General features: G+C 26.3%; 54 protein-coding genes (1 of these 54 cut by a window edge). 7 read left to right on the plus strand and 47 right to left on the minus strand.

Annotation, left to right across the window (positions count from 1 at the left end):
• From ACH5BH_RS11675 to ruvA, 6 genes are all read right to left on the minus strand, one after another.
• On the minus strand, positions 1-865 hold the 5' portion of the coding sequence (locus ACH5BH_RS11675; RefSeq protein ID WP_423298461.1) for an NAD(P)/FAD-dependent oxidoreductase. Its footprint begins 380 nt before the window's first position; only the first 865 of its 1,245 coding nucleotides appear in the window; its start codon is at positions 863-865; its stop codon lies off the left edge, out of view.
• A 101-nt stretch (positions 866-966) separates the two neighbouring features.
• Positions 967-1,455, minus strand: a complete 489-nt coding sequence (locus tag ACH5BH_RS11680; RefSeq protein WP_404307140.1) for an HIT family protein — start codon at positions 1,453-1,455, stop codon at positions 967-969.
• Positions 1,456-1,466: 11 nt separating this feature from the next.
• Positions 1,467-2,912 (minus strand): Mur ligase family protein, encoded by a 1,446-nt coding sequence (locus tag ACH5BH_RS11685; protein ID WP_423298462.1) that lies wholly within the window; start codon positions 2,910-2,912, stop codon positions 1,467-1,469.
• Entirely contained in the window at positions 2,899-3,618 is a 720-nt protein-coding gene (gene estV, locus ACH5BH_RS11690) for an EstV family lipase (RefSeq protein ID WP_423298463.1), read from the minus strand. The genes ACH5BH_RS11685 and estV overlap by 14 nt, the downstream gene beginning before the upstream one ends.
• Before the next feature lie 2 nt (positions 3,619-3,620).
• Positions 3,621-4,661: a D-alanine--D-alanine ligase gene (locus ACH5BH_RS11695; RefSeq protein ID WP_423298464.1), complete on the minus strand. Its 1,041-nt coding sequence runs from the start codon at positions 4,659-4,661 to the stop codon at positions 3,621-3,623.
• An 18-nt stretch (positions 4,662-4,679) separates the two neighbouring features.
• On the minus strand, positions 4,680-5,249 hold the full coding sequence (gene ruvA, locus ACH5BH_RS11700) for a Holliday junction branch migration protein RuvA (RefSeq protein WP_423298465.1): 570 nt from the start codon (positions 5,247-5,249) through the stop codon (positions 4,680-4,682).
• A 104-nt stretch (positions 5,250-5,353) separates the two neighbouring features.
• Between ruvA and ACH5BH_RS11705 the strand changes: the two genes are divergently transcribed.
• Positions 5,354-7,543 (plus strand): methyl-accepting chemotaxis protein, encoded by a 2,190-nt coding sequence (locus ACH5BH_RS11705; protein WP_423298466.1) that lies wholly within the window; start codon positions 5,354-5,356, stop codon positions 7,541-7,543.
• Positions 7,544-7,564: 21 nt separating this feature from the next.
• Here the strand turns inward: ACH5BH_RS11705 and ACH5BH_RS11710 are convergent, their stop codons facing one another.
• The 3 genes from ACH5BH_RS11710 to ACH5BH_RS11720 all read right to left on the minus strand — a co-directional run bounded on the left by ACH5BH_RS11710 (position 7,565) and on the right by ACH5BH_RS11720 (position 9,893).
• The gene (locus tag ACH5BH_RS11710) at positions 7,565-7,915 is read right to left on the minus strand and encodes a hypothetical protein (RefSeq protein WP_423298467.1); all 351 of its coding nucleotides are present in this window, start codon (positions 7,913-7,915) and stop codon (positions 7,565-7,567) included.
• Positions 7,916-7,991: 76 nt separating this feature from the next.
• Entirely contained in the window at positions 7,992-9,056 is a 1,065-nt protein-coding gene (gene truD / locus ACH5BH_RS11715; RefSeq protein ID WP_404307154.1) for a tRNA pseudouridine(13) synthase TruD, read from the minus strand.
• A gap of 15 nt (positions 9,057-9,071) precedes the next feature.
• Positions 9,072-9,893 (minus strand): thiamine-phosphate kinase, encoded by an 822-nt coding sequence (locus tag ACH5BH_RS11720; protein WP_423298468.1) that lies wholly within the window; start codon positions 9,891-9,893, stop codon positions 9,072-9,074.
• Between the two features lie 142 nt (positions 9,894-10,035).
• Between ACH5BH_RS11720 and ACH5BH_RS11725 the strand changes: the two genes are divergently transcribed.
• The gene (locus ACH5BH_RS11725) at positions 10,036-10,422 is read left to right on the plus strand and encodes a class II SORL domain-containing protein (protein ID WP_404307158.1); all 387 of its coding nucleotides are present in this window, start codon (positions 10,036-10,038) and stop codon (positions 10,420-10,422) included.
• A gap of 59 nt (positions 10,423-10,481) precedes the next feature.
• Here the strand turns inward: ACH5BH_RS11725 and ACH5BH_RS11730 are convergent, their stop codons facing one another.
• The 3 genes from ACH5BH_RS11730 to ppnP form a co-directional block, all read right to left on the minus strand.
• Positions 10,482-12,497: an EAL domain-containing protein gene (locus ACH5BH_RS11730; RefSeq protein ID WP_423298469.1), complete on the minus strand. Its 2,016-nt coding sequence runs from the start codon at positions 12,495-12,497 to the stop codon at positions 10,482-10,484.
• Between the two features lie 2 nt (positions 12,498-12,499).
• Complete coding sequence (locus ACH5BH_RS11735) at positions 12,500-13,444, minus strand: cytochrome-c peroxidase (protein ID WP_423298508.1); 945 nt, start codon at positions 13,442-13,444, stop codon at positions 12,500-12,502.
• Between the two features lie 157 nt (positions 13,445-13,601).
• The gene (ppnP, locus tag ACH5BH_RS11740) at positions 13,602-13,913 is read right to left on the minus strand and encodes a pyrimidine/purine nucleoside phosphorylase (RefSeq protein WP_404307164.1); all 312 of its coding nucleotides are present in this window, start codon (positions 13,911-13,913) and stop codon (positions 13,602-13,604) included.
• 126 nt (positions 13,914-14,039) lie between these two features.
• Between ppnP and ACH5BH_RS11745 the strand changes: the two genes are divergently transcribed.
• Genes ACH5BH_RS11745 through ACH5BH_RS11755 form a run of 3 tightly spaced genes read left to right on the plus strand, consistent with a single transcriptional unit; the run spans position 14,040 to position 17,355 of the window.
• Positions 14,040-14,294, plus strand: a complete 255-nt coding sequence (locus ACH5BH_RS11745; RefSeq protein WP_404307166.1) for a hypothetical protein — start codon at positions 14,040-14,042, stop codon at positions 14,292-14,294.
• A gap of 3 nt (positions 14,295-14,297) precedes the next feature.
• Positions 14,298-14,912: a recombination protein RecO gene (recO, locus tag ACH5BH_RS11750; RefSeq protein ID WP_423298470.1), complete on the plus strand. Its 615-nt coding sequence runs from the start codon at positions 14,298-14,300 to the stop codon at positions 14,910-14,912.
• A 43-nt stretch (positions 14,913-14,955) separates the two neighbouring features.
• The gene (locus tag ACH5BH_RS11755; protein WP_423298471.1) at positions 14,956-17,355 is read left to right on the plus strand and encodes a hypothetical protein; all 2,400 of its coding nucleotides are present in this window, start codon (positions 14,956-14,958) and stop codon (positions 17,353-17,355) included.
• A gap of 20 nt (positions 17,356-17,375) precedes the next feature.
• Here ACH5BH_RS11755 and ACH5BH_RS11760 read toward each other — a convergent pair whose 3' ends face one another.
• From ACH5BH_RS11760 to ACH5BH_RS11775, 4 genes are all read right to left on the minus strand, one after another.
• Positions 17,376-18,197 (minus strand): HDOD domain-containing protein, encoded by an 822-nt coding sequence (locus tag ACH5BH_RS11760; protein ID WP_404307172.1) that lies wholly within the window; start codon positions 18,195-18,197, stop codon positions 17,376-17,378.
• A gap of 48 nt (positions 18,198-18,245) precedes the next feature.
• Entirely contained in the window at positions 18,246-19,349 is a 1,104-nt protein-coding gene (gene ychF, locus ACH5BH_RS11765) for a redox-regulated ATPase YchF (RefSeq protein ID WP_423298472.1), read from the minus strand.
• 136 nt (positions 19,350-19,485) lie between these two features.
• Complete coding sequence (locus ACH5BH_RS11770) at positions 19,486-19,623, minus strand: hypothetical protein (RefSeq protein WP_423298473.1); 138 nt, start codon at positions 19,621-19,623, stop codon at positions 19,486-19,488.
• An 80-nt stretch (positions 19,624-19,703) separates the two neighbouring features.
• On the minus strand, positions 19,704-19,922 hold the full coding sequence (locus tag ACH5BH_RS11775) for a cold-shock protein (RefSeq protein WP_423298474.1): 219 nt from the start codon (positions 19,920-19,922) through the stop codon (positions 19,704-19,706).
• A gap of 277 nt (positions 19,923-20,199) precedes the next feature.
• Here ACH5BH_RS11775 and ACH5BH_RS11780 point away from each other — a divergent pair, with 277 nt between their 5' ends.
• On the plus strand, positions 20,200-21,003 hold the full coding sequence (locus ACH5BH_RS11780) for a DNA ligase (RefSeq protein ID WP_423298475.1): 804 nt from the start codon (positions 20,200-20,202) through the stop codon (positions 21,001-21,003).
• A 20-nt stretch (positions 21,004-21,023) separates the two neighbouring features.
• Here the strand turns inward: ACH5BH_RS11780 and ACH5BH_RS11785 are convergent, their stop codons facing one another.
• The 21 genes from ACH5BH_RS11785 to ACH5BH_RS11885 all read right to left on the minus strand — a co-directional run bounded on the left by ACH5BH_RS11785 (position 21,024) and on the right by ACH5BH_RS11885 (position 46,774).
• On the minus strand, positions 21,024-22,442 hold the full coding sequence (locus ACH5BH_RS11785) for a leucyl aminopeptidase (RefSeq protein WP_423298476.1): 1,419 nt from the start codon (positions 22,440-22,442) through the stop codon (positions 21,024-21,026).
• Complete coding sequence (locus ACH5BH_RS11790) at positions 22,432-23,148, minus strand: DedA family protein (protein ID WP_404307180.1); 717 nt, start codon at positions 23,146-23,148, stop codon at positions 22,432-22,434. The genes ACH5BH_RS11785 and ACH5BH_RS11790 overlap by 11 nt, the downstream gene beginning before the upstream one ends.
• A 14-nt stretch (positions 23,149-23,162) precedes the next feature.
• Entirely contained in the window at positions 23,163-24,371 is a 1,209-nt protein-coding gene (trpB, locus tag ACH5BH_RS11795) for a tryptophan synthase subunit beta (RefSeq protein ID WP_423298477.1), read from the minus strand.
• Between the two features lie 10 nt (positions 24,372-24,381).
• Positions 24,382-24,936: an adenine phosphoribosyltransferase gene (locus tag ACH5BH_RS11800; protein WP_423298478.1), complete on the minus strand. Its 555-nt coding sequence runs from the start codon at positions 24,934-24,936 to the stop codon at positions 24,382-24,384.
• 97 nt (positions 24,937-25,033) lie between these two features.
• On the minus strand, positions 25,034-26,050 hold the full coding sequence (galE, locus tag ACH5BH_RS11805; protein WP_423298479.1) for a UDP-glucose 4-epimerase GalE: 1,017 nt from the start codon (positions 26,048-26,050) through the stop codon (positions 25,034-25,036).
• A gap of 138 nt (positions 26,051-26,188) precedes the next feature.
• The gene (locus tag ACH5BH_RS11810) at positions 26,189-27,964 is read right to left on the minus strand and encodes a polysaccharide biosynthesis protein (RefSeq protein ID WP_423298480.1); all 1,776 of its coding nucleotides are present in this window, start codon (positions 27,962-27,964) and stop codon (positions 26,189-26,191) included.
• 1 nt (position 27,965) lies between these two features.
• Positions 27,966-28,934 (minus strand): MraY family glycosyltransferase, encoded by a 969-nt coding sequence (locus ACH5BH_RS11815; RefSeq protein ID WP_423298481.1) that lies wholly within the window; start codon positions 28,932-28,934, stop codon positions 27,966-27,968.
• Complete coding sequence (locus ACH5BH_RS11820) at positions 28,931-29,791, minus strand: NAD-dependent epimerase/dehydratase family protein (RefSeq protein ID WP_423298482.1); 861 nt, start codon at positions 29,789-29,791, stop codon at positions 28,931-28,933. Before ACH5BH_RS11820 ends, ACH5BH_RS11815 begins: the two co-directional genes overlap by 4 nt.
• Positions 29,788-30,900, minus strand: coding sequence for a glycosyltransferase family 4 protein (locus ACH5BH_RS11825; RefSeq protein ID WP_423298483.1), 1,113 nt, complete (start codon positions 30,898-30,900; stop codon positions 29,788-29,790). Before ACH5BH_RS11825 ends, ACH5BH_RS11820 begins: the two co-directional genes overlap by 4 nt.
• Positions 30,893-32,791: an asparagine synthase (glutamine-hydrolyzing) gene (gene asnB, locus ACH5BH_RS11830; protein WP_423298484.1), complete on the minus strand. Its 1,899-nt coding sequence runs from the start codon at positions 32,789-32,791 to the stop codon at positions 30,893-30,895. The genes ACH5BH_RS11825 and asnB (ACH5BH_RS11830) overlap by 8 nt, the downstream gene beginning before the upstream one ends.
• On the minus strand, positions 32,779-33,930 hold the full coding sequence (locus tag ACH5BH_RS11835; RefSeq protein ID WP_423298485.1) for a glycosyltransferase: 1,152 nt from the start codon (positions 33,928-33,930) through the stop codon (positions 32,779-32,781). Before ACH5BH_RS11835 ends, asnB (ACH5BH_RS11830) begins: the two co-directional genes overlap by 13 nt.
• Positions 33,923-35,089 carry a glycosyltransferase family 4 protein gene (locus ACH5BH_RS11840; protein WP_423298486.1) on the minus strand — a complete coding sequence of 389 codons (1,167 nt, stop codon included), beginning with the start codon at positions 35,087-35,089 and terminating at the stop codon, positions 33,923-33,925. Before ACH5BH_RS11840 ends, ACH5BH_RS11835 begins: the two co-directional genes overlap by 8 nt.
• Positions 35,080-36,975, minus strand: coding sequence for an asparagine synthase (glutamine-hydrolyzing) (asnB, locus tag ACH5BH_RS11845; RefSeq protein WP_423298487.1), 1,896 nt, complete (start codon positions 36,973-36,975; stop codon positions 35,080-35,082). Before asnB (ACH5BH_RS11845) ends, ACH5BH_RS11840 begins: the two co-directional genes overlap by 10 nt.
• 19 nt (positions 36,976-36,994) lie before the next feature.
• Positions 36,995-38,629, minus strand: a complete 1,635-nt coding sequence (asnB, locus tag ACH5BH_RS11850; protein ID WP_423298488.1) for an asparagine synthase (glutamine-hydrolyzing) — start codon at positions 38,627-38,629, stop codon at positions 36,995-36,997.
• Positions 38,629-39,495: a class I SAM-dependent methyltransferase gene (locus ACH5BH_RS11855; protein ID WP_423298489.1), complete on the minus strand. Its 867-nt coding sequence runs from the start codon at positions 39,493-39,495 to the stop codon at positions 38,629-38,631. Before ACH5BH_RS11855 ends, asnB (ACH5BH_RS11850) begins: the two co-directional genes overlap by 1 nt.
• On the minus strand, positions 39,479-40,810 hold the full coding sequence (locus ACH5BH_RS11860) for an O-antigen polymerase (RefSeq protein ID WP_423298490.1): 1,332 nt from the start codon (positions 40,808-40,810) through the stop codon (positions 39,479-39,481). Before ACH5BH_RS11860 ends, ACH5BH_RS11855 begins: the two co-directional genes overlap by 17 nt.
• Positions 40,807-42,060 (minus strand): lipopolysaccharide biosynthesis protein, encoded by a 1,254-nt coding sequence (locus ACH5BH_RS11865; protein WP_423298491.1) that lies wholly within the window; start codon positions 42,058-42,060, stop codon positions 40,807-40,809. Before ACH5BH_RS11865 ends, ACH5BH_RS11860 begins: the two co-directional genes overlap by 4 nt.
• A 1-nt stretch (position 42,061) precedes the next feature.
• A complete protein-coding gene (locus ACH5BH_RS11870; protein WP_423298492.1) occupies positions 42,062-43,198 on the minus strand; it encodes a glycosyltransferase family 4 protein in 1,137 nt (378 codons plus the stop codon).
• A gap of 2 nt (positions 43,199-43,200) precedes the next feature.
• Complete coding sequence (gene tviB, locus ACH5BH_RS11875) at positions 43,201-44,463, minus strand: Vi polysaccharide biosynthesis UDP-N-acetylglucosamine C-6 dehydrogenase TviB (RefSeq protein ID WP_423298493.1); 1,263 nt, start codon at positions 44,461-44,463, stop codon at positions 43,201-43,203.
• The gene (locus tag ACH5BH_RS11880) at positions 44,457-45,551 is read right to left on the minus strand and encodes an NAD-dependent epimerase (protein ID WP_423298494.1); all 1,095 of its coding nucleotides are present in this window, start codon (positions 45,549-45,551) and stop codon (positions 44,457-44,459) included. Before ACH5BH_RS11880 ends, tviB begins: the two co-directional genes overlap by 7 nt.
• A 17-nt stretch (positions 45,552-45,568) precedes the next feature.
• Positions 45,569-46,774, minus strand: a complete 1,206-nt coding sequence (locus ACH5BH_RS11885; protein ID WP_423298495.1) for a nucleotide sugar dehydrogenase — start codon at positions 46,772-46,774, stop codon at positions 45,569-45,571.
• A gap of 186 nt (positions 46,775-46,960) precedes the next feature.
• Between ACH5BH_RS11885 and ACH5BH_RS11890 the strand changes: the two genes are divergently transcribed.
• The gene (locus tag ACH5BH_RS11890; RefSeq protein WP_423298496.1) at positions 46,961-47,887 is read left to right on the plus strand and encodes a sugar transferase; all 927 of its coding nucleotides are present in this window, start codon (positions 46,961-46,963) and stop codon (positions 47,885-47,887) included.
• 161 nt (positions 47,888-48,048) lie between these two features.
• Here ACH5BH_RS11890 and ACH5BH_RS11895 read toward each other — a convergent pair whose 3' ends face one another.
• From ACH5BH_RS11895 to ACH5BH_RS11940, 10 genes are all read right to left on the minus strand, one after another.
• Positions 48,049-49,143 (minus strand): glycosyltransferase family 4 protein, encoded by a 1,095-nt coding sequence (locus tag ACH5BH_RS11895; protein ID WP_423298497.1) that lies wholly within the window; start codon positions 49,141-49,143, stop codon positions 48,049-48,051.
• Positions 49,140-49,637 carry an acyltransferase gene (locus ACH5BH_RS11900; protein ID WP_423298498.1) on the minus strand — a complete coding sequence of 166 codons (498 nt, stop codon included), beginning with the start codon at positions 49,635-49,637 and terminating at the stop codon, positions 49,140-49,142. Before ACH5BH_RS11900 ends, ACH5BH_RS11895 begins: the two co-directional genes overlap by 4 nt.
• A complete protein-coding gene (locus tag ACH5BH_RS11905) occupies positions 49,621-50,706 on the minus strand; it encodes a glycosyltransferase (protein WP_423298499.1) in 1,086 nt (361 codons plus the stop codon). The genes ACH5BH_RS11900 and ACH5BH_RS11905 overlap by 17 nt, the downstream gene beginning before the upstream one ends.
• Before the next feature lie 3 nt (positions 50,707-50,709).
• Positions 50,710-51,858, minus strand: a complete 1,149-nt coding sequence (locus ACH5BH_RS11910) for an O-antigen ligase family protein (RefSeq protein WP_423298500.1) — start codon at positions 51,856-51,858, stop codon at positions 50,710-50,712.
• Between the two features lies 1 nt (position 51,859).
• The gene (locus tag ACH5BH_RS11915) at positions 51,860-52,975 is read right to left on the minus strand and encodes a polysaccharide pyruvyl transferase family protein (protein ID WP_423298501.1); all 1,116 of its coding nucleotides are present in this window, start codon (positions 52,973-52,975) and stop codon (positions 51,860-51,862) included.
• 3 nt (positions 52,976-52,978) lie between these two features.
• Complete coding sequence (locus tag ACH5BH_RS11920; RefSeq protein WP_423298502.1) at positions 52,979-53,962, minus strand: nitroreductase family protein; 984 nt, start codon at positions 53,960-53,962, stop codon at positions 52,979-52,981.
• Positions 53,946-55,244, minus strand: a complete 1,299-nt coding sequence (locus ACH5BH_RS11925) for a flippase (RefSeq protein WP_423298503.1) — start codon at positions 55,242-55,244, stop codon at positions 53,946-53,948. Before ACH5BH_RS11925 ends, ACH5BH_RS11920 begins: the two co-directional genes overlap by 17 nt.
• Complete coding sequence (locus ACH5BH_RS11930) at positions 55,244-56,296, minus strand: NAD-dependent epimerase (protein WP_423298504.1); 1,053 nt, start codon at positions 56,294-56,296, stop codon at positions 55,244-55,246. The genes ACH5BH_RS11925 and ACH5BH_RS11930 overlap by 1 nt, the downstream gene beginning before the upstream one ends.
• 107 nt (positions 56,297-56,403) lie before the next feature.
• Entirely contained in the window at positions 56,404-56,631 is a 228-nt protein-coding gene (locus tag ACH5BH_RS11935) for a hypothetical protein (protein WP_423298505.1), read from the minus strand.
• Between the two features lie 33 nt (positions 56,632-56,664).
• A partial coding sequence (locus tag ACH5BH_RS11940; protein ID WP_423298506.1) for a UDP binding domain-containing protein occupies positions 56,665-57,216 on the minus strand: 552 nt, incomplete at its 5' end.

Genomic DNA, 57,216 nt, shown 5'->3' on the forward strand with positions numbered 1-57,216 from the left:
ATAAACAAGAAGTTTTAGGGCGTAATTCTTTTGGCATTTCAAAAGTAATACTATAACCTTTTGCAGGTGTCATCATCAACTGTTTTTTTCTTCTTTTTGCTAAAAGTGTTTGATATCCTGTAGCCATAATAAAACTATTTGCTTCATAGCATGAACTTTTAGAACTCACACTTATAACTTTATCATCACTAAAAGCTATATCTTCTATTTTTTCATTTAGTATAAACTCTACACCATTTTCAATTAAATAGTTTTTCATTTCAAGCATTACTCTTTGAGGATCTAAATGAGCATTTTTCTTAAATAATATAGCACCTTTTACATCAGAACTTGCACAAGGCAAGTACTCTTCTAGTCTGTTTTTTGTAAGTATTTCAAATCTTTTACTATCTTCATAATTATACTGTTTTAACTTTTTATCATAACTATCTTGCTCTGTAAAAACAGATAACATTCCTGTATGATGAAAATCAAAATCTAAATTCTCTTCTTCTTGAATTTGTTTATATAAATCAATAGTATCTTGTCCATATTTTTCAAAAAGAATGAGTGTTTTTTTAAGTCTTTCATGATTTGCATTTTTTACAAATTCAAATAACCACTTAAAAAGCTGATAATCAAATTTAGGATGAAGCTTTACAGGAGACTCACCTTTTAACATCATCTTCAATGTTTCCCCAACTACCCCTGGATGACTTAAAGGAGCCTTATCAAAAGAGGATAGTAAACCTGCATTTCCAAAAGAAGTACTATTTGTAATATCATTTTCATCAATTAAGGTTACTTTTCTTCCTGCTTTATGCAAGAAATAAGCACTCATTAATCCAATAATACCTCCACCAATTATTACGATATCTCGTTTCATAATAAATCCTTAAAATATTTTATAAATAATATATTAATTTTTTGTATTTTAGTAGTTAAAATATGTGGAAATATTATAATATAATTTTTTTAATTGAATGTTTATATAAAGTATTTTGAAGTAGAATTTTTCAATTTGTTAAAAATCTCATCAAAATCAGCAGGATAGACTCTATTGCCTCCAATTGAGCTTATAAAGTTTGTATCTCCAAGCCATCTTGGCAGTATATGATAATGTACATGCTGTGCTATTCCAGCACCTGCTGCTTTACCTAAATTCATACCAATATTTACACCTTCACAAGACATAACATCTTTTAAAAGCTTAACTCCTTGTCTTACTCTTTTACTTATAACTTCCCATGTTTTATCATCTAAATCTTCTATTTTATCAGTATGAAAATGAGGAATTACCATGATATGACCAGGGGAATATGGGAACTTATTCATAACTACATAACAATACTCATCATGAAATAAAACTTGAAGCTTTTCATCATCTAAGTTTTTTGAAATATGACAAAAAATACAACCTTCAATTTTCTCTTCGCTAACGTAAGAGTATCTCCATGGGGCATATAAGTGTTCCATTTTCATTTATCCTATATAAAGTTTGGTGCATCATTTGCAAAAAGAATCAAATCACCTACTTTTGTTTTTTGGGCTAAAATCTCTTGCATTTTTGATTTGTCTTTTAAAATAAATACTTTACTTTCATCAATATTTGAACTTAATAAATGAGAGTTTAAATCTCCTGTTATTATAGCAAGGTCAAATTTTTCATTAATTTCATTTGCTAATAAAATATTAGCTTCATCTGTTGATTCAACTAGACCAGGTGTGATTATTACTTTTCTTCCCTCATAAGAAGAACAAATATTAATTCCCTCAAGCATTCCTTCAATATTTCCATTAAAAGAATCATCAATAATTAATTTCCCACCTGCTTCAATTTTTTGAAGTCTATGTTCAACTTGAGGTAGACTTTGAAGAGCTAATTTAATCTCATCAATACTCATACCTAAATGGTGTGCAACTAAAATAACTGCTGTTAAATTTATTGCATTAAAACTTCCTAAAACTGGTGCATGAAAATGTTCAATTTGTCCATTAACTTCAACATCAAACCATATACCATTTAAATCACTTTTTGTTACGTGTAAACCATTTGGAAACTTTGTAATAGTGTCATAATCTTTTATATGTGTTGATTCATGAACAAAGCCTCTTTCTAACTTTGGAGATTTTAAAAGTTCCATTTTTGTATGAATAATATTATCAATAGTTTTAAAGTATTCAATGTGAGCTTCACCAATTGATCCAACTACACAAATTTGAGGTTCTAAAAACATTGCTATTTCTTCAATATCACCTTTTACTCTAGCACCTGCTTCTGCAATATAAACTTGAGTATCATCAGGTAAATCTCTATTTACATCTAAAACAATACCAGCAATTGTATTTACAGATCTTGGTGTTTTATATGTTTTATATTTGTTTTTTAAGATATGGTATAAAAAGTTTTTTATTGAAGTTTTCCCAAAAGAAGCTGTAATAGCTACAGTTTTTAAACCTCTAATATTTTCATATCTTTGCTTAGCTTTATGTTTAAAAGAGATAAAAAATATCTTCTCTAAAATTGTTGAGATACCATAAGCTAATATAAGTGGGGCAAAGATAAATTTATTTGCACAAGCTTGACTAGCTAAACAAAGAGCTGTTAAAATAAAAGTTGTAAAAAGAAGTATTGATAGAAATCTTTTTACTCTAGCAGTTAAAACTAAAGGTTTATCAAGTTTCTTATTCCATAAAATAAAACTAACTAAATATAAAGCATAAAAATAAATAGAATAATAAATCTCAGGTATTAAATAAAAAAGAACAATAGGCGCTAAAAAGTAAGTAATATGCCATTGCCATTTATGATGTTTTAAAACAACTCTTTCAATTTTATAGTTGTACCATTGAAGGTTAGTAATAAGATACCAACCTAAACTCATTATTAAAACTATATGTGTAAATATATTAAAATATTCAAGGTATTGCATTTTCTATTCTCTCACAAATATCTTTTGCATTTTTTGCAAAGAAGTAATGGTCACCATGATATGATATAAATGTTGAGTTATTAATTAAAGAGGCTATTTTTTTACCTGAATCTAAGGAAGTAGCTGTATCTTTCTCTCCCCAAAAAATTAATGCTTGATTTTTAAAAGCTTTAAAATTTGAGCTAAAATCTTCATTTACTACATTTTTAAATGTTGCATACATATTTTCACTCATAGTATTTACATCTTTACTTCTAAAGGCTTTTGTAATACCTTTTAAACCAATAAAATTAAAAAATTTTGAAATAGCAATTTTTACTTTTACGTCAAAAGCTTTTTCTTCTAAAATACCTGCACTACTTAAAAGTACTAAATATGATGGATTTAGAAGTGTTGCTACTTTTCCGCCATAAGAATGCCCCGCAACTATCTCTTTTGAAGAGTTCAATTCAGACAAAAACTCCTCTAGTATTTTGGCGTATAAAGGTGTAGTAAGTTCATAAGAAGTATGGCTTTTACCAAAACCTGGCATATCAATATAAATATGCCTAAAATCTTTCAAATATGCTCCAAAAGAGTTTTTCATAATCTCTTTATTTGAACCCCAACCATGTAAAACTACAAAATCTTTTTTTGCGCTTGGATTTACAAGTTCATAAGAGATTTCATACTCTTTATTTTCTACTTTTACACTCTTTTTTGCCAAAACTATTTACCCTTTGCACTATGAATTTTATTTACATACTCATAAGAAATTGGTATATGTTTTCTTTTTGGAAGATTTAAAGCGACTTCATTTAATAAAGCATTAAAATCATCAAATAAATAGTTTGCCATAGATCCTGGGATTGAGTTAATTTCATTTAAATAAACTTCATTATCTATTACAAAAAAATCACATCTAATAATTGAACCTTCAAATAGATTATTATAAATTCTTTTAAATGCTTCTTTTACTTTTTCATTTAACTCAACACCAAGATCAACTTCTTTTGCTTTAGAAGTTCTTGAAAAGTCTAGGTATTTTTTATCAAAATCTAAGAACTCGGCTTTTTGTGGCTCTTCTAAAATAGAGAATTTAAACTCTCCATTTACTTTAGTACCAGCTAAATTATACTCTTTTACACCACTGATAAATGGCTCAATTATAATTGCATCATCAAACTCATAAGCAACATCTAAAGCATACGCTAATTCTTCTTCTGATTTTACAATAGAAACACCAATAGAACTACCTAATTTAACAGGTTTTAAAATCACAGGGAATTTTTCAACTTTTACTTCATCACCTTTTGTAAAGTATTTATAGTCAACTACATTTACATCTACAGATGAAGCATAACCTTTTGTTAAAAACTTATTTGAACTAACTACACAAGCTTCAACTCTTGGAGCTAAATATGGAATATTATAGAATTCAAAAAGTGAAGCTATCACACCATCTTCACCATCTCCACCATGCATAAGTGTTAATGCTATATCAAAGTCTAATGGCTTTTCTTTAGAAAACAATCCACCTTTTTTATAAAAACCATTTTTCGCAATACTTAATTTATCAAATTTTTTGTAATCTCCTGAACTAAAAAGTTTTGATTTGATTACATCTGTTGGGATATGATAAAATTCTCTGTTTTCATCTAAAAATATATAGACTAATTCATTTTTTAAAACATCTTTCATTGCAATTGAACTTACTATTGAAATCTCATGTTCAAAGCTTATCCCACCAAAAACTATTGCTATTTTCATTAAATTCCTTTTGTGATTTTATTTTTGTAATTTTTTAAGAGCTTCTTTTACTAAATCACTTGTATTTGTACTTTTACAAGTTTTTAAGATTTTTGAAACCATATCTTTTTTAAAGCCAAGAGACTCTAAAGCAAGCGCTGCTTCAAGAGAAGCTGAGGCAGCTAAGTTTTCTTCACTTAAAGCATCATCACTATCTACTATAAATCCTGATAACTCCACTAGAATCCTACTTGCACCTTTTGGACCAATCCCTGGAACTCTTTTAAGCATTGATACATCATTGTCTGTAACTATTTGAGAAAATGAGCTTGCAGTAAAAGTAGAACATATAGCAAGAGCTACTTTTGGCCCTACTCCATTTATCTTAATAACAGTATCAAAAAGCTTCTTTTCATTAGGATCCAAAAAGCCATAAAGGATATTTGCATCTTCTCTTATTATTTGTGTTATTAGCAATGAAATTTCATTATTTGTGATACGTTGAGAACAGTTTAGAGAGACGTTAACTTCGTAGATTATACCATTTACATTGATGTTTAATAACGTTGGCTCTTTTTTAGTTATTTTTCCTTCAAGACCTACAATCATTTTCCTACTTTTCTTAAAAATTGTGTTATATTTATGTTACAATTAATATTTTATAAATAAAGTTGATTATATAATAAATAGACTTAAATTTAAAGGCCACCATAATGTTTGAATTAGTAACAAAAAAGATTAGTAATAAAATCATATTTTCTCTTTTGGTTTTACTTACTATTAGTACTTTAACTATTGTATATTTTAGTACAAAAGAAGTTAGTAGAAATACAATTGAAAATACAAAAGAAAACTTAGAAATGTTAAATGCTGCAATGTTTCAAAGTTTAAGAAATGCTATGAATACAGGTGACCCTGCTCAAATAAAAAAAGCAGAAGATGATGCAAGAGAAATAAAAGGTGTAAAAAACTTAACAGTAGCCAAAAGTAAACCTTTAATGGAAATGTATCCAAGTGAAGGCTCAACTTACACAACTGATGAAAAAATACTAAAAACATTTGAAACAAAAAAACCTTTACTATTAGAAACTCAAGATGAAAATGGACATGCTTTAAGAATGATTAAACCTATGGTTGCTACTCAAGACTGTTTATTATGTCATGCAAATCAAGCTCAAGGTGATGTAATTGGTGTTATGGACTTAACATTTTCACTTGATGAAGCAGATGATGAAATTTGGGATTTATTAGTACATATTTTAGTTGTAGCAACTATTGCTGGATGGGTTACAATTTTATTTGTATTCTTTATAGTAAAAAGAGCTACAAATACTATTGGTGACTTAAAAAAAGGCTTTGAAAAGCTTTTAGAATCAAATGACCCTACAATTACACTTGATGTACAATCTAAGGATGAAGTAGGAGAAGTTGCAGATTTATTTAATGAATATATGAAAAAAGTAAGAGCTGGTCTTAAAAAAGATGAAATTGTAATTGAAGAAGCAAATGATATTTTAGAAAAAACTGCAAGTGGTTTCTTTGTTTATCAAGTTGAAAGTACAGCTTCGAACCCTCATGTTGAAAATTTAAAAAATCAACTTAATGCAATGATTTCTCATACAAAAGAAACACTTGATAAAATCAATGAAACTCTTAGAAAATATTCTGAATCTAAATTTGACTACAAAATTGATGACAAAGGGATATACGGAGATTTAGGTTCTTTAGCATCTGGGATAAAATTAGTTGGAAATAATACTTCAGAAATTTTAGCAATGATTATGAATACTGGTGATTCTCTAAAAGAAAATACAAATGTTCTTTCAAGTGCCTCTAAAGATTTATCTACATCGTCTAATCAACAAGCCTCATCACTTGAAGAAACAGCAGCAGCACTTGAACAAATAACATCTAATATTCAATCAAATACGCAAGCAACACAAAGAATGTCACAATTAGCACAAAGTGTGACTAACTCTGCTAAAAAAGGTGAAAGTTTAGCAAATAGAACTGCTGGTTCTATGGATGAGATAAATACACAAGTTAGCTCTATTAATGAAGCTATTGAAGTTATTGATCAAATTGCATTCCAAACAAATATACTATCACTTAATGCAGCAGTGGAAGCAGCAACAGCTGGTGAAGCAGGAAAAGGCTTTGCTGTAGTTGCTCAAGAAGTAAGAAACTTAGCAAGTAGAAGTGCAGAAGCTGCTAAAGAGATTAAAGAAATAGTAGAAGCTGCAACTAATAAAGCGCAAGAAGGTAAAGTAATTTCAGATGAAATGATTACAGGATACAAAGAGTTAAATGATAATATTTCAAACACAACTGTAACAATTGAAGAAGTTGCTATTGCTTCAAGAGAGCAAGAAAAAGGTATTGTTCAAATTAATGATGCAATTAATACATTAGATCAAGCTACACAAAGAAACGCAGAAGTTGCTAATGACATTTCAAGTATGGCTAATAATATAGCAGAAATGTCTGATTCATTAGTAACAGCTGCATCTAGGGCTTCATTTTTAAAAGAAGCTTTAAACAAGGTTTGTGATGTAGATTTAGTTTATGATACAGCAGAATTAAAAGTCGATTTATTAAGACAAAAAGATGAAACATACTCTAAACTTGGGAGTTACAATTCATGGAAAATTCAAGAAGATATAAAACTTAAAAATTGGTGTGAAGAACATAGAAATTCAGGAAAAAAACAAAATACAGAAACAATGATAGAATTAAATAATTTAACAAAAGAATTCCATGATAATTTACAGTTACTTGTAGATAAAAATGCTAATAAAGAAGATAATAAAATATTAAATGAAAGAGCAAAAGAAGTGGAAATAACAACACTAAAAATCTTTGGAAATTTAAATCGTCTTAAAAAAGACGCTTGTGAGAAATAAAGAAGTTATTTAACTTCTTTATTAAGCTTGCATTTGTTTAATAAGCGCTTCTAATTCTTCTTCGCTTAAATTATCATCACTGTCTATATTTTTTGCACTATTAGCGATATTATATTGAGATTTATCAATATCATGCTTTTCACAAACAAAATTAACAACTTTTTCTATTCTTTGTCTGTATAAATCTTGATGTTGAAGATGACCCATTGCATCAGATACTTGACTATTAATTCTATTTTTATCATGTTCAATTACACTTAAGTTATCTGTTAAGTCTGAGATATTTTGTAAATTCTCATATATAAGTGTAGCATTATTTTCTGTTTGTTTTATCACATCACATAACTCATGTATCAACTCTTCATACTTCATATATCTTCCTTAATGTACTTAATACATGAGTTTAACTTATTTTTACTTAATGATAAGAAAAATTACTTTATAAATATTAATGAATTATTTCTGCAATTAATTCAGTTGCATAAGAACCTTTTGGTAAATAAAATTGTAACTCCATCCAATTCTTATCTTCTTTATAATTACTTTCAACTTCCTCTGGGAAAACCCATGCAAATCTTCTTGCGCCATCTTGAAAAGTTTTAGCATCATACTCTTTTTCAATTTCATAAGCTAAACCTTCACTATTTTTAACTCTTTTACCTGCTAAAAGTCCTGTTGGAACTCTATCCCTTTCATAAAATTTATTTGATTCTGTTTCTAAATCTTCAATTGTAAAAATTTTTCCAAAAGGATAATGAGATAGTAAATCTCCTGTAATTAATTTCAATGGATGTTTTTGTTTTTTCATTTGTTTAACTACATCAAGAGGTAAATTTAACTTTTCATAAACTTCTTTTGGCTCAAAAGCTTCTATAAGTTTTGATATTTCTATTCTTTTTGAAAGCCAAGAGTTAAAAAGATAACTTTGATAAGCATTTATATACATTTGCTTTAGATTTCTTCTTTTTTCTTTTAATTTACCATCTATAATATCTTTACCTTTTTTATAATTATCACCTTCAATACCAAATCTTTGAAAACCAAAATAATTAGGCATACCAAGAGTGACAATACTGCTTAAAGCTTGTTCTATTTTTCTTTGATCAATTAAATTAACCCTTTTTAATCTAATAAAAAATTTATTTCCTTTTAAATGTCCTACTTTAATTTTATTATTATGATATGTTTTTTCTAGAATTTTAATATTTGGATGTTCAAAATTATTTATTTTCTCTTCAAAACTTTTATGTAAAGAAATAGATTGAATAGTCATTGCATTTTTATCTTTTAATCCTGCATATCCAATATCTCTTACCTTACAACCAACATGATTAGAAATTATTTCAACTGCATCCCATGTAGATAAATCTTTTTTTCTAATCTTCAAAATCAGGTGTTCACCCTCACCAGAAAACTCATATAAAGGTACTTCTGTTACAACGAAGTCATCTTTTGTTTGTTTAAATACCACATCAATTTTTGCATGATTTAAATATCTTTGTAATTGTTCCAATAATTTTCCTTAGTTTTAAAAATGATGGTTATTTGCTTTTGTTTTATAACAACCATTTATTGCTTTAGCAAATATATTTAACTTAACATTATGTTTTTTTGCTATTTTTTCTATTTTATTTTTATTTTTTTTGTTAAATGTAAAAAGTATTTCATACTCTTCTCCTGAAGTTCCAACTTCATTACTAATTTCTTGAAAAAACTCAAAACCTATTTTACTTTGTTTTGAAAGTCTTTCTAATTCAAAAAATAATCCATCAGAAATATCTAAAGAAGCATTTATATATTTAGAGGCTTCATAAAAGAATTTTGATTTTAATTTAGGTTTAATAAATTTTGACTTTTTAGAAACCTTTTCATTTCTAAAAAGTTTTTCTAAGTCTTTTTTACAAGTTCCTAAATCTCCTGTAAAGCAAACTAAATCATCTTTTTTTACACCTGATCTAAATATAGGATTTTTTACTTTTGAAATAATTGTAATTGAAATATCTAATTTTTCATTTGCTATAGTATCTCCACCTATAATCTCTATATTAAACTCTTTTGCTGCTTTTTTAAAACCTTTTGATAATTGTTTTAAATCATCATTAGTATAAGATTTAGGAATAGCAACTGTTAATAAAGCATATTTAGGATATGAGTTCATTACAATAGCATCTGAAATATTTACAAGCATAGATTTGTATGCTATTTCTCTTAATGTCATCCATTCTTTTTTAAAATGAACATTCTCAAAAAAAGCATCATTTGAATATGACCATTTGCCAACTACAGCAGCATCATCACCAATAAAATCACTTTTTGAAAACTGTTTTATAAAATAATCTTCTTTATTCATACGCAATTATACCAAAGAAGAATAAAACAAGCCCTTTTTTGTTACGAAAAAGTTATATTTTAAATAGGATAGTTTTTATCCTATTTAATTTTAAGAAACTTATAGTATAATAATAGTCAAATTAAAATTATTAGGAGACAAAATGCCAAAAATTAATAAATATGTTGACATTGACACTGTTGAAAGAGAAGCAAAAAAAGATTTAATTGATAGACACTCACCATTCATCCACTGTGCTGAAACTGCAAAAGCAGGTGAACCATTTGAAGTAACTGTTAAAATGGGTAACGAATATACTCACCCAGATGATTTTGATCACTTTATTGAATCAGTATCATTATTTAATGGTGAAACATTATTAGCAAAAGCCACTTATGTTCCAGGTACATTAGGAAATGTTAAAGCTCATAATACAACAACTTTTACAATTATTCCAACTAGTAAAAAATTAAACTTAGTAGCTCACGGATACTGTACTAAGCATGGTATATGGGAATCAACTCCAGTTCAAGTAACTGTTGAAGCATAATTCAAACATACCAATATTTAAAAAGGCTTAAAAGCTTTTAGCTTTTAAGCCTTTTTTATTTATAAAAGATCTTCAGGTTTTGTATAATAAAATCCCTGTGCCAAATTTGCACCTAATTTTATTATTGTTTCTTCAACTTCTTTATTATCCACAAATTCAGCTACAGTTTGAATATTACTTTTTTTAGATAGATTTATTATTGATTCTACAATATTTTTTGAATTGTTATTTGTATTTATATCTTTAATCAAACTTCCATCTATCTTTACAATATCAGGTTTTAAATTAAATAATTGCGTAAAATTAGAATATCCACTTCCAAAATCATCAATAGCTAACTTACAACCATAAGATTTTATTTTTTCAATAAATGTATATAAATGTGCATAATTATCTATTTCATCACTCTCTAATATTTCAAAAGTTATAAATGAAGCTATATCTTTCTTTTCATATAAAGTTTTATATATAAACTCTAATGTATTATTATCATTTATATCTTGATAAGATAAGTTTATAGATACACATTTATTTTTATTTTCAATAAATTCAATACTTTTTTTAATTACTATTTTTGTAATCTCAGGATAAAGTTTTGATTTTTTAGTTATATCTAAAAAGAAAAAAGGACTTATAATATTTTCTTTTTCATCGATTAAACGTACTAAAGCTTCATATTTAACTATCTTTTTAGTTTTTAAATCAATAATTCCTTGAAAAAATGGTCTTATTTTATCTTCATCTATAGCTTGTTTTACTTGAGTTAACATATTAAAGTTTTTGAGTGTTTCTTCTTTTTCACTCATTTCTTTTTTATAAATACTAACCCTATTAAAACTTTTTTTCGAGTTAGAAATAGCAATTTCTGCATTTTTTAAGTAAGAGCGAATATTTGAGATTCCAATATTTACACTTACAGGAACTTCTATTGATCTATATACAAACTTATTATTATCAAGTTCTAATAAAAGGTTTTTAGATAATCGAACTAAATCATCTAAACTTTTGTCTTCAAATAAAATAGCAAAATGATCAACTCCAACTCTGTACACTTTATCAAATTTAGAATCTAATATCTTAGCTATATCTTTTAATAAAAAGTCCCCTCCTTCATATCCAACTAATGAGTTTACTTTATTAAAATCAATAATATCAATTAAAATTAATGTTCTATTTTTTTTTCTTGAAACTAAAGAATATGAAGTCCTATTTAAAAGTCCTGTTAAGCTATCATAAAAAAGCTTTTTTTCATTTTCTGTTTTGAGTTTTAGGATATTTTTATTATCTTTAATTGATTTAGAAATATAATATAAAATAAGAATCATAGAAAATATATATGCAAAAAGTATTATATAAAACTTTAATTTTATTTCTCTTCTTAAAATATTAGATTCTTTTTCTAACATTGTAAATATTTTTTCATTAGTTTCATATATTTTAGCATTTTGAAGTTTTTTTAATATAATTTTTAATTTAGGAATACTTTTATAAAGTAAGTCAATATGAGTAAACATTAAAGCATATTTTGACTCATTTGCTTTATACGACTTAAAAAACAAGTATTGCTCATCACTTATATTTTTATTTATATCAAAAGAACCATTTATAAGCATAAACTTAGAAATAATATCAATTAATCTTAAAGAGTATTCAAAATCAAAATTATTTGAGATATTTAAATTTCTATTTAAATTACTAAGAGAGTTTTTTACTTCTGCATTTTTTCTCATAAAATCATAAGTTAAATCTTCAAACTCTTTATATTGAAGTTTAAACTTATTTATTAAATCAAAGGTATGTGAATAGTTAAAAAGATATTTAAGTTCCCTAATAAGTTTTTTATTTTCTTTTATTTTTAAAACAATATTATCATTATTATAGTGTAAAAAAATTATTGAATTTTTTATTTCTTGTAAATGACTAATAGTATTATATTTAATTTTATAGCTTGTTTCAATTAAATGATTATAATTTTTATTAAATCTATCTAAATCATTTTTTAGATTTATTGCAAATAAAAATACTCCAATCAATAAAATAAAAATCCCAAAGACTCTATAGTTTAGTTTTTTCATAACTATTTCTTTATCCATGTTTTAGGCAAATCACCTGTTAAAGTATTTAAAAATGCCTCTATTAATTGAAGTTCTTTTTCTTCTAACATAATTCCTAAATTATAATAAGCCATTAAACTTATTGCATCTTTTAATTCTCTTATATCTCCAGAATGAAAATATGGCGATGTTTTAACTACATTTCTTAAACTAGGAACTCTATAAACATCCTTATCTTTTGGCATTTTTGTATATGCAAACCTATCTGTCCAAAGTTTTTGATCATCACTACTTTTATAGTCAATTATTGTTCCAAATTTTTGATATGAGTTTCCACCAATATTTATTCCATTGTGACAAGATACACAACCATAAGAATTAAAAAGATCAAAACCTTTTTTTTCATCTTTATTTAATTTTATTTCATTTCGTAAGTATCTATCAAATTTTGAATTTGGAGTGATTAATGTTTTTTCAAAAGCGACTATAGAATCAATTACATCTTCAAAATTTGGGTTTCTATTATAAACAGTTTTAAACAATTTTCTATATTTTTGTGATTCATTTAATCTTTTTAGAATAAGATTTTTAGAGCTGTTCATTTCATGATTATTATAAATAGGACCATCAAGAAGCTGTTCTTTTAATGAAGAAACTCTTCCGTTCCAAAAAAAACTTAAATTATAAGTACTATTAAAAACAGTTGTAGTATTTATATTACCTAATTTATTATCATCTCCAAAACTAAACTTTAGTTTATCTGCTCCATATTGATTATGACATGAAGAACATGATATTTTCTTATTTTTAGATAGCAAAGGTTCAAAAAACAATTCTCTACCTAAATTTACCTTTTCTACATCATATTGTATTTGAGTTGGCAAGGGTTTAAATATTTCTTGTGCCTTTAAAGTGGACAATAATAAAACTAAAAATGAAAGAACTTGTATTTTGTTAATAATAATCATATCTAACAATTATTATATTTATTTAAAGCTTAAAATAAAGATGTTTTAATGGGTTTTTTACAAGTTATTATTATTTTTATTGGATAATAAATAATATTTATTTTTTAAGATTTTTTTTCTTTTACAATGCGATTATAACCGCATTGTTAAGAAAAATTTATTTTACAAAAGAACAACAATAATCAACTAATGAATGTACTTTTAATTTAAATTTTGAATTTGCTGGAATTTCAAAAGTAGCTGGGCCTTCATATTCTACCCAATCTTCTGCTGGTAACATAACTTCAAGTTTACCTCTTTGAATATCCATAATCTCCGAATGAACAGTATTTAACTCATACTCACCTTCTAACATAATTCCTAATGTTTTTTTAGAACCATCTTCAAATTCAATACTTCTGCTAGTAATATTTCCTTCAAATAAAATATTTGCAGCTTTTGCAATAGATACATTATTAAATTCTGCCATTTACATTTTCCTTACATAATTATTTATAATTATCATATCATATTTAAAATATATTTTAAATGAATATTCAAGCAAAAGAGTAGTTGTTTTTTGTTATAATCCCTGTATTATACATTAAGGGAAAAAATGACTATCCAAAAACAATTAGAACAACTTATAAAAAATGATGTACTAACTCATGTTGAAGATTATATTGATGAGTTATTTGAATTAATTGCTTCTAAAAAAGATAATGAAAGAACAAAAGAAGAACTTTCTGCAATTCAAGAAATGAGAGATGATTTTAAAGAAATGCTTAAAGATTTAGATGAGGGTAATATTGATGATGAAGAGTGCCAAGAGATTATTGAAGAAATAAATGAGATGTTAGAGGAAAAATAATAATTGAAAGGTTATATTATTGATATAAAGCCTGTAAAAGATGATGACTTAATTGTTACTATTCTTACAGAAAATCATTTATATACAACCTATAGATTCTATGGTGCAAGACACTCTAATATAAATATTGGGTATAAAATAGATTTTGAACTAGAAAATACAAGAGCTAATATACCCAGACTTAAAGATGTTATTCAATTAGGTTTTGAATGGATTTTAGATTATGAAAAGATGTATTGCTGGCAAAGATTTATTAAACTTTTTCATCCACACTTAAAAGACTTAGAAGAAATAGACTCATATTATTTTTATTTACTAGATTATCTAACTCATATAATGATTAAGCAAAATGCACTAAGAGCAATTTGTGAAACTTATATAAATTTACTTGAACATGAAGGTAGGCTTCATACAAATTATGAATGTTTACTTTGTGAAAATGTTATAAAAAAAGATATATCTTTAGTAAGAAGCTTTTTACCTGTTCATGCTAAATGTACATATAGTAAAGTATTTGATATAAAAAAAATAAAAGAATTATTTGAAGAAAAAAAGCTCATTAGCTTTACAGATGAAGAAGTTGAATATCTTTGGAATATAATTTTGCAAGGTTTATAAGTAAAAAAGTACTATAATATAAGACGTTAACATAGGAGTTTTTATGTCAAGTATAACGTCAAATGATGCTAGCTATTACCTAGATATGGATAATGAAGACTTAGTTGTTGAAAATTTATTAAATAAATATAATATTCAAACAAATACAAATAAATCTTTTATGTATAATATCAATGATGACTATAATGCTCTTATTGAATATATTTCAAAACTATTTTTAGATGAAAAAGATATTCCCTTAGATATAAAAGATGAGATAAATAATAATATTCACTTTAAAGCATACCTTACAAATCATATTCAAAATAGACTTGAAGAAATACTAAATAATAGTTCAATAGTTTTTTTCAAAGAAATAGTAATACTATTAAACCTTTTATCATTTGGTAAAGATTATAAATTATTTAAAAGTTATAATGTATTTGATTTAGATAACTTGGCTTCACTTTTTAGAAAATATGAAGATACAATACAAAAGCAAAAAGAAAACCATTTTGAAACTTCTTTTTTACAATATCAATTACTACTAGAGTGTTTAAATAAAATATGTACATTAAATTCAAATGATATTTATCGAAAGAAAGATATTAAAGATATAATTGATTTAATAACAGAAACAATAAATATAACAAAATTTAAAATAAAACTAGAAAATAGCAAAATAAATATCTTAAACAATATTCTTGGAAACTTTTTGTTTATGTATTCTCATGTACCTTACATAGAGATTGAAAACAAAGACTATAAATACCTAATTAAAGAGTTTTATTTCAACTTTAAAAAAATATATGATGGATATGAAGTATTAAATAGCACTCTTTATTCAGAAGATGAAAAAAAAGAAGAAAACTATCTTATACTTTTAAATTCTATTAGCATTTTATTATCAAATTTAACATATAAACTTAAAGATAATTACAACTTAAAAGATACAAATATAATAACAGAACTCAAAGATATTTTATCTTTTTATGAAAAAATCATAACTCATAAAAAGAAAGAAGAGATAAATAGTATTGAGGAATTTAGCAATAATTTACTTGAAAACTTTTCGTATATCTACAATTTAAAAACAAATAATAATTTAAACTATTTAGAAATAGTAGAAGAATTTTTAAAAAAGAAAGAATTCAATATAAATAATATGCAAATCATATTACTAATTATTCTATATTCAGAAAAAATAAAAGATGATAAACTAATAGAAACATTAGAGATTTTAATACAAAAGGATAAATTTGAAAATGATTATTATGAATATTACAAATTGTCTTTATGTGATATAATTATTCTTAAATTAACCAAAACAAAAAATGAAACAATCAAAAACTTTTTGCACTCTAAAGTAACTTCATATATAGAAAAAAACAAAAAAGCCTCACATTTAATGGCTAATTACTTTAAACTTTATTTATCATTATCTGTTTATTATTCTTATTATAATGATGAAAAATCTTTACAAATTACAAAAGAGTTTTTCTATAAATATATAAATATAAATGGTAAATTGCAACTAAAAAGTCACTATAATCAACTAAATGACATTGTACTACTTAATCTAGGCAAAAATCATGCAAAAGATTTGGAGATATTTGAAACAATAAACTCATCTTCTAAATTTAAAGATATTGGAAATAAACTTATAGAAAAGTATTCAAATGATTTTGAAATTAACTTAAAGTATAATGTAAATCAAAAACTAACTAATATTGTAAGTGAAATATTTACAAAAGAAGGTTTAAGTAATGACTCTTTAGATAAAAATATAGAAGAGTTTATATCAAATGAAATATTTCATGGATTAATCTTTTGTGCAGTTGAAGGCTTGTGTGAAGAGAAGTGTAAATTAGTAGATTTAGGTTACAAAAAAACAGAACTACATTTATTTGAAGGATATAAGTTAAGAATAGCATATTCAAGTGTATATGAAGATATATTTCAAGAAATTTATAAAAAAAACAAGTCTTATATACAACAAAATTTAAAGAATATCATCATAAGTTATATAAAAAGTATTCCAATATATATTGACTCGGTAACAAAAACTTTTAATAAAAATAAATTAATAGAAGACTTAGAAAAAAAAGAGAATGAAACAATAGTTTTTATAGAAATATTTTTTGAAAACCTAGAACAAATCAATAAGAAATATGACTATGAAAATGGCAATGAAATTTTCAAACATTTTGCACTACAAATAAATGAATTAGCAGTTACATATAGAATATATGGGCCTTCATTAGGAATTATTACAAATGAAAAAGAGTACTCTAATATAATTGAAAAAATCAAAAAAGTTGAAATTAACTATAAAAATATAATAATAAAGCCTAAACTTAAAATATCTGCAACATGGGGAGAGAATTATAATATCCTAGAAAAAGCAGAATATGGTATTGCTTTAGCTAAAAATAGTAAAAGTGGATTTTATGAATTTAAATAATTAAGGTAATTAAACCTTAATTATTCATCTAAAAGTCTATCTTGAAGTGTTTCGATAGCTTTCTCTAAAGATTTAGTATGTAAGCCATATTTTGTAGCTTTATTTATCGCTTTTTCACAATTTTCATCACTTAAGGGATCTGTTACATTACAAGCTGTTTTAATTACATCTAATATTTGAGCTTTTTGTTTAATTGAAGGAGAACATTTCTCAACATCATCAACATACTCAATCATATCAATTAAATTATCACTTAATTTCCAATGTCTAAATATTTTTGCTGTAATTTCAGAAGTTGATAAACCAACTAACTCTTTTTCAACAGCAGCAACTTCTTCACCTTGTGCTAACTTTGTTTTAAATATCTCAGTTTTTTTATCTGAAACAATAATATCAGCTAAAATAAATTTACCTGCTTCTTGTAAAAGAGCAGGAAGTAATAACTCTTCTTTTAAATCATAATCAAATTTTGATACCCATAAATGAGCTAATGTTGATGATAAATTTGATGCTCTCATAAAATCATCACTATTTATACTATAAGGCTCTAAATTTGACATAAGTAGATTTTGTACTGTTCCACCTATTGCAATAGAAATAGTAAAATTAATTCCTAATAAATTTATAGCTCTACTTGGTGTTTCTACTTTAGATCTAAATCCAAACATTGCTGAATTTGAAATTTTTAATAATGTAGAAATAATCAAAGCATCTTTTTCTACAATTTGAAGTAATTCAAATGCTTCTTTATCACTTTTTCTTCTAAACTCTTCTATTTCACTAATAGTTTTAGGAAGTGGAGGAAGAGATTCTATTTTTTCTAATATGCTTATAGATGACAAGTTAAACTCCTACTAAAATAATTTATATGTTAACACAAAATCTATCAATTATGTATTAAACCTAAAGTGCATTACATCACCATCTTGAACAACATAATCTTTACCTTCAAGTCTTAGTTTTCCAAGTTCTTTACACTTAGCCTCACCACCATTAGTTACAAAATCTTCGTAAGAAATAACTTCAGCTTTAATAAAACCTTTTTCGAAGTCATTATGAATAACAGCTGCTGCTTGTGGTGCTTTTGTTTCTTTTCTAATAGTCCATGCTCTTACTTCTACTTTACCAGCTGTGAAATAACTCATTAAACCTAATTTATCAAAAGCTTTATGAATAATTTGTTCTAATCCTGATTCTTCAACCCCTAAATCAGTTAATAATTCTTTTGCCTCATCATCATCCATACCAACTAATTCTTCTTCAATTTTAGCACATAGTGTGATTACATCAGCATTTACAGTAGCTGCATGCTCTTTTAGAGCTTCAACATACTCATTTGTACCTTCCATTAAAGAATCTTCATCCATATTTGCACCATAAATCACATCTTTATTTGATAAAAACCTTAACTCTTTATCCATTTGTAAAAATAAATCATTTTCAATATCTTCAAAAGTTTTAACAGGTTGTAATTCACTTAAGTGAGCCATTAAAGCTTCTGCTACAACAAGCATTGCAGCAGCTTCTTTAGAACCCTTTGATTGCTTTTTTAATTTTTCAATTTTCTTTTCACATTGTGTGATATCTGCATATATAAGTTCTGTTTCAATAATCTCAATATCTCTAATTGGATTTACATCACCTTCAACATGAGTAATATTACCATCATCAAAACATCTAACCATGTGTAAGATTACTTCAACTTCTCTAATGTTAGATAAGAACTGATTTCCAAGTCCTTCACCTTTACTAGCACCTCTTACAAGTCCTGCAATATCAACAAAATCAATAGTTGAATGTTGTATTTTATTTGGGTCAACAATTTTTGCTAACTCATCAAGTCTTTTATCAGGTACTGGAACAACTGCTTTATTTGGCTCTATCGTACAAAATGGATAGTTTTGTGCCTCTGCATTTTGTGCTTTTGTTAAAGCATTAAAAGTTGTTGATTTACCTACATTTGGAAGTCCTACGATTCCTACACCTAATCCCATTTATTTCCTTTTTTAATAATAATATATTAATTACAATAACCTTTTAAAGGTATTATTTAAAGCATATTATAAACGAAAAATGCAAAGAATTAGATAAAGTGGTTAGTATTTAAATTCTATATTTTGGTATTTAAGATTAAGAAAGTTTTTTTAAGTAATTTGAAGCTGCTTTAAGAGTAAGTCCTGATTTTGAACTTGCGTCAATTAATGTTTCTTGAGTATCTAAAAGTCTTAAAAGAACTTGATATTTATATTGTGTTGTCAATTTTGTCATTTTTTTCCTTTTTGTATAATTTTTGTATTTGAAAAGATAAAGCAATGCTTTATCTTTTTTTAATGTGAAATAAAAGTTAATTAAACTGTTTCAACATTTTTAGCTTGTTCGCCTTTTTGACCTTCACCAATTAGAAAAGTAACTTTTTGTCCATCTTCTAATGAAACTCTTCCATATCCTGTACTATTGATTTCACTGTAGTGTACAAATAAATCTTTACTATTATCTTCTAATTGGATAAATCCAAAACCTTTTTCATTATTGAACCATTTTACTGTTCCATTGTGTCTATTTTCCATAGAGTTTCCTTGTTAATACCTATAAAAGTATTGTATAAATTATTATAAAGTCAAAGTTTGAGTATCTAAATATTTGAGAGTTTTAATCAATGTAGTTATTAAATTAATATAAATCAGGTCAAAGTGAAGCTATTACAATCGTTAATCTTTAAAAGTACACACATAGTAACACAATAGTTTAACAATAGCAAGCTTTTTAGACTAAAAGGCAAAAGAATTGTTATATTTAAGATTTTAAATAATATAATAATTTATATTAAAATATAAAGGCTTATTGGTGAAACTTTTTATACTATTATTTCTATTTTATTATACAAATGCAGTAGAGCTTCAAGAACCTGAGATATACCAAAATAGTACTCATAATATAAAAAATTGGTATATGAGTGAAAAACTTGATGGAATAAGAGCATACTGGACTGGAAAAGAACTCTTAAGTAAAAATGGTAATAAAATTTATGCACCAACTTGGTTTACAAAAAATTTTCCAAAATTCGAGCTTGATGGGGAATTATGGACAAAAAGAAATGACTTTGAAAATATTCAAAACATAGTATTAGATAAAACACCTTCAAAAAACTGGTCTCAAATCACATACAATATTTTTGAAGTTCCCAATCAAAAAGGAGATTTCAAAAAAAGATTAGAAAAGATAAAAAATTGGCAAACAAAAAATAAAAACAAATATATAAAAATTATTCCACAAATAATTTGTAAAAATAAAAAACACTTAGAAAAACATCTAAATAAACTTATAAATTTAAAAGCAGAAGGAATAATACTAAAAAACCCTAAATTGTCCTATTTTGTAGGTAGAAGTAAAAATATATTAAAAGTAAAAAAATTTTCTGATATGGAAGGATTAGTAATAGGATTAAATAAACATGATGATGGAAAATTTAAAAGCTTAAAACTAAAACTTAAAAATGGAGTGATTTTTAACTTAGGTGGTGGTTTTACAAATAAACAAAGACTTAATCATCCTAAAGTAAATCAAATAGTAACTTTTAAGTATTATGGGTTTACAAAATATGGCAAGCCAAAATTTGCTTCATTTTTAAGAGTAAGAAGAAGCGAATAAACTTGCTTCTTCTTATAAAATTATTTATCTAAACTCTTTAAAAACTCTATAGTCATTCTAACACCCGCTCCTGATCCACCATAAGGATTATATCCCCAAGCTTTTTGAGCATAAGCAGGTCCTGCTATATCAAAGTGAATCCATTTATCTTTGTTTTCTTCACAAATAAAATTATCTAAGAAAATACCTGCTGTAATTGCTCCACCATATCTTGTGTTTGCAATATTACAAATATCAGCTACTTCTGATTTAATAGTTTTTCTAAGATATCTATTGAAATCTAAAGTTGTTGCATATTCACCTGATTTTAAAGCACTTAAAACAGCATTTCTTTTTAAAATATCACTATTTCCCATAATACCGGTAGTGTACTCACCAACACCAACTACACAAGCACCTGTAAGTGTTGCATAATCAAAAATATAATCAATATCTTCAATCTCATCTTGTGCATAACATAAACAATCAGCAAGAACTAGTCTTCCTTCTGCATCTGTATTTCGCACTTCAATAGTTTTACCATTTTTAGCAACTAAAACATCATCAGGTTTATAAGCATCTCCACCTACCATATTTTCAACTGCTCCAACTATTCCATGTACTTCATAAGGAAGTCCAAGTTTAGCAACTGCCCAAAGTGTTGCCATAACTGCACAACCACCTGCTTTATCAAGCTTCATTGTAACCATAAAATCAGCTGGTTTAAGAGATAATCCACCTGAATCATAAGTAAGACCTTTACCAACTAATACTATTTTTTTCTTTGCATTTTTTGGTTTATATGATAGATGAATAAGTTGTGACTCATGAACAGATGCTCTACCAACACTTAACATTGCATTCATGTGATTTTTTTCTAAAAAACTTTCACCATAAACTTTACAATCAATATCTGCATCATCAGCTAATTCTTTTGCTAAGTCAGCCATTACCATAGGATAAAAATCTTGAGGAGTTGAGTTTACCATATCTCTTGCTTTATTTACAGCTTTTGCTATAACTTTTGAGTCATTTAAAACTTCTTCAATAGCATTTTCATCATCTACTACAAAAATAAGTTCTTGTTTTTTCTTTTCTTTTTTCTCTGATTTATACTTATCAAAAGAGTAAGAACCAAGTAAAGCACCCTCAATTAAGCCTTTTGTATTTTCAATTAAATTACTTTTTGTTAAATCTACTTTTGCTGTTTTATACTTTGTAGATTGAAGTTTTTTTACAGCTGTTGCTATTGCAATAGCTATACTATCATAAGTATCATCTTCATAACCTACATATATCTTTTTCGATTCAGGAAGTAAGATAGAAGCCTCATCTACTGCTTTAAAATCTAAGCTCTCTAAAAGTTCTTTATCTTGTGTTTCTTCAATTTCATTGATTAAAATAATCTCTAAATCTGCTTTTATTTTTTTATAATTTTTTGTATTTATACTAATTTTCACTATTTATTTCCTTTCCTAAAGTTGTTCTTTCTACTTTTTTTGTTGCTTTATTAAAATAATATATTATACTTCCACCAAAAGCCAGTGCAAATGGTAAGGCAAAATACCAATGCTCTTTTGCCCAATGTAATAGTTTTAAAATCTCTTCACCAAAGTACCATACAGGAACAATTGTAATAGCTGCCCAACACCAAGCTGAAATAAGATTAATAAAGGCAAACATTTTAGCACTATATCTTGTAAGTCCTATTGAAATAGGAATAATAGTTCTCATTCCATACATATATCTTTGAATAAAAATAATAGGCCAACCATACTTTTTCAAAAGTAAATGAGCTAAAGCAAACTTTCTTCTTTGACCTTTAAATTTCTTATGCACATAAGACTTATTAAATCTTCCTATGTAAAAATAGACTTGATCTCCTGCAAAACCACCAAGTCCTGCAATAAAAATAGCAATATAAAGATTCATATCTCCTGTATGAGATAAAAGTCCAGCCATAATAAGACCAGCTTCACCCTCAAGCATACCCCATGCGAAAAGAATAATATATCCATACTCTTTTAATAAATAAACAAACTTATTTTCAAAGCCTGAAACAGGAGCATGATAGAGGTTATATCCTAAGTATGAAAAAAATGTTATTACAACTACAGCTAAAATTTTTCCTGAATGAGGTTGAAGTTTTTTAAAAAATTGTTCCATTAAAACCCTTAAAACTAATCGAAATTTAACAAGCTTTTTGCTTGTATCATATCTTTATCACCTCTTCCTGATAGGTTAATAATCACTGTTTTACCCTGAAATTTATCCTTTGCTTTTTTCAAATAAGCAATAGCATGAGAAGATTCAAAAGCTGGAATAATACCTTCTTTTTGACTTAACCAAACAAAAGCATCTAAAGCTTCATCATCAGTAACTGAGTCATATTGAACTGTTTTCATATCCTTATGATAAGAGTGTTCTGGTCCAATTCCAGGATAGTCAAGTCCTGCACTCATAGAGTGTGCTTCTAAAACTTGACCATTTTCATCTTGTAAAAGATAAGAGCATTGCCCATGTAAAACCCCTGGTCGTCCTTTTTCTAGAGAACATCCATGTTTATTTGTATCAAGTCCTAATCCACCAGCTTCAATACCAATACAAGTAACATCTTCATCTTCTATAAAATGTGAGAACATTCCAATTGCATTTGATCCTCCACCTATACAAGCAAGAACATAATCTGGAAGTTTACCTTCTTTTTCTAAAATCTGTTTTCTTGATTCATAGCCAATAATAGCCTGAAAATCTCTAACCATTAAAGGATAAGGATGTGGTCCTGCTACAGTTCCTATTACATAAAAAGTGTCTCTTGCATTTGTAACCCAATATCTAATAGCATCATTCATAGCATCTTTTAAAGTCTTACTACCTGATTCTACTGCTATTACTTTTGCTCCTAAAAGTTTCATCCTAAATACATTTAACTCTTGTCTTTGAACATCTTTTGCACCCATAAAAACAGTACATTCTAAACCTAAAAGCGCAGCAATAGTTGCACTAGCAACACCGTGTTGCCCTGCTCCTGTTTCTGCAATAATTTTTGTTTTTCCTAGTTTTTTAGCAAGAAGCCCTTGAGCTATTACATTATTTACTTTATGTGCACCTGTGTGATTTAAATCTTCTCTTTTTAAATATACTTTTGCACCTATTTCTTCACTAATATTTTTTGCATGGTAAAGTGGGTTTTCTCTTCCTACATAATCTCTTAAAAGTTCATTTACCTCAGCCCAAAACTCTTTATCAAATCTATATTTATTATATTCTTCTTCTAATTCTTTTAAAATTGGCATTAATGTTTCAGGTACATACTGACCTCCAAAAATGCCGAACTGTCCCAAATGATCTGGGTCATGTTTGCTTGGTTTTGGTATATAATCGTTCATATTTCTCTCTTTATACATCTAGCACTGAATAAACTGGTGCTACTTCTTTTAGTTTTTTTGCTCCATCTAAAATCTGAATGTTCATTAAAAAACACATTTCAACTAAATCAACATTCAGCTTATTTATAAGTTTTGCAGCAGCATAAGCCGTACCACCACTTACAATAATATCATCTATTAAAAGTACTCTTGCATGAGTATCTCCCCTAAATGCATCAAGATGTAATTCTACCTCATCAAAACCGTATTCTAACTCGTATTTTTCACAAACAGTTGTACTTGGAAGTTTTCCTTTTTTTCTAACAGGAACAAAACCTATTCCTAATCTATCAGCTAAAGCAGCTCCAAAAATAAACCCTCTTGAATCAATACCAGCAATATAGTCTAAGTTATAATCTTTGTATCTATCTTCTAAGTGTTTCATAAGTAAAGCAAAGGCTTCTTTGTTATTTAATAGTGTAGTAATATCTTTAAAAATGATACCAGGCTTTGGAAAGTCTTCTACATCTCTTATAGAGTCTAATAATAATCTTTTGTCATCTTCATTTAGTTTTTTTGAACCCAAAATATTTCCCTTTTTATTTTGATGATATTTAGGAAATATTTTAGCTAAAAGTTTATTATTGTTTTATAATTGCAGTGTGATATGAGGTTATTTTAGATTAAGACTTATATCCGTTTGGATTTTTAGATTGCCAATTCCAAGTATCTTCACACATTTCACTAATACCTTTTTTTGCTTCCCAATCTAAAACTTTCTTTGCATAACTAGGATCTGCAAAACATTTTGCAATATCCCCTGCTCTTCTATCTACGATTTTATAAGCTACTTTTTTACCACTTGCTTTTTCAAAAGCTTTTACCATATCAAGAACACTATAACCATTACCCGTTCCTAAATTTACAGTTAAAACCTCTTTAATACTATCAATCTTTTCTAATGCTTTTACATGTCCTGTTGCTAAATCTACAACATGAATATAGTCTCTAACACCTGTACCATCATGAGTATCATAGTCTCCACCAAATACACTTAAAAACTCCCTTTTCCCAACAGCAGTTTGGGCAATAAATGGCATAAGATTATTTGGTATTCCATTTGGATCTTCCCCTATAGTTCCTGACTTATGAGCTCCAACTGGATTGAAGTATCTTAAAAGAACTATTTTAAACTCATTATCAGAGATATAAACATCTCTTAATATCTCTTCAATGAAATATTTTGTTCTACCATAAGGATTTGTAGTAGCTCCCACTGGAAAATTTTCTTTTATAGGTGTTGAATGAGGGTCTCCATAAACTGTAGCAGAAGAAGAAAATACTATTTTTTTACAGTTATGTTTTTTCATAACTTCAAGTAAAACTAAAGTACCATTTATATTATTATCATAATATTCTAAGGGATTAGAAACAGACTCACCTACAGCTTTCAAACCTGCAAAATGTATAACAGAATCTATCTCATACTTTGAAAAGACCTCATCTAAAGCATCTTTATCTCTAATATCACCTTCTACAAACTCAATTTCTTTTCCTATAATTTTTTCAACTCTTTTTAAACTCTCCTGTGAAGAGTTACATAAGTTGTCAAAAACTACAAAATCAAAACCTGCTTCATGTAAAGAAATACAAGTATGACTTCCAATATATCCTGCTGCCCCTGTTACTAGTACTTTCAATATTTTTCCTTTTACTTAATAAGTTTGGTATTATAATTTATTATTTATTACTTTGTCTTTAAATTCTTTTTTATCTAAAATATTAAATAAAAAAAGGAAAGAAAATAAGTAAACTTTATTATTTTAAGATTCACTAATTTAGTTTAGCTTATGGTCAAACTCAGGAACTATCTCTTTTAAAGCTTTTATTTTATCTTTTTTTACAAATAATTTATCTATTTTTTCATTCAATTCATCTATATCAAAATAAGTTGGAGAAGCTACTGTGATTGACTCATACTCAGTTTTTTTATCACTATCATTGATAAGTAACTCTTCATATAGCTTTTCACCAGGTCTTAAACCAGTGAATTCTATATCAATGTTTTCTTTACCACTTAAATCGATCATTTTTTTAGCTAAATCAACTATCTTTATAGGCTCTCCCATATCCAAAATAAAGATTTCACCACCTTTTCCAATACTTGCTGCTTGAAGAACAAGCTCACAAGCTTCTGGAATAAGCATAAAATACCTTGTAATATCAGGATGAGTTACAGTAATAGGTCCACCATTTTCTAACTGCTTTTTAAACTTAGGTATTACACTACCACTACTACCAAGTACATTTCCAAATCTAACTGCTACTATTTCTGTATTATCAATAGTATTTTTATTTTGTGCATAAAGTTCACAAATACGCTTTGTTGTTCCCATAACATTTGTAGGTCTTACAGCTTTGTCAGTTGAAATAAGAACGAACTTTTTTACATTATATTCAACTGCTAAATCAATACAATTTTTAGTACCAATGATATTATTTTTTATAGCATCTTCAATATTTTCTTCTACAAGCGGTACATGCTTATATGCAGCTGCATGTATAACTATATCAATCTTATGATTTTCAAATACCTCTTTTAAACTATCTTTATTAGAAACAGATTTCATAACTGAATTTATTTTATATGAAGATAATTCTTCTGTAATACTATAAAGGTTAAACTCACTGTGATCTAAAAGAATAAGTCTTTTTGCTCCAAACTTAGCACATTGTCTACTTATCTCGCTTCCTATACTACCACCTGCACCTGTAATAAGTACTGTTTTTTCTTTGATAAAATTTTCTATCTTTGATTTATCTAAATCTTTTGGATGTCTTGCTAGTAAATCTTCTACTGTTATGTCTTTTAGTTGTTTTTGCTCTGAAAATTCACTTGTTAAAGTATTTATTATTTTAATATCATGTATATCTAAAATATTTAAAGCTTCAATTATCTCTAAAAGTTTTTTTTGAGAATACTCTTTTGCAATTATTATAGCTTCTATATTTTTAACCTTTACTACTTTTTGAAGTTCACTTAAATGATAAACTTTTAAATTCATAATAAAGGTATTGGCTAAAAGCTTATTTTCATCTAATATTGCTACAGGTGAATAATCTATGTTTTTTGAATCATTTAATATGGATTTAACTGAACTATTTGCTCCTATAATTAAAGTATTCTTGTAATTTAAACTTTTATTACTTTCTAAAATTATTCTTTTTGATAATCTAAGCAAAGTAATAAAAACAACTGAAAGTGAAAAATCTATTATTATTACACTTCGGGGAAAAGGTTCAAGGGCATCTTTAAAAATATAAAATATAAAAATAAAAACCGTATAAGATAATATATGAGCTATTAAAAGTTTTTTTACTTCATATAAAGAAAAAAATCTCCATGCTGTTCGATAAAGTCTAAAATAAACAAAAGACCCTACTTTTATAAAAAACAATATAAAGAAAAAGAGCAAAAAGGATTCAAAAAAAGCAATTGGTATATCGAAATTAAACCGTAAATTATAAGCTATAAAAAAAGTACTTAAGGATATTAAAAAATCTGCAAATAAAAAAAATACTATTCTTTTAAAAGGTGTAGGACTAAATAACAAACTATATCCTTTCAAACTTTTTTTTACTATCTACAAACTTCATAATAGCATATAAAACTATTAAAACTACCAAAAAAGTAATAGCGATATTTGGAATAAAATACACAAGTGTAAAAATAAATATATTTAATACAATCATAAAATTAGTAACTTTAAAATGACTCCATCCAGACTGAGTAAGTCTTTGATAAGCATGTTTTTTGTGAGCTTGACTTAACTTCTCACCATTTAATTTTCTTCTTAAAAGTGTAAGTGTTGCATCAAACCAAAATACTGAAAATAAAACTATCCATATCCAAAAGTTTGTACTTTCAATATTTGAATAATATATAGTAAAAATAGCTATATTATACCCTAGAAGAGTACTTCCTACATCTCCCATAAAAATCTTTGCTTTATTAAAGTTCCAATATAAAAAGCCTAATACTGCCACACCTAATACAATAAATATACTGTTTGAAAAAAGCAAAAATCCGGAAAGACTTAAAAACACAAACTCACTTCCCACATAACCATTTATTCCATCTATAAAATTTGTAAGATTTATAAACCAGATTATCATAAAAAAAGCAAAAATATTTGTAAAAACACTAAAAGATATATCAAAAACACCAAAACTTAATACATCAAAACCACCTAAAAAATAAAGACCTAAAATAGCAACTGATGATTGAACCATTAGTCTAAGCTTTGGACTTAATTCATATAAATCATCAAAGAAGCTAACTATACTGATAACAATTCCAACTAACAGTGCATAAAAAAGATTTGCCTCTATCTCATTTGTAAAAAACAAATACAACAAACCTATCAGCCAAGTAACTGAAATAGCAATCCCACCACCATGTGGAGTTGGAATAGTATGAGAACTTCTTTCATTTACAGTTGCAACTAGTGACTTTTTTATTGCATACTCTTTTATAAGATATGTAAGACTAAAAGATATTAAAAGTAAAATTATATAAATCAAAGCTTTTCACCTTTTATCATAAATTCTATCCCCTTTTCAACACTAACTAGATTTTTAAGTCCTAATTTCTCTTTTGTAATACTATTATCTACTTCCAAACTTCCATAAAGTCTTTTATGAAATGAAGGCTTAACTATCTTTAATAATGTTTCAAAAAAAGGTATTTTTATTAGATATACTTTTTTATCTAAATTTTTTGCTATTAATTCAATAAGTCTAGTAGTACTTAAAGGTTCATTATCAGAGGCTAAGAAAATTCCTGATTTTTGTTGAGTGATTACCTCATCTACTAAATGGCAAAGGTTTCCTATATAAACCATACTTCTTTTATTTTCTATCTTTCCAAAAGGTAATATAGGAATTTTCTTTGTAAGATTTACAAGGTTTTTGATATTTGCTTTTACTCCATATCCATACACTATTGGTGTTCTGATGATACTTACTTTAAAATTTTCATCTTCTAGCTTTTGAAGTTCAATTTCAGCTTTTAATTTACTCTTACCATACTCATCTTCTGGAATATACTCTCTTTCTTCTGTGTATACACCGTCTGTCTCTTCACCATAAACTTTTACAGTACTCATAAATACAAAATATTTTACACCTGACTTTTTTGCTTTTTTTGCCATTTCTAAGGTTTGAGATACATTTACTTTTTCGTATTCTTCTTTACTTGCTCCACCCATTTGGTGAACTAGTGCAGAGAGATGAAAAACTATATTTATATCACTACAATCTAAATTATTTATATCATCTTTCAGAAAACTAAAGATTTTTATTTTGTATTTATCTTTATATTTATTTATAAAATAGTTTCCAACAAATCCTGATGAACCAGTGATTAATAATTTTTTCATACTTTACCTTCATAAATATCAAAATGTTTTTCTATAACTTTATTTATATCAAACTCTTTTATAGCAAGTTTTCTTCCTGCTTTGCCCATACTATTTCTTAATTTATTATCAACTATTAATTTTTCTATACTTTCAGCTAAAGATTTTGAATCTTTTAAATTACAAAGTAATCCTGTAATATTTGACTCTATAGCATCTCTACATCCAGTAACATCTGTAGTAACAACAGCTCTTCCACTAGCAGCTGCCTCTATAAGAACTTTGGGTAATCCTTCTCTGTATGATGGAAGTACTACTATATTTGAATCACTAAATACTTTTGATATATTACTTCTAAAACCATATACTTTAATACATCCATCTTTTTTTATTTTTTCTATATCATTATTGTTTAAACTAGCTGGATTATGAATATCTATGTCACCATATAGCTCAAACTCTATTTTTGGTAATTTTTGTTTTATAATTTTCGCAGCTTCTACATACTCAAGTACACCTTTGTCTTTTAGAAGCCTACAAGCCATAGATACTTTTATATTTTCATTATTTTCTTCTATGTATTTATATTCACTTAAATCAACTCCAGAACCTCTTATTAAAGTAATAGGCACTTTTACTATAGAATTTACTACTTTTTTATCATCAGGATTTTGCACTATTACATGAGAATTCTTTCCTCCTAAAGCAAATCTATACATTATTTTTATTAAACCTCTTACTATCGAAGCTTTAAACCCCTGTTTTATAAATATAAATCCAAGTCCAGATATAGAAAATACTTTTTTATGAATATTTAAAAATCTTGAAGCAATTCCACCATATAAAACTGGTTTGATAGTAACAAAATGAGTAATATTTGGACTTATCTCTTCTAAAATCTTATGTATTTGTCTAAAAACTTTTATTTCTCCATTTATACTTACTGCACTTCTCGATAAATTAAGAGGATGAACGATCAATCCTAACTTTTCTAAATACTCTTTTTTATCAGTTATTCCACAAGATATATGAACTTCATAATCTTTGTCTAAAGCTTCTAAGGCTAAAGGTAATCTATGAGATATAAAAAACCAATCCACATTTACAATAAATAGAATTTTTTTAGTCAAGCCACTTTTCCTTCCACATCTGATACATCAAAATAAACCAAATAGTTGTACCTATATCAACTCCATCATAAAATCTTTTTTTTAACTGTGTTATTTCTTCAATATTAAAAATATTTTCATCTAACTTTTTATCATCTAAATATTTTAATACTAAAGGCTTTAACTCATCTCTTAACCATTCATTTAAGGGTATCTGAAATCCTGATTTTGGTTTATCAACTAATTCTTTTGGCAAATATTTATAAAGAACTTGTCTAAGTAAATATTTACCTTGTCTATTTTTATATTTTATATCAAATGGTACTCTTGCCAAATACTCTATTATCCGATGATCGATCAAAGGTTCTCTTCCTTCTAGACTTACACTCATTGTTGCTCTATCTACTTTGGTAAGCACATCGTCATTCATAAAGAGTTTATAATCAACAGCCATCATTTGATTTAAGAATTCTATATTTCCAACCTTTCCCCATTTTTTAAATAAATCTTGATTTTTTTCAACTTTTAAAAATCTAATAATTTCATTTTTATCTACATAACTACTTGCACTTTCAAACATCTCTTCTAAGCTACTGCTATTTATCGCTCTTTGAAATTTTGTATATTTATCTTTAATATTTGTTTGTTTTAGTTTTTTTGGTAGTTTTTTATTTATGTATTCAACATTATTTACACTAAATAGATTTAATCCAGTTTTCAAAACTTCTCTTTTGAAACTATTTGAGAAAATACTTTGAAACCTATTTAAAAAAAAGTATTTACTATATCCACAAAAAGCTTCATCTCCACCATCTGCACTCAAAGCTACTGTTACACTTTGTCTAGCAAGTTTTGATACAATCATAGTAGGTAAGGCAGAACTATCTCCAAATGGCTCATCATAGTAAAATGGTAAACTTTCTACTAAGTCTAACATATCACCATTCTTCATATAATATTCAGTATGATTTGTACCCAAATATTCTGCTATTATTTTAGCATGGTTTGCTTCATTGTACTTTTCATTATCAAAACCTATAGTAAAAGTATTTATCTTTTTATCTTGCTTTTTAGCTAATAGTGATGCAACAAGTGAACTATCATATCCTCCACTTAGAAATACTCCAACAGGTACATCTGACACCATTCTTAAATCAATTGCATCATCAAGTATTTTTTCAACATCTTTTAAAATTTCATCTTCATTTTTAGCAAATTTTTCTTTTAAATAAAAATCATTTACATCCCAATACTTTGTAATCTCAAATTTTGAATTATCAATTTTGAATTCTAAATAATGTCCTGCTTCCAATTTAAAACAGTTCCTAAATATAGTGTATGGTGCAGGTATATATCCAAATTGAAAGAAGTAAGGTAAAACTTCTAAATTTTGGTTTTTTTTAAAATTAGGATTCTTATGAAAAGATTTAAGTTCAGAAGAAAACATAAATTGATTTTCATCAACATAATAATAAAGAGGTTTCACCCCTGCTCTATCTCGTACTAAAATTAATTTATTTTGAAGTTTATCAAAAATAGCAAAAGCAAACATTCCTATAAACTTATCTATACATTTAACACCCCATTGTTTATAACTATAAAGTATCACTTCTGTATCACTATTAGAAATAAACTTATACCCTAAGTCTTCAAGCTCAATCCTAATAAATTTAAAGTTATAAACTTCTCCATTAAAAACTATCACATATTTTTCACAGTCACTTACAAAAGGTTGATGTCCTTGTGAACTTAAATCTTGTATTGATAATCTGTTATGTCCAAAGTGAACTCCACTTTTTTCATCAAAATACACACCATCATCATCAGGACCTCTGTATGATTGAATTTTAAGCATATCATTTAAAATATCTAAATTTTTATTTTTATCTATAAAACCAACTATTCCACACATATTATCTCTTCATATTGTCTTATTATCTCTTCAATTCTAAAATCATTTGTTTTTTGCTTAACTTTATACTTATAATCTTCTCGTAGATTTTCATCACCTATTATCAAATTCATTGATTCTTTCATTTTTTCTAGATTTTTTACAGGTGTTAATATGCCATACTGTGATAATTCTATATTATTTTTTAGTTGAAAATTTACATTACTATCTGGAGCTAAAATTTCTCTTGGCCCACTCAAGCAATCAGTACTTATTACACAACATCCACAAACCATTGCTTCAGCTAATACATTAGGAAACCCCTCACTATTAGAACTTAATACAAATAAGCCACATTTTGATAAATATTTATATGGATTATTATCAAAACCTAAAAAAATCACTCTTTCATTTAACCTTAACTTATTAACTAAGTTTTTCAAATTAGCTTCTTCTTCACCCTTACCTAAAATATAAAGCTTATATTCCTTGTCTTCAATTTTAGAAAAAGCATTTATAAGTAAACTATGGTTTTTTCTTTTTCCTAAAGTTCCAACAGTAATAATACTCTTATCTCTATTAATTTCATAAGAAACTTCTTCACTAGATAATTGCTCAATTTTTTCTATATCATAAGGATTATAGATAACTTTTTGATCAATACTAACACCAAAGTTTTCGATTAAATCATTTTCAATAGCTTTTGATACAGAAATAATCTTGTTAGCTTTGTTATATAAATTTTTTATTAAAAGTTTACTTATTCTTGAAGAGAATGAATTATCTTCATACATAGAACTTGCTGCTATCCTTTCACTTATTATGCATTTATGATTAGATAAATATTTTGTTAAAATATTTACATAATTAGCTCTATATAAAAAACTAACAATTTGAGAAAAATTATAATTTTTTATAACTTTACTTAATTTATAAGAAATTATCGGTAATCTTAATAATTTAACTATTCCATTTTGATTTGATTTTTCATTTAGACTTATAATATTAATTCTTTTATCTAACACATAAGATATTTTATTTTCCATTAAAATCAAATGACATTCATATTTTTCTACAAGATTATTTAACAGTGTACATACAACTCTCTCCGCACCACCACCATCAAGAGAGTTTATTAAAACTACTATCTTCTTATTCACTTAAAACCTTTTTTAATAGATTTTGATAAGCATTTAAATTATCATCATAATTACAAATTTTTAGTAAGTGTTTTCTTGCGGATTTACCTATTTTATTATCATGATTATTTTCTATAATAAAATTAATCTTTTCACTTAAACTCTTACTATCACCTGAGACTGATAATCCTCCGGTTACACCATCAATTATTAAGTCAAAAGCACTTCCAACAGCTGTAGTTGTAACCACAGGGATTTCTAATGCCATAGCTTCATTTACTGTAAAACCCCAACTTTCCATTTGTACATTTGCATCTAATCTAAATCTAGTTGGTAGAACAAATATATCACAATTTTTATAGTAATAAGGAGCTTCATTTGATAAACAGCTTCCTAAGAAATGTACCCTATTGTTTAAACTCATTACATTTACTAAGTTTTCACACTCTTTTTTGAATTCACCATCACCTATAACTATAAGTTCATACTGTTCATTTATTTCAGGCATTGCTTGGATAAGTAAATCCAAGCCTTTATATTTTACAATTCTTCCGAGATAAAGTATCTTTTTTGCAGTAGTTGTATTTTCAAGTTTCTCTTTTATCATTTTATCTATATTTTCATCATTTACATACTCTTTTGTATCTAATGTGGTATTATATGCTATCTCTATTTTTTCTTTACTAAATCCAAACTCATCTATGTAAAACTCTTTTGTACGACTACCTGCAGCTACAACACCATCAAGACAATATTTTATCAAAAACTTCACATAAGGATAAATCTTTTTGTATTTATTTACCTCTTTTGGATATCTCCATAGCTCATCAAAAACTATGATTTTTTTTCCCATAAGTTTTAATAACGGAGTAAGAAGTAGATATGGTACACCTATAATATTTGAAAAAATAAATACTTTATAGCCTTGAAATGGTAGTTTCAATAAATCTAAAGAAAAACTATCTATAGGAAAATCATGTAACTCTTTTGCTTGTATATAATCTATATTTGTATTTTTTAAAATTCTTTCAACTTCTTCTCTTATATGTCCATTATCTTTTGACATATCTTCCGACCAAAAGAACTTTATATTTAAATTTTTAAAAAGTTTTTCAAAAATTCCTTCCCTATATATTCTAATAGCAGGATGAATATATACTATTTTATTTTTTACATCCATTTTTCATACCACATCTCAAACATTAATAAAAACCAAAGTTTTTGTACATTTTCTCTATTACCACTTAAATAACTATCTCTTAATCTTATAACTTCTTTTGAATTGAACAAGCCTTTTTTTTCAATTTTCTTTTCATCAAGATAAATCATAAAATACTCTTTTAGTTCATCTCTAAACCATTCAGTTAAGGGTACTCCAAATCCCTGTTTTGGTCTATCCATCATTTTTTTTGGTAGATATTTATGAGTTATTTGTTTTAGAAGCCATTTTTTATCCCCATCTTTATATTTTAGACTTGATGGAAGCAGTGAAATAAATTCTATAATTCTATAATCTAATAAAGGTTCTCTTCCTTCCAAACTCACACTCATAGTAGCTCTATCTACTTTTGTCAAAATATCATCTACCATATATGTTTTATAATCATTAGCTAACATTTGATTTATTTCATCATTTGTATCAGCTATTTTAATATCAAAATTTGTCGATAAATCATCAAAACCAACTTTTAGAAGTTTGTCTCTTTCTTTTTTTGTGAAATATTCACTAGTATATTTCATAGCTTCTACACTATTTTTTGCTTTTAAAATAGCATTTATTTTCTCATATCTTGTTGCAAAATTATAAGTTTTATTTAAAATAGGTATATGTTTTGGATTTATCTTGTCCATTCCAACACTAATTAGAAATTTTATACTATTAGGAATAGAATTAAATTTATTGAAATATTGCAAAGTTGTTGTATATTTACTATATCCTGCAAATATTTCATCTCCTCCATCAGCACTAAGACTTACTGTTACATCTTTTCTAGCTAATTGACTTACGAGTATTGTAGGTATTGCACTACTATCTCCAAAAGGTTCATCATATATTTCACTTAATTTTGGAATAATTTCTAAAGCATCTTTTTGAGTACAATAATATTCTGTATGATTAGTACCTAAATAATTTGCTACATTCTTTGCATAAGGTGCTTCATCAAAACCTTTTTCCTTAAAACCTATTGTAAAAGTATTAATTTTTTCGCTTCTACCACTTTGTAAAATTGCTGCAACTGCACTACTATCATACCCTCCACTTAAAAAAACTCCTACAGGTACATCAGATACCATTCTATATTCAAAAGAAGACTTTAATAATTTTTCAGTTTTTTCTATCGCTTCATATTGAGATATATCTAGTTTGGGCTTATTATAAAAATCTATTACATCCCAATATTTTTTTTCTTCAAATTTTTGTGATTTTAAATCTATTTCTATATAGTGACCTGCTTTTAATTTATATGTATTCCCAAATATACTATATGGTTCTGGTATATATCCAAATTGTAAATACAAAGATAAACTACTTTTATTTATCTCTTTTTGAAAATTTTGATGTTTATGAAAAGATTTTAGTTCGCTTGAAAAAAGTATCAAACTGTCTTTTTTATAATAATAAAATGGCTTAACCCCAGCTCTATCTCTGATAAATATAAGTTTATTAGACTTTTTATCATAGATTGTTATGGCAAACATACCATTAAACTTGTCAACTGCTTTTATGCCCCACTGGTAATAAGACTTAAGTATCACTTCTGTGTCACTATCAGAATCAAAAATATACCCAATATTTATAAGTTCTAGTTTTATTTCTTTAAAGTTATAAATCTCACCATTAAAAACTATAACAAGATGTTCAAAAGACATAGGCTGATGTCCATGTGCTGATAAATCTAAAATAGAAAGTCTTCTATGTCCAAGTGCTATTTGTGAATATTCATTTTCATCGTAAAAATATCCACTATCATCAGGACCTCTATGATGAATAACATCTGTTATATTTTTTAAAATATCAGATGATGATTTTTTTGAGAAATCACAAAAACCAGCTATTCCACACATTATAATATTACCTTACATATCATTTCTTAATCCCATATCCAAATCCTTTTTTCTTAGCATACAATATTTCATCAGGAACAAGTCCCTCAAATGCTTGTTTTAATATAAGCTTGTTATTTGCTCTACCATTTTTTCTAGCTATTTTTCTATGAGCATCAATTTTAAATGCCATTTCTACAACTCTATAGTCCAGAAATGGAGCTCTTGATTCAATACTATATAACATGGGTGGTAAATCTGAACTTATAGTAATTGAGTGTGCATTTTCACTCATTAGCCCTATCCAATTTGAATTATCTATATAATTGTTTGTGGTAATTCTTTCTGACCAAAAGTCTATCAAAGCACTATAGTCAAAATCATTTAAACCTTTTTCTTTAGCTTCATTACCATATAGATAGCCTTTTCTTTTATGATTTTCTTTTTGTGCAAGTTCAAACATAAGTTTAAAATCTACTCTAAAACTAAAAATTTTCTCAAAAATTTTTAAAAAACTATTTGGTAAAAATTCTATCATTTTAACAATATCTGAAAAAAGAAGCTGTTTATTTGCTCCATCATATCCATAAAAAATTTCATCAGCCCCTATACCACTCATAACTACTTTAATATTCTCTTTTGAGATTTGTTCATAAAGTCTTGCTGCATGAGTTAGAGGAAGTAGTCTAACTTCTTCTCCATATATAGTCATCATCTTATGATATAATTCTTCTTGTAAATCTCTATCATATTTAAATACTTTTAAAGGTACATCAAAAAGCTTTGCTACTCTTTTGGCTCTTGACAACTCTTCTTCATCTGCTTTTAAAGTATATGCTTTTGGTTTAAGACCATGTTTCACCATAAGACCAGTAATGATACTACTATCAACACCACCACTTAAAAGTGTTGCTATTTCAACATCTGATCTTTCACGAATTCTTACTGCATCATCTATAATATTATAAACATCATCTTTTTTCAGATTGTGGTCATATTCAAAAGAAGGAGTCCAATAACACCATTTTTTTACTATTTTTTGTTTTTTTATTATCATAGCATGGGCAGGTTCTAATCGCCTTAAACTTTTATATTTTGTATATGGTTCAGGTATATGAAGATAATTTCTTAGATAGCTATATGCTATACCTATCTCATCTGGAGTATCATCAAATATTCCTATACTAAAAAGTGCTGCAAGTTCTGAAGCAAAATAAAAACCACTGCTATGTTCAGTATAAACAAATGGCTTTTTACCAATCCTATCTCTTGCACAAAATAGAGTTTTTTCTTGTTTATCATAAAGAGCAAATGAAAACATACCATTAAACCGTTCTATACATTTTTCACCATACTTAATATAACTAGCCAATAAAACTTCTGTATCACTACAAGTTTTAAATTCATATTTCAATTCTTTTTTTAATTCAAGATAATTATAAATTTCACCATTAAATACTAAACTATACCGCCCACAGTTAGATATAAAAGGTTGATTAGCATTTTGATTTAAATCTATAATAGCAAGTCTATTATGACCAAGTGTGATATTATCTAATGTTATTTTTGAACTATTATCTGGTCCTCTATGAAATTGTTGTGCAAGTATTTTATTTACATATTTTTCTTGAATTTGAATACTATAGTCTGACCAAATTCCTACTATACCACACACTATTTCTTCTCCACTATATACCAAAGGGAAGGATACATTTTACTAATTTTGAATATATTTACAATATATTTAGACAAGGAATACTTATTAATTAACATAAACAAACTTCTTAAAAATTTGAACCTAGGACTTAAGTTCTCTGGATTTGAAATAATATAAGGAATTTTATATTCTTCATAAGCTGAGTAATAATTAACATTCAAATACTTAAATATTCTTTCAAACATTTTAGGAGTTGTGAAGTTCAAGTGATCAACAAATTTAGGATCCTTTTTAAACAACTTGGCTATACATTTAGTTAATAGCTTAGTGGATAGATATGGTAACATTGGTATTTTTAAATGAACTTCTAATGGAAACAAATAATTAGGTGTTTCTATAAATATGTAACCATCATTTTTTATTACTCTTTTTAATTCCCTTAGAGATTTCAATAAATTTTCTTCATTCTCTAAATGTTCTCCTACATCCTTCATTATTATAAAATCAAAACTATTATCTTCAAAAGGCAAATCATAAATATCACAAGTATCTATATATAACTCATCATCAGTAACTTTATTCATATTTTTATATTCTTTTGCCATTTCCACTGCTGTTTTGTCAATATCAACACCTGCTATAAAATCAAACTTTTTTGAATTATATAAAGAAAAAAGCATTCCTCCCATAGAACATCCTACATCTAAAATTGTTCCTTTAAAATCAATTTTATAGTGTTTGAATAAATTATCAAGTTCTTTTACAATATAATTTTGATTAGCAAATAAATTCAAAACATTTTTTTCATTTACAATATCTTCTTTATAATGACCTTTATTTTGTTCATTTAGCCATACTTCATATAATTTATTTAGTTTTTCCATTAAAAACTCCCTTTTGAACAAATTTTCTTTTTAAAATAAACAGCATAAAAATCAAAGGTATTATAATTCCTATAATAAATGCACTACCACTTCTAACAAAAGCAAACATATTTATGTAAATATATACTGCAATAAATATAAATACTACGTTATTTTGATATTCTAATAATACTGTTAAGTATTTTAAAAAACTACCTATAAAATACATTACCACTAATCCAGCAAATAACCCAAATGAGTAAATTATATCAACCAGTATGGTAGAAGGTAATGTAATTGTAGGTTTTCCTTTTATATTAAAACTATCTGGTGCCAAATAATACTGCATTTCTAAAATACCTAAATTGTAAGGTTTTTCTTCCCATAAAAACCTAGGTACATAATTTAAAAAGTTTGAAAAAGGCTCTAATATGTTTTTACCAAGAAGTATTTCCTTTAAATCTGTTTTTTCTAAATATAATGCAAGCCAGTGACCTTCAAAAGTACTTACAATAATTTGGTTTAATTCTAAAACTCTTGATATAAAAATTGATAGTGAAAATTCATCAACAATAATATATCTTATTGATTGCATAATACTTGATAAGAAAGGCGTAATAAGAATAACTCCTAGTAAAAGATAAACAGAAAAATGTTTTTCTCCTTTACTTTTCATTACAAATAAAAATAATATAGAAAACACTAAAATAGCTAAATTTCTTCTTGTACCTAATATTACTGTAGAAAATATTATTGTTAATATTAGTGATAAAAATATAAATATACCTATCTTATCAAATTTTTTTACTTTAGTATTAAAACTATATAAATAATAAACTATATAAAAGAAAAATGAATATATATAAAGACTTTTCAAAACAGTATTTAAACCATTACCATCTGAATATTCAAACATATTAATCCTATTTGAATTTACTAGAAAATCTATTATATATTCATATAACAAAAAATAAAAAAGTAAGATTGAAACTATAGAAAGCAGCTTTAATCTAAATTGTGATATTTCTAAATTTAAAGTATAGCTATTTGTTGAGGGAACAACCCTATTAAAACCAATATAGGCAAAAAGCCAATATACTGAGGATATTAATGTTGAATAAATGAAATACACTGATGATGGTTCTTTTGCTATTTGTAGACTTAAACTATCATCTAAATATAATAATAATGGGTTTAAAAAATATGTTATGTAATAAAAATAAGTAAACACCCAAAAAAGTGATATTGTAACATTTTTTAATTTATTTTGCTTTATTTCTTTATTAATTAAAAATAGAATTAATATTGTAAAACATAAAAAAATAAGAATAATCATTTTACTACTCTTTTAAATATTTTTAAACTATTTAAACGATAGAAATAAAAAGTAAATAAAAACCCTATTAGCCATCCAATAATTGGAGCTAACTCTTTAAACTCGTTAAAAAATAAAACTATAAATACAATTTTAAATGCCAATTCAATAAACTGTAATATTGTAATATTATTTAGACCATAAGTATAATAATTTACAGATAAGTAAACCCGTTGCATTATAGACAAAATAATTACAAATGAAGATATGATATACATATATTTTAAATAAGGTACTTTTTCAGAACCTAACCAAATATTTAAAATAAACTCACCTAAAAAAGTATATAGAGCTGCAATAATTATTGATAGAATAAAAACTTTTTTTTCGAATAAGCAAAATTTACTATAAATTTCTTCTTTATTTTTTTTTATATTTTTTGCTATAGTAGCTTGCAAAGGTTCACTTATTCTCCAACCTAACATTATTATTGTATTTGGTATTTTCCAAATCAATAAATATATACCAGCATTTTCACTTCCATATAAATAGTCGATTAAAATCACATCAATTTGTAAAAGAAGTATAGTACTTATACCATTTATAAAATATTTAATACCATCTGTCAAAAAAAGTTTTTTAATCATCTTTTTTGAAATATTTTTTTTTGAAAGCTTTACTTTTATATTGATGTTAAAATATAAAAATACAATTATATATACTAAAACAACACTAATCAAAAGAGATAAAAAAATACTTGATAAAGTATTTAGATTCAAAAAAACAAAACTACTAATTGAAAAGATCATAAATAAAAACTGCTGCAAAAATCTAAAAAAAGCTGTTTGATACTGTTTTAAATTAGAAATTAATATCTCATAAAAAGGTATTAATGAAAAACTCAAAAAAGTAAATAGTCCAAAATAAATAAAGCTTAAGAAATAATCTTCTTTTGAGATATAACCATATAGCCATATTATGAAAACAGATATTAAGCCATAAGACATATTGACAATAAAAGATAAAGTAGAAATATCAGGTTTAATGTATTTATATTTTAAAAGGTTTTTTGTGATACTTCCACTTAACCATCCAATACCAATATCAATAATAGATTTAAGACTAAATAATAAACCAAATACTCCTAAAGCAGCAAGGCCTATATATTTTAAGATCAAAGGTATAAGAACAAATCCAGTAAGAATATTACTAGCAATTGTTAAATAACTAAAAAGCACATACTTTTTATGATCGCTTAGGTTCTTTAACATATTAATTTATAATCTTATTAAAATTTTCATTCCATATTTCCGGAGAAAATTTTTTATTAAATAAATCAAGACTATTTTTTTGCCATTCTTTATAGTTTTCAGTAGCTTCTATTATTGAGTTCTTCAACTCTTCATAGAGACCAAAATAAAATTCTTTATGATTTAAATATCTATTATGAAAGTCTTTTATTCTTAAATCTACACAATTTATCACTTTATTATCATTTAAAAGCGTAGGTTTTAATATAGGATGATGTAACAACTTACCATTATAGTTGTTTTTTACTATTTCAGGTGTTGCGTAAGTATTTAATGTAATTATTCCCATACCAAAAGACAATGCCTCTAGTAATACTATACCAAATGATTCATAAAATGATGGGAATAGCATAATATCCATTTTAGGATAAATTTCATTTATTAATCTTGTTCTTGACTGAGGAGGTAAAATAGTAATTCTACTATCTTTTTTATATCTTAACTTTTCTTCATTACTCAGATTTGAGATAAAAGTAAGTCTAATATTTTCTTCTTTAATATGTGTAAATGCTTCAAGTAGTTCATTCCCACCTTTTCCTCGACTGTTAAGTCCTACAAAAATAAAATTAATTACTCCATTGTTATTTCTATTATTTTTTTTATAATTACTTGCCATATATGGATAATTTATAAAACTTTTTTTTTCAATATCTTTTCCATATAATTCAATGGCATGATTCATACAAGTTTCAGATAAATAAGTAACTTTATATGCTTCATTTAATAACTTCTTTATTTTGTCTTTATTCCTCATAAAACTATCTAAATGATAATAAACAGGTGTGTAAGGATTGTCAAGCTCTAAAATAAAAGGTTTTCTACTATTTTTTGGGAAAGCACCCCACATATAAAGTAAATCTGCACTTGATGAAATATTAAGATCTACTTTTTGCTTATTGATTAGCCTCTTAGAAGCTTCATATTTTATTTTATTAATAAAAGATTTTGAATTTGACCTAGCGTAAGTTTTTATAGAACTTTGCTGTTTTACTTCAGCAGGAAGTAAAACACAACAAGCATCATTTGCATGATTTGGAGTATCCCACATTCTTTCTCTAGAAGTCGGTCTTATGTTAAAATAAACCTTTTTTCTTGACAAAACTAAAGACTCCCATCAACATTATCAATAATAGATTTAATATCAAACACGACAGCATCGTTATTATTTGATAAATCCAAAGTCTTAAACTCATCATGAGCAACTGCCACTACTATCCCATCATATTTTGATGTATCTATATCTTTTACTAAATCTAAAGAATATTCATATTTAACTTCTTCTTCATCAGCCCATGGATCGTATACATCTATATTACATCCAAATTCTTGTAACTCTTCTACTACATCAATAACCCTTGAATTTCTAATATCTGGACAATTCTCTTTAAATGTGATTCCTAGCATTAATACATTAGAACCTTCAATCTTATGACCTTTTTTAATCATTAGTTTAATAACTTGATTGGCCACATAAATTCCCATATTGTCATTTAGTCTTCTTCCTGCTAAAATAATCTCTGGGTTATATCCTATTGATTGTGCTTTATGTGTTAAGTAATATGGATCAACTCCAATACAATGTCCACCAACTAAACCTGGTTTAAATGGTAAGAAGTTCCATTTTGTTCCTGCTGCTTCTAATACATCATTTGTATTAATTCCAAGTTTATTAAAAATAATTGCTAATTCATTTACAAATGCAATATTTATATCTCTTTGAGAATTCTCAATTACTTTTGCAGCTTCTGCTACTTTAATTGTTGGAGATAAATGTGTTCCTGCTGTAATAATTGATGCATATAAATCATCTACTACTTTTCCAATTTCAGGAGTTGAACCAGATGTTACTTTTAAAATCTTAGTAACTGTGTGTTCTTTATCACCTGGATTAATTCTCTCAGGTGAGTAACCACAATAGAAGTCTTTATTAAATTTTAATCCTGAAACTTTTTCTAAAATAGGAACACAATCTTCTTCTGTTGCTCCTGGGTATACAGTTGATTCATAAATAACAATGTCATCTTTTTTAAGTACTTTTCCTACTGTCTCAGATGCTTTAATTAAAGGAGTAAGATCTGGTCTTTTATTTTTATCAATAGGTGTAGGTACTGTTACTATATAAACATTTGAATCTTTAATATCTTCAATATTACAAGTAAATTTAATTTTATTATTAATTGCTTCTTGAAGTTGTTCTTCATTTAGCTCTAATGTTCTATCATATGCTCTTGATAATTCATCAATTCTTTCTTGATAAATATCTAATCCAACTACTTCATATTTTGAAGAAAATGCAGCTGCTAATGGCAGTCCTACATACCCTAGACCTATTACACATATCTTTGCATTTTTAATATCTAACATTTACTTTTACTCCCATTATTGTTATATCCAAAAAATTCTAAATACCAATCAACAAAGTTATTAATACCTTCTTGTATTGGAGTTGCTGGTTTATATCCTAAATCTTCTACTAAGTCACTTACATCTGCGTAAGTAGCTGGTACATCACCTGCTTGTATTGGCTTCATGTTTTTTTCTATAGTTTTATCTAATTTATTTTCTATTGCAGTAATAAAATCCATAAGTTTTACTGGGTTATTATTTCCTATATTATATACTTTATATGGGGCTGATGAAGTTGAAGTTTGTCCTGTTTTACCATTCCAAAATTCATCTTTTTTTGCTGGATTATCTATAACTCTAATAATCCCTTCAACTATATCATCAATATACGTAAAATCTCTTAGCATTTCACCATTATTAAATACATCTATTTTACTTCCTTCAAGTGCTGCTTTAGTAAAAAGGAAAAGTGCCATATCAGGTCTTCCCCATGGTCCATAAACTGTAAAAAATCTAAGTCCTGTAGTAGATATGTCAAATAGATGAGAATAAGTATGAGCCATAAGTTCATTTGATTTTTTACTTGCTGCATATAGTGAAATAGGATGATCTACGTTATGATTCGTGCTAAAAGGTAGTTCTTCATTTAATCCATATACAGAAGAACTAGAGGCATAAGATAGGTTTTTTACACCATTATGTCTACAAGCTTCTAATATATTCATAAATCCTATGATATTAGAGTCCATATATGCATCTGGATTTGTTAAAGAGTATCTAACACCTGCTTGTGCAGCTAAGTTACAAACTGTATCAAACTTTTCTGATGCAAACAATTTCATCATAGAGTCTTTGTCTTCAAGGTTTAGTTTAATAAACTTATAGTTTGAATTAGTTTTAGAAGTTAAAAGTTTTCCATATGGTATATCTTTTCCATCTTCAAGAGTATTTATAATCCCTCCTCTTTGAAGTCTTCCATATTTTACATTTTGATCATAATAGTCATTTATATTATCAAGTCCTACTACTTCATCACCTCTTTCAAGTAGTTTTATAGCTAAATGACTTCCTATAAATCCTGCTGTTCCTGTTACAAGTATTTTCATATTTTAAATTACCTTTTTTAATTATCACTATTAAATATATCTCTAGTATATACTTTATCTTGAACATCAAGTAAGTCTTCACTAAGTCGATTTGCTACTATTACATCTACTTGCTTTTTAAACTCATCTAAATCTTTTACTACTTTTGAGTTAAAAAACATTTCATCTTCTAAATTGGGTTCATAGATTACTACTTCTATTCCCTTAGCTTTTATTCTTTTCATGATTCCTTGAATTGCTGAAGCTCTAAAGTTATCACTTCCTTCTTTCATTATAAGTCTATATACTCCTACTTTTTTTGCAGTTTCTATATTATCAGGATTTGAAGGTATTAGATTTAGTTTCTCTATTATACTTTGGGCTATAAAATCTTTTCTTGTAGAGTTTGCTTCTACTATCGCTGATATTAAGCTATGTGGTACATCTTCATAGTTTGCTCTTAGTTGTTTTGTATCTTTTGGCAAGCAGTATCCACCATATCCAAAGCTTGGATTATTATAATGATTTCCAATTCTTGGATCTAATCCTACACCTTCTATTATTTGTTTTGAATTTAGATTATGAGCTAACGCGTAAGAGTCTAATTCATTAAAATATGATACTCTCATAGCTAAGTATGTATTTGAAAATAGTTTTATTGCTTCTGCTTCTGTAGAATCAGTAAACAAAATATCTATATTCTCTTTTATTGCTCCTTGAGCAAGTAGTTTTGCAAAAGTCTGAGCTCTATCACTTTGTTCACCTACTATTATTCTTGAAGGGTATAGATTATCATGTAAGGCTTTTCCTTCTCTTAAGAACTCTGGTGAAAAAATAATATTACTTGTTTTAAATTTTTTTGATATTTCTTTTGTATATCCTACTGGTATAGTTGATTTTATAACCATTGTTGTATTTGGATTTATTTCAAGCACATCTGATATCACATACTCTATTGATTTTGTATTAAAATAGTTTGTTTCTGGATCATAATCTGTTGGTGTTGAAATTATTACAAAGTCTGCATTTTCATAAGCTTCTTTTTTATCTAATGTTGCTTTAAAATTTAAATCATCCCTTAGTAGGTATTCACTTATTTCTTTATCTTCTATTGGTGATTTTTTATTATTTAGAAGTTCTACTTTTTCAGGAATTATATCTAATGCTATTACTTCATTATGTTGGGCTAACAGTATTCCATTTGATAGACCAACATATCCTGTCCCTGCTATGGCTATTTTCAAACAACTTCCTTAACTGTATAAATAAATGTTATTCTATTTAATTTTTTCTTATGATATGGTTAGATAATATTTTGATCAAATAAACAAAAATTATTTACTTTTCTAACTTATAATAATTTCTAATAATTTTTTTTAAAACAAATAAAAGATATAATAAAAAAAACTTTTATTATTACAAAGGTAATCATGCTAATACTTGGAAGAAAATATAAATTTACTAAATTTGAAAAACAAAGACTTAAAAATAAGAATATAAAAACAACTATTATCAGATATACAGATAAAGAACCTAATGAGGTTCTAAAAGAGATTAAAGAAACTCTAAAAAAAAGAAAATGTAAAACAATAGTACTAAATACAAAAGCTACAGTAAATGATGAAATTATTAAATACCTTACAAACTTACAGTTCACTCAAAATATATCTATGATAACAATAGAAAAGTTCATGGAAAAATATCTAGAAAAGTGCTACATACCAGATGACCATAAAGACCTAGCATACTTAGAAAATATCAAACCTTTTAATACTTTCCAATATATCCAAAAAAGAATTATAGACTATATAGGAGCTATTACACTACTTCTTATCTCATGGCCTATACTTATCTATGCAAGAAAAAAGATAAAACAACAATCTCCAGGAACTAGTATGTTTAAACAACTAAGAGTTGGTAAAAACAACAAAGAGTTTAAATGTATTAAGTTTAGATCTATGAGACTAGATGCAGAAAAAGATGGTGCCCAATTTGCTAGTCAAAATGACCCTAGAATATTTGCTTGGGGTGAAACTATGAGAAAAACAAGAATAGATGAAGTACCACAAATACTAAATGTCTTAAAAGGTGAGATGCACTTCATAGGACCAAGACCTGAGAGAAAATACTGGATAGAACAGTTTGAAAAAGAGATACCATACTACAATGAAAGACATCTTATAAGACCAGGTATTACAGGATGGGCACAAGTGATGTACCCTTATGGTGCAAATGCCCAAGATGCCAAGCAAAAACTTATGTATGATTTATACTATATCAAATACTGGAATGCTTGGCTTGAGTTAAAAGTAGTTTGGAAAACTATTTTAATAGTTTTAGGAAAGAAAGGGGTTTAATTTAATAAAATCAACTCTTCTTCTTTAGATAAAAATGACATCTATTTATTAAAAAATTATGTTACTAAAAATTGAATTTATAGTCATTTTAATTATAAACTTGTAGTAAAACAAATACTTTTGTCAAGAAAATCTTCTATCCTCATTTTACTATTGTATAGTTACTTTGATATATAAATTTCTTCATATTTTTTACACATATTAACAAAATTAAATCTTTCTTCTAAAAGTTTATACTGACTTTCTATTATTTGTGAATATGTGTTTTGAATATTTTCAATATTAATGAAACATTGTTCAATATTGTCAAATAAAACACTATCATAAATATCATCAGAAACAATCAAAGAGTGAGCTTCTATATTAGATAGAATTATTGGTATTCTAATAGCCATTGCTTCAAGTACGGAAATAGGTAATCCTTCAACCCTTGACAATGATAAAAAAATATCATTGTCTAATAAAAATTCATTAATATCTGAGATCTTTCCAACAAAATTTACTTTTATATTGTCATAATTTTCAGCATCATTTATTACTGAATTTTTCAAATCAATATCTTCAATACCACCAGCTATATTGAATACATAAATTTTATTTTCATTTTTAAAGAATTTAAAAAGTTCATTAAGCTTATCATATCCTTTTCTATGTTTTACATTTCCTACAAGTGCAACTTGTATTTCTTGTTTTTTTAAATCATAATTTTCTTTTTTATGAAACTTCTCATAGTTAATACTATTTTCTATCACTACAAGTTTTTCACCAAATACCTTTTGAAATTTATCAAGATCTTGTCTTGACACAACTACGATTTTGTCGAAAACTTTTTTCATAAAAAACTGATGAACTTTGCCAACTAATCTATTTTTCAGCCCAGATTCATAGTAAAATTCATAATTGTTTCTAAGACTTGCTACCAACTTATTTTTTTTCAAAAAACCAGTGTAAACTAAAAAGCCAATGATAATATCTGAACCTTTTAACTGAGTTTGTATCACGTCATAATTATTAGATTTTAAATAAGAAATCAACTCTTTTATTACTTTAAATAATATACTTATCGATAAAGACTGTTCAGTAATATTTATAACTTTACCATTATGTTTAAAATCCCAAAAATCTTTCTGAACATTTGTATGTCCCCACATAGTTAAAACATCAGCATTTTTAAAATAGTTTTCATTCATTCTTTTTATAGATGCTTCTGCTCCACCTATTCCATTTGAATTTAAAATATATAATATTTTTTTCATTTTTTAGTTACTTTACCTTTTTCAAAAAATTTATTTTTATATTCTTCAACACTCATGATTTTTTTACATGGTGTTCCCACTGCTATACAATTTGATTCTACAGATTTCGAAACTATACTTCCAGCACCAATCACAACATTATCACCTATAGAAACATTAGGTAATATAATACTATTTGCTCCAATAAATACATTATTTCCTATTTTAATTTCACCTAATGTATTGATATAATTAGATTTCATTTCATCTAAATTTCTAAGTACAAATGCCCCTCCATCATGATTAGAAAATAATACACCAACAGAAATAGTCACATCTTCCCCTATAGATATTAAATATGGCTCACTTCCAAAATCAACTTTACTCATAAGTCTAAAATTTTTTCCTATTTTCATGCCATTTCTTTTTAAATCTTTTATGTAAAAATATCTGTATATTTTAGATAAAAATTTAAAAATATAAGTAAAATACATTTTATTATATGGTTTTTTCATACTTAACTCCTAACTTTTTATACTCACTAACAATCGTTTCAATCTTAAATCTTTCATAATATTTAAATTCTATTTTTGGGTAAAAATCTAATGCTTCTTCTATTTTTTTACTTAAATATATCATATCATCAACTGGAACCAAGTAGTATGATAAATCATCTATTAATATTTCACTTGGTCCACTCTTACAATTTGTAGATATAACTGCTGTTTCACAAATCAAAGACTCAATTAAAACAGTTGGCAAACCTTCATACTCAGAACATAATACAAATAATGAGGCATTTTTAATCCATTTATACGGATTTGATTGCCAACCTAGTAATTGCACATTTTGCTCAATTCCTAATTTTTTTATTTGTTGTTTCAAAATATTTCTTTCTTCCCCATCACCTAAAATTATCAAATTATATTTATCTTTTATATCTGACTGATTATAGGCATTGATAAGTAAATCTTGCCTTTTTAGTTTCAATAATCTTCCAACATGTATAATATAAGGTTTTTCATACTCAATCTTTTCAATTGATTGTTGTCTTATATAGTTTATATCAAATGGATTATATATTGTGACAATATTATCTTTATTTAATGTGAAATTACGGACCAAATCATCTTTAACACCTTCTGAAACAGCAATAAGTTTTTTACTTTTTAATATCAATGAAATAATTATTTTCATAATACCACTATATTTTTTAGAATAATTACTATGAATCACTCCATAATGATTTTTTACTTTAGATAACCAAGCTACATAGTTAGAAAGTTGTAAATGTGAAGTAAATAGATCAATTTTATCATCTTTTTCGATTTTAGTAATAACTTCTTTAAGTTTTTTTACTGCTTTAGGTAGAAGTAATAATTTTTCTACTTTATCTTTTGGCTTGTCTTCAAATAGATAATGTACAATGATATCATCAGGTAATTCGTATGCATTTGCATTACTTTTATAAATAAGTATAAGATGCACATTGTAATTTTCTTTTAGAAATCCTTTGCAAAGAGTCAAGACTACTCTTTCAGCACCTCCATCAGATAAGCTATTAATAAAAAAAACTTTTGTCATATTTTAAATCCTAATTTTTGTAGTATAAATTCTATTTTGTTTTAATAAAACTATAATTGGAAGGACTCCCAATACAAAATATGGATACTGAAAGATAAATAATTCTTGGCTGAAAGAGAAAATAAATAATAACCAAACCAAGAAGATATAGATCTTATTTTCAAGAGAAAAGGCCTTTATAAAAAAACATAAAAATAAAATAAAAGCGAATAGTCCACTATCTGCAAGTATTGCGATAAATGAATTATGAGGTTGAACATACCAATTCCCACTAAATAAAAAATTTGACCTCACACTTGTAACACCTGAACCTAATATAGGATTATTAAGAAAAGAATAAAAAGCAATTTCCCACATCTTAAATCTAGTTGACATTGTAGATAGTGTCATAAATATTTCATATATATAGTATGCACTAAAAGCTATCAGCGAAATAAATAATATAGTATACGGTATTAATAATTTCAATTTTTTTGCTATAAAAAAAGATAAAATAATAAAACTTGCTAAAATTATAGTTTTTGAGAAAGACAATATAACACCTACAAATGATAAAAGGAAAACAAATAAAACTAGAAATCTATTTTTAAAGAGTATAAAAGTTATAACAAACCAAAGCATCATACTAAAGGTAGCATAGTTTGGGTCTTCAGCATAACCTCCTATTCTAGTACCGATAATAGATAACTCAAATTCTTCTAACTCTCTCACATTTCTAGCAAAAGGCAATTCTTGTACACCTATATATTGAAGAATCATAGATAAAAAAAGAATTAACCCCGATACAAAAACAACTATTCCAATTACCTTTAAATTTATTTTTTTCCAATATAAAGCAAATATAGTTACTGCCAAAAAGTTATAAATATATAATAGAATTACATTTATTAAGATATCTTCATTTGGAGAGTAAGGATTAAAATACCATTTACTATTAGATAAAAATACGATAAATATAAATAACATATAATATATAATATTTTTTTTAGTTCCATAAATAACAATATTTCTTGTAAAAAGAATATTAATAAATTTAAATATAAGTAGATATGCAAAAATTGGTAAAATCAAAAATCGTAAATCTATAAAAGGAACAAACTCTCTATTAAAAAGCAAAAATATATACAACGCAATTGAAATTTGTAGTAACATTTTAATTTTTAATAGAATTAAATAAAACTTCTTTAGACTGTTTTATTTGATTAAATAATTTTAAATCAACACCTAAATAATCTAATTCACAATTAATAAATTCAAATTCTTTCATAGAAGACACTAAATTAGTATCTAAATTTAGTAAACTCAATAAACTTGTAAGTCTATTTGATTTTTTACCAGGTGCTACTGCAACAAAAGATTTTCTAAAATTTATAGAAAAGCAAACACCATGAAAAGAATCTGTTATGATAAATTTTGCATTAGCAAAATAATCTATAAACTCTTTTGGTCCTGCATCTTTTATATGAATATCAACATTCGCTAGGGGGAAAAATGACTGATCTATTGAGATTACTTTCAATCCTAGTTTTTTAGAAAAATATGCAACTGCTTTTTTTAAAAGTTCGCTTCTTGGAGCAGTATATAAAAGTATATAATCTCCATAATTATTATGTTCTTTTAACTCAAAAGTATCAAGCCACTCTTGCTTATTTAAAAGTAGTGTTGGGTCTAAAACATGATTGATTTCTTTATCTTTTATAAAACTTTCTAACATTTCTTTAGCATCTTTTTCTCGTACTGACACTAAATCAAAATCATTTAACAGCTCTTTTACTTCCAATTGTTCATTTCCTGTCAACTTGTGATGTCCAAAACTAGAGGCATATGATAATTTTTTAGAACCTTTTTGAACAAATTTCAAAAAATAATTTGCATCTATTTTCTTTTGTGGTGTTGCAATTTCTGGATTCCATATTTGATCACTACCACAAACATACACATCAAATCCATTTGCCTTTCCATCTATCAAATCCTTACTTGAAAAATTGTTTGTTAAATTCATATATGATGAAATAAAACTATTAAATTTTTTTACAGCTTTATATCTTGAAAATATTCTCAAGATATCATGAATAATAAATTTTAAATTTGCTATTAAACCTAATGATTTATGATATCTAATCAAATCAAGACGAAAAGAGATATATCTATTATTATAATCTATAATTTTAGACTCTCCAATCTCCGACAACACTTTTTGTGTAGCATATGCTTGAAGAACTGCTCCATAATTGTTTGCTCTGTGAACTGTAATAATTGCTATTTTCATGACTTATTTCCTAATTTTCAATTCTGAATAAATTTCTTCTATAGGTCTTCTTACAGATGCACATATTTTATTTATTTCATCTGGATAACCTACTGCTAGGACCATTATAATAGTATGACTATCATCAATATTTACAGCTTTTCTAAAATCTTTATCTTTTTGTGGTGTTTGACTCCAATTTAAAGGACAAGATGCAACCCCTAATGAATGTAATGAATACATCAATGTCATTGATAATAACCCTCCATCTATCCAGTGCTGATAATGCTCTTTTCCTGTAAAGAAGCCTTTTAAATCTGTAGTTACTACTATATAATTTGGAACATATTCCCCAAATGGCTTATTGCCACCCTGATAAGTTGTAATTTGTTTTTTCACATCTGTATCATCTGTGTAATAAATATGCCAAGCTTGTCTATTGCATACAGAAGGTGTCTTTAGTGTTAATTGTATTGCTCTATCAATAACTTCCTTTGAAACAATTTCATTTTTGAACTCTCTTAATGAATATCTTGAATAAAAAAATTCTTCTGGATTATCAAGTTTTCCTTTATAAAAGTCATGTAATGTATACTCAAAAGCTCCATGATTATCATCTGAAATAAAATTTATATCTTGTAATAGTTTTATAAATTGCTTTGCTTGATCTGTTTCTCTATTTTCAGGTAGATCAAGAAACTTGTCAAGCACTTGTTTACCAGCCTTATCATGGTATGTGATTATTCCAGACTTTTTAGCTACAAGAAGAAGATTTAAAACTTTTTTTGCATCTTTCCATCCAGAAGTAGGATTTCGTTTTTTATAACTAAGACTTTTTTCTAAACTATGGTAAGTCATAACCATTTGGTATGAACGAATTTCAGAATCAAATAAATCTTCTCTGTATCCGCTATAAAAAGCATACCTTTTTATATCATAGAAAAATCCATTTAAACCTTGTAACAGTCTATATATAGTTCTAACATATGGTCTAATTTTTTGCCACATTGCTTTTTCCTTTAAAATTAAATATATAATTGTTCACATAATATAAATACAATATAAGTAAAATCAAATTGCTTATTACAGTAGATATTGAAGCACCAATAGCTCCATAAAGTGGGATAAGAGTAAAATTTAAAATAATATTTAGAACAGCTACAACTCCCATAAACAGAACTTTTTTCTTCATATGCTCTTCTGTTACTAAAACTGCACCCGCACCATAAGCAACACTGGATATAGGAATATTTAAAGATGCAATTTGAAATAGTGCTATTGAATCTTTATATTCTGCACCAAAGAATATCATTACAATAAAATTACTAGTAAAAAAAACTAAACACATCATTATCAGTCCAAATAAAAGCATTATTTTAGTAGTTTTTAAATATGTACTATAAAATTTTTCTTTTTCATGATTAGCCCATCTATGATATTTTGGCAATAGAAATTTATTGAATAAATTTGATGGGAAAATTAGAATAGCCATTAACAAAACAAACGCTACATTGTAAAAGCCACTTTCAATATCCCCAACTAAATATTTCAACATAATCAAATCACTTTGATAATAAATAAATCCAAAAAAAGTTGCTAGACCAAATGGCAATGCTCCTTTAAAAATTTCTTTTTGTGTAGGAATATATGAATTTTCAATATTTTTTTTATGATGTCCTTTTAAATCAATCAAGCCATTTTTAAGAGAATATAATTGCTTAATGCTAAAATAAATAAAAATAATTCCTACGAAAGAATAAATTAAAGCTGCCATAAATACATCAAAGTGGAATGGTAATACAATTACGATTATAATAATAAATAATCTCAAGAGGTTTGGTATCAATTGCCATAATGCTAAGACTTTGTATTTTTCTTCAAGTTGAAATTTCGAACTTACTATTTCTATACCTATTTGTCCAATTAAAAATAAACTTAATAGAATTAAAACTTTTGTTGTATCAAAATCATGTGGTCCAAATAATGCCCAAATCAGTAATATAGCAATAATGATAATTGTACTAAAATATATAAACTTTATTGAAGGTTGAATTAATCTTAAAGCATTCCAGCCTTCCCTACCAAATTCTTTTAACCAAAATTTAGAAACTCCAAATCCCGCTAAAAGAGTAAGAAGCATTATTGTTGCAATGGAAGATGAAAATAATCCAAATGCCTCAACTCCTAATTCTCTTGCAAGAATCATGTAAATTAGAAATGAGCTACCTGACGCAAGTAAAGAACCAGACCAGATAAATGATAATGATTTTAGAGCATTTTTATAATTCATTATTTACTATAAAATCCCTTGTACCAAGCCACAAACTGCTCAATTCCATCAGCTAAATTCGTACCTGGCTTGTAATCAAAGTCTTTGATTAAATCATTAGTATCTGCATATGTAGATACAACATCTCCTGCTTGCATATCCATGAAATTTTTCTTAGCTTTTATTTGAAGTTTATCTTCCAATGTCTCTATAAATTCCATCAATGATACAGGTGCATTATTTCCTATATTATATATCCTATATGCTGCACTTGATATATCTGGACTAGGATTTTCAGGATTAAAGTCTTGTGAAGATTTTGCTGGATTATCAATTACCTTTATGATTCCATCTACTATATCTTCTACATAAGTAAAGTCTCTACTCATATTCCCATGATTAAATACTTTTATAGCTCTATCATTTAGTATTGAATCTGCAAATAACATTGGTGCCATATCAGGTCTTCCCCATGGTCCATATACAGTAAAAAATCGTAGACCTGTAGTAGAAATACCATAAAGGTGAGAATATGTATGTGCCATCATTTCATTTGATTTTTTTGTAGCTGCATATAGTGATACTGGATGATCTGTATGATCACTTGTTTTAAATGGTTGTGATTTATTTAGTCCATATACTGATGAACTAGAAGCATAAGATAGATTTTTTACATCATTATGTCTACAAGCTTCTAGTATATTCATAAATCCTTTTACATTACTATCTATATATGCATGAGGATTTTCTATTGAGTATCTCACTCCTGCTTGAGCAGCTAAATTACATACTGCATCAAAGTTTTCTTTTTCAAATAAAGCATTTATTTCATTTGTATTTGATAAATCCATTTTTATAAATTTATGTTTTGGATAAGTTTTAGATTGAACTAGTTTATTAGAAGAAATTTCATCTCTTCTAATACCTAACTCTTCAAGTCTTGCATATTTTAAATTTACATCATAGTAGTCATTAATATTATCAAGACCTATTACTGTATCACCTCTATCTAAAAGTTTTTTTACTAAGTGATATCCTATAAATCCAGCTGTTCCTGTTACTAATATTTTCATTTAATGTTTTATCTTTTTATTATCAAAATGTTTTATCATGTCAATTACGGCATATCCAATACCACCAAATACAATTACAAAACCTATTGTTAAAACAATTGTTTCCATTATAAATCCTCCAAGCTATCTATTTTGTCCATAGCCTTTTTATTAGTAAATAGTATACCAATAGTTATAATTAATAAACCTAACAATACCAATATAATTTGAAATAAGCTTAACTTTTCTACATTTGTAAATAAGTATGCTATTAAAGATATATCTGTAGCAAATAATAGTCCAAATACAACTTTTAACCACCCGATTTGTTCTTTGATTTTATCAATTTTTGGCATTTATTCATTTTCCTATTAACATTATATCAAGTTTTAACTATCACTATTAAAAATATCTCTAGTATAAACTTTATCTTGAACATCAAAAAGATCTTCTGATAACCTATTTGCTACTATCACATCTACTTGCTTTTTAAACTCATCTAAGTCTTTTTCTACTTTTGAGTTAAAAAACATTTCATCTTCTAAATTGGGTTCATATATTACTACTTCTATACCTTTTGCTTTTATTCTTTTCATTATTCCTTGTATTGCTGAAGCTCTAAAGTTATCACTTCCTTCTTTCATTATAAGTCTATATACTCCTACTTTTTTTGCAGTCTCTATATTATCAGGATTTGAAGGTATTAGATTTAGTTTCTCTATTATACTTTGGGCTATAAAATCTTTTCTTGTAGAGTTTGCTTCTACTATTGCTGATATTAAGCTATGTGGTACATCTTCATAGTTTGCTCTTAGTTGTTTTGTATCTTTTGGCAAGCAGTATCCACCATATCCAAAGCTTGGATTATTATAATGATTTCCAATTCTTGGATCTAATCCTACACCTTCTATTATTTGTTTTGAATTTAGATTATGAGCTAA

It is taken from the genome of Arcobacter rhizosphaerae, assembly GCF_049472155.1.
Classification (GTDB): Bacteria; Campylobacterota; Campylobacteria; order Campylobacterales; family Arcobacteraceae; genus Arcobacter_B.

Excerpts from the sequence above, each read along its gene's own strand:
- tviB (WP_423298493.1), bottom strand. The coding sequence starts at position 44,463 with ATGTTAGATATTAAAAATGCAAAGATATGTGTAATAGGTCTAGGGTAT.
- ACH5BH_RS11915 (WP_423298501.1), bottom strand. The coding sequence starts at position 52,975 with ATGAAAATAGCAATTATTACAGTTCACAGAGCAAACAATTATGGAGCA.
- ACH5BH_RS11935 (WP_423298505.1), bottom strand. The coding sequence starts at position 56,631 with ATGCCAAAAATTGATAAAATCAAAGAACAAATCGGGTGGTTAAAAGTT.
- ychF (WP_423298472.1), bottom strand. The coding sequence starts at position 19,349 with ATGGGATTAGGTGTAGGAATCGTAGGACTTCCAAATGTAGGTAAATCA.
- ACH5BH_RS11725 (WP_404307158.1), top strand. The coding sequence starts at position 10,036 with ATGCCAAAAATTAATAAATATGTTGACATTGACACTGTTGAAAGAGAA.
- ACH5BH_RS11735 (WP_423298508.1), bottom strand. The coding sequence starts at position 13,444 with ATGATTATTATTAACAAAATACAAGTTCTTTCATTTTTAGTTTTATTA.
- ACH5BH_RS11840 (WP_423298486.1), bottom strand. The coding sequence starts at position 35,089 with ATGGATGTAAAAAATAAAATAGTATATATTCATCCTGCTATTAGAATA.
- ACH5BH_RS11790 (WP_404307180.1), bottom strand. The coding sequence starts at position 23,148 with ATGGAACAATTTTTTAAAAAACTTCAACCTCATTCAGGAAAAATTTTA.
- ppnP (WP_404307164.1), bottom strand. The coding sequence starts at position 13,913 with ATGGCAGAATTTAATAATGTATCTATTGCAAAAGCTGCAAATATTTTA.
- asnB (WP_423298484.1), bottom strand. The coding sequence starts at position 32,791 with ATGTGTGGAATAGTTGGTTTTATAGATAAAAATAAAAATTTAGATATT.
- ACH5BH_RS11855 (WP_423298489.1), bottom strand. The coding sequence starts at position 39,495 with ATGGAAAAACTAAATAAATTATATGAAGTATGGCTAAATGAACAAAAT.
- ACH5BH_RS11755 (WP_423298471.1), top strand. The coding sequence starts at position 14,956 with ATGTCAAGTATAACGTCAAATGATGCTAGCTATTACCTAGATATGGAT.
- ACH5BH_RS11695 (WP_423298464.1), bottom strand. The coding sequence starts at position 4,661 with ATGAAAATAGCAATAGTTTTTGGTGGGATAAGCTTTGAACATGAGATT.
- ruvA (WP_423298465.1), bottom strand. The coding sequence starts at position 5,249 with ATGATTGTAGGTCTTGAAGGAAAAATAACTAAAAAAGAGCCAACGTTA.
- ACH5BH_RS11900 (WP_423298498.1), bottom strand. The coding sequence starts at position 49,637 with ATGAAAAAACCATATAATAAAATGTATTTTACTTATATTTTTAAATTT.
- ACH5BH_RS11925 (WP_423298503.1), bottom strand. The coding sequence starts at position 55,244 with ATGAATTATAAAAATGCTCTAAAATCATTATCATTTATCTGGTCTGGT.
- ACH5BH_RS11770 (WP_423298473.1), bottom strand. The coding sequence starts at position 19,623 with ATGACAAAATTGACAACACAATATAAATATCAAGTTCTTTTAAGACTT.
- ACH5BH_RS11720 (WP_423298468.1), bottom strand. The coding sequence starts at position 9,893 with ATGAATAAAGAAGATTATTTTATAAAACAGTTTTCAAAAAGTGATTTT.
- ACH5BH_RS11905 (WP_423298499.1), bottom strand. The coding sequence starts at position 50,706 with ATGACAAAAGTTTTTTTTATTAATAGCTTATCTGATGGAGGTGCTGAA.
- ACH5BH_RS11910 (WP_423298500.1), bottom strand. The coding sequence starts at position 51,858 with ATGTTACTACAAATTTCAATTGCGTTGTATATATTTTTGCTTTTTAAT.
- ACH5BH_RS11920 (WP_423298502.1), bottom strand. The coding sequence starts at position 53,962 with ATGTGGCAAAAAATTAGACCATATGTTAGAACTATATATAGACTGTTA.
- trpB (WP_423298477.1), bottom strand. The coding sequence starts at position 24,371 with ATGAACGATTATATACCAAAACCAAGCAAACATGACCCAGATCATTTG.
- ACH5BH_RS11860 (WP_423298490.1), bottom strand. The coding sequence starts at position 40,810 with ATGATTATTCTTATTTTTTTATGTTTTACAATATTAATTCTATTTTTA.
- ACH5BH_RS11775 (WP_423298474.1), bottom strand. The coding sequence starts at position 19,922 with ATGGAAAATAGACACAATGGAACAGTAAAATGGTTCAATAATGAAAAA.
- ACH5BH_RS11865 (WP_423298491.1), bottom strand. The coding sequence starts at position 42,060 with ATGTTAAAGAACCTAAGCGATCATAAAAAGTATGTGCTTTTTAGTTAT.
- ACH5BH_RS11705 (WP_423298466.1), top strand. The coding sequence starts at position 5,354 with ATGTTTGAATTAGTAACAAAAAAGATTAGTAATAAAATCATATTTTCT.
- asnB (WP_423298487.1), bottom strand. The coding sequence starts at position 36,975 with ATGTGTGGAATAGCTGGTTTTTGTGATTTCTCAAAAAAATCATCATCT.
- ACH5BH_RS11930 (WP_423298504.1), bottom strand. The coding sequence starts at position 56,296 with ATGAAAATATTAGTAACAGGAACAGCTGGATTTATAGGATATCACTTA.
- ACH5BH_RS11680 (WP_404307140.1), bottom strand. The coding sequence starts at position 1,455 with ATGGAACACTTATATGCCCCATGGAGATACTCTTACGTTAGCGAAGAG.
- ACH5BH_RS11895 (WP_423298497.1), bottom strand. The coding sequence starts at position 49,143 with ATGAAAAAAATATTATATATTTTAAATTCAAATGGAATAGGTGGAGCA.
- ACH5BH_RS11745 (WP_404307166.1), top strand. The coding sequence starts at position 14,040 with ATGACTATCCAAAAACAATTAGAACAACTTATAAAAAATGATGTACTA.
- ACH5BH_RS11685 (WP_423298462.1), bottom strand. The coding sequence starts at position 2,912 with ATGCAATACCTTGAATATTTTAATATATTTACACATATAGTTTTAATA.
- ACH5BH_RS11890 (WP_423298496.1), top strand. The coding sequence starts at position 46,961 with ATGCTAATACTTGGAAGAAAATATAAATTTACTAAATTTGAAAAACAA.
- ACH5BH_RS11730 (WP_423298469.1), bottom strand. The coding sequence starts at position 12,497 with ATGAAAAAACTAAACTATAGAGTCTTTGGGATTTTTATTTTATTGATT.
- ACH5BH_RS11820 (WP_423298482.1), bottom strand. The coding sequence starts at position 29,791 with ATGAAAAAATTATTAATCACTGGTTCATCAGGATTTGTTGGAAACTAT.
- ACH5BH_RS11710 (WP_423298467.1), bottom strand. The coding sequence starts at position 7,915 with ATGAAGTATGAAGAGTTGATACATGAGTTATGTGATGTGATAAAACAA.
- ACH5BH_RS11880 (WP_423298494.1), bottom strand. The coding sequence starts at position 45,551 with ATGAAAATACTTGTAACAGGAACAGCAGGATTTATAGGAAGTCATTTA.